Below are 57,671 nucleotides of genomic sequence, written 5' to 3'. Positions count from 1 at the left end.
TAAACCGACAGGAGACAATTGCCGAAAGTCCAAGTTTGAGCTACACCGGGCGTTATATTTCTTATCTTACTAGTGACCAAGGTAGACCAGTGGTAGCACTTTACGATCGCGCTACGCAACAGTCGCAAATTGTCACACCAATTTATCGCGGCTGGGTCAGAAAACCAAATATCAGCCCAGATGGACGTTATGTTGTCTTTGAAACCGCCACCCGTGGACAGTGGGATATTGAAGTTTTAGACCGGGGGCCAAATATTGAGTTAGATATTCCCAACGGTGCAACTGTAGGTTCTCCTCCGTAGGAGTTAGGAGTTAAGAGTTGTGAGACTATTGACTAATGACTAATGACTAAATTATATGAAACGTGTTTTTTTTATACCTGTATTTTTCTGTTTAAGTTTATTGACTGGGTGTTTTGGCTACCCTCGAATTTTGAGTTATCCCTTTGATCCGGGGGGGCGGAGTCTCAATAGTTTATCGTCGGAATTAAACCCCCAAATTTCTGGGAGATACATTGTTTTTATTACTGACCGACGCGGTAGCCAAGATGTTTATATGTTTGATACGGTAACTCGTGATTTGGTTGATTTGCCAGGTTTAAATTCCTTTGATGCGATCGCAAATCATCCCAGTGTTTCCCAAGATGGTCGTTACATTGTCTTTGGTGCTAGCCGTCAGGGGCGATCGGCTATTTTTCTCTACGACCGAGAAACACGCCAATCGCGGAATTTGACTAATAACCTACAAGCAGAAGTCCGCAACCCTACAATTAGCGCTGATGGTAGCAGGATTGCCTTTGAGTCCAGTAATAATGGGCAGTGGGATATTTTAGTATATGACCGTTATGGACAGCCGTTGAATATACCTCAAGAGCCACGTTGAGATTGGAGACTGGGGATTGGGGAGTAGGGATTGGGAAAGAATTCTTTTAATCCCTATTCCCTACTCCCTACTCCCTACTCCCTATTCTCCATTGGTGTCAACTTAACGTGAAACCGCTCGTCCGCCGGGAAATTTATTTCCCGGCTCATAGCTAAAGTCATCTGAAGATGACTAAATATCGCCAAAAATCTCCAGTCTACTTCAGTAGACTTTAGCTAAAAGCCAAAAAAATTTATTTCAAGGCGGGTAAGGAAGCTAACAGATAAACCATTTTTAGCTTAAGTTGACATCAATGCCTATTCTCTACTCCCTACTCCCTACTTCTTGTTGCACAGATTCAATGAGCGATCGCACTTGTTCTGTCCCCTCTGAAGGTTCAAATGATCGGGGAAATTTACCTCGGACGATCATTCGCAAACCGAGGGGTGCAAGACTGAGTAATCCTTTTAAATCCCGAAAATAATTACCGACAACTTGTAAACCAAATTGACGTTCATCAATCCAACCACCTTCTTTAACTAAATCTACCAATACTTTTCGGTGACGAATTGAGCGACTATCACTCTTTTGTTTCTGGGTGAGAATTTCTTGTTTAACTTTGGTGATTTGTTCTAATGGTGCAACTTCCATTGGACAAACTGAATCGCAGTACAAACAACGAGTACAACCCCACACGCCTTTAGTACCTTCGTTGTAGCTTTCTAAACGATTTTCGGTATCGCTATCGCGGGAATCTGCTACCATCCGGTAAGCTTTGGCAAGGGCATGAGGCCCTACAAAGTCGGGATTAACTTCACGAGCGTTGCATTCAGAATAACAAGCACCGCACATAATACAGTTACCAGTTTGATCGAGGCGCGATCGCTCTTGTGGTGTTTGCAAAAACTCTCTTTCTGGTACTTGTCGTGCTGCTGTACTCACATAAGGGGCAACTGCCTCAAGATTATTCCAGAAACTACTCATATCTACAACCAAATCTTTAATCACGGGCATATTGCCAAGAGGCGCGATCGTGATTTCAGGAATTGCATTTACTTTACTTGGGGATGATGGTATTTGTTGTAATCTGGCAAGTTCACTGCCAACATTTTCTTTACAAGCTAAAGCCGAACGCCCATTAATTCGGATAGCACAGCTACCACAAATGGTATTGCGGCAATTTTTGCGAAATGCTAAAGTTCCATCTTGCTCCCACTTAATCTGATTGAGGCAATCCAAGATTGTATTACCTGGTTCTGCCTCTAGCAGGTAGGTTTGTACAACAGGGGAGGCATTTTGTTGCTGTCGAATGACCTTAAAAATAACTTCCATAACCACTAACCAAAATTTTAAAATTGCTTTGCCAGCCTCAAAAATCATGAGTCAGGCATTTAGTTCCGAAAAGTGAGCTATACTTTTTTGCCCTTAATTCAAACTCTGATGTTAATAGGCTGACGATTAAAGGGCAACTGATTCTAGTTTAAGGATAACCATTAAAATTTTACTTGTAGCAGCCCTTTAAGCAATAATTTTGTCAAATTCTGAGTTAAAACGCCAAAAATGTAATCGCCGCTTTGAATTGAATTTACCTATTTGGGAATATAAAGGAAAGAGGGTTTGCTTAAAAAGGAACTTAGGTTAATTTTTGACCTAGCGAGCATATCCAAATGAAATGCATGTGAGGTTAGCAGCACATCTTGATGTCAACTAGAGTCAAGCAGTCCTGACTCTAAAATTCTGTCAAGCGGTAGCGAAGGCAGAATTTTCTGATTATATAGAAGTGTGAAAGCCCATGTTTAATATATAGTAGTGGCAATCAATCACTAGGCAGATGTTAAGAGATTTGTTCTTCCCATAGACAGACGTGCAAAATCCTCTTACCGCTTTAGACCTGAAGATAATAAACCGAGGAAAAATCCTCACCACTTTCAAAGAAAAGTTAGAGAACCGCGAAACCCTGATACGCGAGACTTTTTGGTTTTTGGCTTGCTCTCAATCAAGAAAATATTGGATTGAACTCACTGGTCAAAACTGCTAGTCTCAATTATATAAATTTTTATAAAATCTAGATGGCAATGCTCAGGCTTGCAATAAAGGGTTAGGAAAATCGTCACTGCTTTTTTCAACTTTTAAGTCCAGAAATTTAAATAAAAATTTACCAGCAACTTTAATTCAAAATTAAACAACTATTTTGCTATTATTAGTCCATGCTAGTATTTAATATAAAATTACGAAGTGACAAAACCAGAATCAATAGCCGTATCAGCGCGGTTACTACTGCTTTGTTGATTCGTAATGTAGAGACAAGAGAATTCGCGTCTCTACTGGCAGGACAAAAGGGTGTATGCCCGTAGGACTCTATTGAAATACTATGCTGTCCTAAGCTTGAGAGGACGAGTAGAGAAAACTTTACTTGTTCATTGGCAAGAAAGGCAAGCACTGAAAGTGAAAAACCTGCAATTTTTTGGGTCTACGACTTATTTACAGTAGAACCTAGCCCATTTGTAAAGGTGGCTGAAAGTTACACCGCTACAGAAGCGCCAAAGGAAAAAATAGTTTTCTTTCTGATGGCGAATAATGGTTAAAAGTGCCGTAACATCACCAAAATTAATGTCTATGGCAACTATGGCCTCTAGTTGGTTGTGGACAACCATATATAGAAGTGCTTTTGGCTCCTATCGGCAGGAATTCACCCGTTACATTAGGGTCTTCAGTAGCTCTATGCATAAGCTAAAAAGTCAAATGCTGGCATAAGACTACATCGTTTATCAGCTTGGAGAGAGTAAGGAAAATTTGAGCATAATGACTGAAACTGCAACCGCGCCATTAACCGGAAAAGCACTACTTGCCAAAGTAAAAGAACTTTCCACATTACCACGCCGAGAAAGAGCTAAACAGTGCGGCTATTACACTGTTACTAAGAATAACCAGGTTCGTGTCAATCTCACTGATTTTTATGACGCTTTGCTATCTGCTAGGGGAATTCCTCTAAGTCCAGAAGCACCAAAAGATGGTCGTGGACGCGAACCGACATACCGGGTTAGTGTCCATCAAAATGGTCAGATTGTAATTGGTGCTACATATACCAAAGCAATGGGCTTAAAGGCTGGAGATGAGTTTGAAATTAGACTGGGATACAAACATATTCACCTGATTCAACTAGGTGAAAGTGATAAAAAACTAACCTCACAAGATATAGATTCTGACGAATCAGACGAAGATTTGGAAGACGAAGAGTAAATTTGCTGATGGTAGGGATAAGTTTCAGGTGATGATAACTTGTCCCTAGCCCAAGAGCAAACTGATAACCAGGTAAAAAATACGATTAGACCGCTTGCAGAAGTCACCAAATTTAGTAGAGTCTTGATTAATCGGCAAGAAATCTATAATGCAAAAAGTCTATCGTGTTTTTTATTTATTTTGAGAACTTTCTTTGAGCCTTCGGTCAACGCCTTACTGGCATTTATAGAAAATGCACCAGCACTAGTGATAGTGGTGGCATTTTTTGTTTGCTGGATAGTTTGCTGGTTGCCAGTAGCAACAGTATCAGCAATATTGCTAAATTGGCAACCCTTTAAACCTTTGCAGCCAGAGCAAAAGATGCCATTATTGGTGTCACTTTACCTATTAGCTCCTCTGATTCTCTGGGGAGTTGTTTGGCTGACTAATAAATCTTTTTCAGATTACGGCTTTGTTGGTAATCTTTCAACTCTTGGCTATTTAGTACTAGGTTTTGCTTTGGGAGTCGGGAGCCTAGCTATTGTATTTGGTGGACAATTCGGGTTAGGTTTATGTTCTTTTGAAAAGACGAATTTCAAGTTACTACCACCCATATTGCTACCGATTTTATTCATAGCGTTGTTAGTCGGTGGGATAGAAGAGTTAGTTTTTCGCGGTTTCCTGTTCACAGAATTAGCGCAAGATTATCCAGTTTGGGTAGCAGCAGTAATTTCTAGCTTGATTTTCGCCTTGTTACATCTGGTTTGGGAGCAACGCGAAACTTTACCCCAAATGCCTGGATTGTGGCTGATGGGAATGGTGCTGGTGTTGGCACGCTTTGCCGCCAGTGGTAATTTGGGTTTAGCTTGGGGATTGCACGCGGGATGGGTATGGGCGATCGCTACCATAGATACAGCAGAACTAATTACTTACACTGGTAAAGTCTCTGACTGGTTTACCGGTAAGAATAAAAAACCCCTAGCTGGTTTGGCGGGAATTATTTGTGTACTGGGAACTGGAGTAATTATCTGGTTATTCTCTAAGGATTTTAATTTCCCATAGAAGACCCCAGCAAATTAAAAATTTGAGGCTATTTATTTGAGGAGGAGGCTGAATCCTCAACTGAGGTAAAACCTTCTGCCTCCTTAATAAAAACTACTGATTCCTTCTGATTCTGTCGATTTCCCGTTGTAATTCTTCAATTTGACGGCGTAAAGTTTCTGTTTGATTTTCGGAAGATTCTGCTGAAACATTTACCGATCCAGAAGCGGGCGATCGCTGATAATTTCCTCGGCGAATTTGCTGGTATTCTTCGGATACTGCCCACGCCCGTAAGTAATGCAAGCGTTCAACAGGGAAAGGATGGCTCAACATCGTACCCTGAGCGCCATTGTAGATCAAGAATTTATATATCTGATTCAGTCCATCTTCATCCAACGCCTGATAATTTTCTGACTGCTTGATGAACTCTTGTAAACTGCACTCATTGGCATATTTGTGACTACCGCCAGAGAGTTTCATCATCGTTGACATCACCGGATTCAAGTCATCCACCACTAATAGTGCAGCACGATCTGACGATAACTCAGCTTTGCGTCGCCACTCAAAAAAGGCGTAAATCAAGCCTTGGGTGACAATATTACCGATGCCGAAGGTCAATTCTCCCAAGGCAGAGGCAGCATTCATTGCCCACATCGCCATTTGAATTAAAATAGTATGACCACATTTAATATGCCCCAGTTCATGGGCTAGCACCGTCCGAATCTCGGTTTCGTCTAGTAAGTCTAATATCCCTGTATTTATAACTATGTAAGGATTCTCTTGCCCCAACGCATAGCTATTTGCTTCGGGATTTTGCGAAACAAACAGTGCTGGTTCTGGGTAAATATCTAAATCCCGGACGCATTCGCGAAACATCTGGTAAATAGTGGAATACTGACGCGGCCCGACTTGGATGGTGTTACCCATTAGATAGACTAATTGAGGGCGTTCGTAGATAAATTCCACAAATTTACGAGCGATTAAATCAAATCCTGGTAAATTTCGTAAAGCTTGCTCGGCTTGGCGATCTAGTGGATGCCTGAAGGCTTCGCTGGAAATTCCTGTGTAAGTTGGCATAATTCAGGGTATTGGGTGATTGGTCATTGGTCATTAGTCATTGGTCATTATTTTTGGATCACAAATGACAAAGGACAAATAACAAGATAATAGAAATGGGGCAATTGGCAGTAAAAGTCACTTTGTATGGAATTAAAAGCGTGTGATTGAGGCAGAAGTTCATTTGTCACTACATAACTTTTTGCGATCGCAAGCGGGGTTCCCTTCCTGGCCCCATCATTTGACGATGGCACGGTTGGTAGCACGCGCCTTGCGCCTGGGACGTAGCGCCCTAATTCAAGTCGGGGCAGTTTGTGGTTATCAAGGGCGGTATCGTACTAGTTTCGTAGCATCAGCCCTAATGTGGCATGGCCCTGTAATTATTGTTGCTCAAGAAGCAGTGCAGCAACTTCTGCTGCGGGTAGAAATTCCCCGCCTACAGCAGTGGCTACCAACCAATAAATCGATTAGAACAGGTGACGCTTGGCCTGATGCCCAGTTTCAAGGGCTACTGCTAATCTCCCCAGAAGCTTGGTTAAGAGGACAATTGGCTGGTGGCGATCGCTTTCCCCAAGGTATTCCCACAATTATTGATGGGGTAGACGATCTCGAAGATTGGGTGCGCGATCAACTTACCCAAGATATTCAACCCCATGATTGGGATCAACTGATGCTGGCTTGTCCAAACCAAGCTGAGGCAATTCGCGAAGCACGGATACAACTAACACACGAACTTTTTCAGCATCCGGCTAATCCATATCAGTGCTATCTAATTTCCCAGCCAGAAATAGAAATTTTGAGTCGTCTATATTTGGCTTTAGAGTCAGTACAATCACTGCCAGAACCTTGGAAACAATTCTGGCAACAACTTCAAACCCTTGATGAAAATCTTTCCCCCCCTGCTTCCCCTGCCCCCCCTGCCCTCTTCTGGGCGACTATTGCCCATCGACAAGGTTTATTTTCTTTGCACTATGCCCCAATGGAATTAGGCGAAATACTCTCGCCAATTTGGCAGCGACAACCAGTAGTTTTAGTTGGTAGCGCCATCGAACCGGAAACTGAGGCTCCCCTTTTCCGGCAACGCCTGGGTTTGGAAGATTTAACTTGCCTGAAGTTCTCTTCGGAGAGTCAAGCAGAAGCAATTCAACTTTATGTACCTTATAAGTTGCCTCTACCCAACACACCAGAGTTTCAAGCGGCATTTATTCACAAAGTTCGCACACTGGTTTGTTTAAGTGCGACAGTACCAGGATTGACGGTGATCTTGGTGGGGGATGTACCACTGAAGGCTCAAGTTGCGACAATTTTGGCCTCAGAGTTTGGTTCGCGGGTGCAAGTAGAAAAAACTTGTTTGGATGAAAATGGTATTTTGATTAGCGGTTGGGAATTTTGGCGAGAACATCAACGAGTTTTGCCAGCACCTCATCTGTTAATCATTGCGACTTTACCCTTACCATCTTTGGAAAATCCTCTGGTAGCTGGTAGGGTAGCTCTTTATAAGCGATCGCATCAAGATTGGTTCCGTTTATACTTGTTGCCAGCAGCTTTAAATGAATTACAACGGGCGATCGCTCCAGTACGAGAAAGTCAAGGCATCGTAGCTTTACTTGATAGTCGTGTAGTTAACCGCAGCTACGGCGCTCAAATTCTCGCTGCTTTAAGTCCTCTGGCACGCATTAACTATCTAGATCCCAGTCTGTTTTCTAATACTGATGAGGAAAATTCTGCCTAAAGTCTAGTCACCAATGCCCTTTAGGAGTGCTGAGTAATGAGTAATGAGTAATGAGTAAAGAAGTGAGATTCCCCACTCGAAATGGGCTAAACGCCCAGCTACCACTAACGGAACTCGGAACTGTTTTGCCCGATACTCAATTTAAATTTTGTCAACCAAAAGGCGATCGCATCAAAGCAAGCACTATTATCAGCTTATAGAAGATATGCGAATCATCGCCTCTCTGTAGCGATGATTCCTGGCAAAATAAATTTAGAACCTAAGTAGAATTTGAGTTGCTGATTATGGGTGAAGCAAAACGTCGTAAAACCACACAGAAGGAAACATACGGTCAAGAGGCTCGCATCTTGCCTTGGGTTCCCATCACAAAAACTCAAGGCGAACAATTTGTCACTTGGACTACTCGTGGTGCTTGGATAGGCATTGGTATTATGGTTGTCGGATGGGCAACTATCCGTTTTATCGGCCCAGCTTTCGGTTGGTGGCAAGTAGTCTACTAATTGGTAATACTCGCCTCTAGCGAGAAGCAAGCTACGTAATTCGTAATTATTGGTGAAAGATTGCACCAAATTGTCAAATTGGCGGTTTATATTCCCAAAATAGCTAAAAATATTGCCTAAATGACAACATTGCTCTCCTGATAGGTATTGTCAGTGTTGGGTTGATTTGTTTTGTCTATCAATCAATACACTTAAGCTAAAACCCTTTTCAAACCTTGTTTCCAGCCTCCGGCTAGAAACGCAACTCAAAAGCGGCTCTGCCGCTAGTAAAGAGAGGCGGAGCCTCAAAGACAAGCATTCCCAGTCGGGACTGGGAACGAGGCAATCTAAAAGCTAGTTCTAGACTTGCTTTCACGTTAAGTTGACACCAATAGCGAGACGCTCACCCCACAATAAATAGTTGGATATTTTTTTATTTGGAAGTCTCTAACCCAAGCCTATTAGTCTATCAATTACGTGAAGTTTGTGTAAAGAGCTACGATTGACCTACTATTAGCACGGAATATGAGATTTGCACTGTCATCTGTTTAACTTTATGTATACAGGAGGAATGATTTTGGTATACTTCGTCATTTGTCTATACCAAAATCTACGGTAGAAAGAGAATAGACCAAATATCTGAGTAAAAGACACTATAGTGACGTAAAACTATGTCATAGCTTCTACTTATAGTCAACTTGGCTAAATGTCATCAATAAAAACGAAATATATAGCTTTTCCGCACTTGACTAGTGCTAAATTTAAGTTACTCTTAAAGCGGATCGCTTCTTGTAAGAATCTACCCTGACAGAAGTGTATGAAGATATAGTTAAATTTAGCAATTCTGTCCGAGATTTTGAATTTGCAAACTGAATAGTTTGATACGGCCCTCAAAACCCCGATCCGCTACCCTAAACAAGGTAGTCAATTAACGACTCAATATTATCTGTCTGGTAATTGTAGTGAATAGTTTACAATACCAGTGGATGAGAAAATCTAAAGAAAATATAAAAGAGACTCAAATAACTGTGGTGTCTGGAGGACAAAAGTGTTTCTGAGACTAGCACATCAACATCGACAATTCGTCCAAGACTTGGTAATGAACCTGCAAGCATTGGCGGTTGTACTTGAGCGGCGTGGGTATCCTGCGTCTTGCTACACCTGTGGCGACCAAATGAATAGTGCATCATTTATGGTTAGCTTGGGTGATAACCATCTAATTCGGTTTTTAGTGTCCGATTACGGGATCACTTGGACGGAGATGCGGGATGACCGCGAATTAATGAAGCTAGAAGGTGCGGAAGCAATTAGCCAGTTAGACGAACTGGCTAATCTTGTCAAGCATTCTATGCAAACTGATACAGGCACTAAAACTCTTGCCAAGAAGTATTAAGGTTCCAAAGATCGATGGCAAGTTATAAATTAATTATCGGTAACTGGTAATCGGTAATAGTGGCTTAGTTAGCGATCGCTCTTACCCATTCTTCATTACCATTAAGTGATTGGCTCGTAGCTTGCCCATCGCAAATTTTTTGCATTTGTCAAAACCTCACTAATTCCCCACTGCTCTTTTTCCAAAGTGCGATCAAAATACTGACGGTATTTTTTCAAGAAACACATTCGGTAGGGTGAGAAATAAGCTGTTGTGATTATAGTTTGCACATTGAGGCAGCAGGGGTGCAGGGAGCAAACAAGAGGATTTACAGGTTTTGCCTAATCGCCTGTGATGCAATTTGCAGGCGCAACAGCTTAGGAATAAGTTCCAAACCAAAAGCCTGAGGTTTTTGAGAATCAGTTCTTGGTATTTTTGCTGATATTAATCCATACCAAGATCAGAATATTCTCCAGCAGTTATCCACATTTTTAAAAGTCTAAATTATGATTAGCCCTGGCGACTAGAAGTCGCGCGCCAGTTGCTCATGGGGGAAATCCCCTTCTCTACGAGACGCTCCATCCGCGAAGGTGCTAGCCTCCCCTTTTGGGAGAAGACCGCACTGGCTTGGCTATACAGACAAAACCCACGGAGATGGGTTTAAAATTATTTGAGTCTGCATAGGCGGTCTACCTTCCAGGTTCTCCAAAGGAGTAGGTTTTTGTAGCTGCGATTTCTAATCGCTTGGTAAGCTAATGTACTTTTAATTTGCATAACTAGGGCGGGCAAGATGCCCACCCCACAAGAGTTTTAATGCCAGGTAATATGCAAGTTAAATGTCCAACAGCTTATATTTGCTTTCGTTAAAATGCTCTCTTCAAGATAGCGACAAAATTGTACTTAACAGTACCTTTTTTTGTGTTGGATATTTTTAATATTCATAAGAGTACCTTATTTAATATTAGATATTTTTGCTATTTGTACTTATATAGCAGTCCTAAATCATTCGTGAACAATAAGATCCCCGACTTATCAAAGAAGTCGGGGATCAAGTCTCTCGATTTCTACAACTCATTTAGAATCGCTATAGTAGTAGTATTTTTGCTTACTTTAACTCAAACATCACCATTAATATATGCTATATCAAACATATAGGACTCGTCTTTGATTGGGTGAAAAAACTCAGTACACGTCTATTCCCTTCTTCCCAGTTAGGAGTTCTCTCCCTACACAAGTAAGTTCAGTAATCAAATCGGATTCCTATAGATATAAACAATTATCCCGAATACTGCTAGCTTAGTTAGTAGTTTGATTAAAATAAGGCATAAATTACCTAAAATCAATATATTTATCTAGTAAATTTTTTCATCCCCATTCCTGAGTGAACTTGATTAGTTATGCTCCTAGATTTAGAAAGATTTTATCAGGCTTGCAATCCAAGCAGACCTCTAATTATAGGAAACCCTAGCGATCGCAGGTACTATATCGATTTTGCTGCGGTGCGGGGTGGTAAAATCATCGAGGCTTTGCAGCGCACGATCGCTCGAATCTCGCCGAATTCTCCAACTTGCCAGCTATTTACCGGACATCTCGGCTGTGGAAAATCAACGGAGTTGTTGCGGCTGCAAGCTGAGTTAGAAGTAGAGCAATTTCATGTAGTTTACTTTGAGTCTACCCACGTCTTAGAAATGGCCGATGTGGATGTGACTGATATTTTGTTAGCGATCGCAGGACAAGTAAGTGAAAGCTTAGAAGCGATGAAAATTAGGCTCAAGCCGGCCTATTTTACCAAGTTGTTTGGTGAAATTGTCGATTTTCTGCAAACGCCTATTGAACTTGGGGTAGAAGCAGAGTTATCTGTAGGAATTGCCAAAATTACAGCTAAAACTAAAGAAAGTCCCCAATTGCGGCGGCGGCTAAGAGATTATCTAGAACCGCGAACAGCAAATATTTTACAGTCAATTAATCAAGAATTACTAGAACCTGCCACTAAGGAACTAAAAGCTAGGGGGAAAAAAGGACTGGTAGTGATTGTTGATAACTTGGATCGAGTCGCAATTAGACCTTTACCATCGGGGCGATCGCTGCCAGAATATTTATTTATTCAGCGTGGTGAACAATTACGCAAACTGAGTTGTCATGTAGTCTACACTATTCCCCTAGCTTTGACTTTTTCCAACGATAGCGCCGAACTACAGCATCGTTTGGGGGGTGGAGTCGCACCAAAAGTTTTGCCGATGATACCTGTACGTCTGCGCTCTGGCGAGATTTTTCCGCAAGGGCTAACAATGTTGCGGCAAATGGTTCTAGCTAGAGCTTTTCCAGACATTTTAGCTAGCGATCGGTTAGGCTTAATTACAGAAGTGTTTGATAGTCTAGAAACCTTAGATCGATTGTGCTTGATTAGTGGTGGTCATGTACGCGACTTACTAGGGTTGCTGTTTGACTGTCTGCGAGAACAAGATCCACCCTTTGAGCGGGAGTGTGTCGAATTGGTAATTCAAAGACAGCGAGATTACCGAGCTAACGCCATCGATCCCCAGGAGTGGGAATTAATCTTTCAGGTGGTGCAACAGCAGAGAGTTAGAGGTGATATAGAATACTACACACTCTTGCGAAGTTTGTTTGTATTTGAATACCGCGATCATCAGGGAGCTTGGTTTGCCGTCAACCCAGTTCTAGCAGAGACGGAAAAATTTAAATCATGGTTGAACGACACCCACAAGTAGATGTCAGAGCAGCTAATGAGCGGGCTTTGCGGAGTTTAGGGAGAGCAATTACCCTTTCTAGCGGTCAATTTTCTCTGGTTTTGGTGTGCTGCAATTATCGAGCTTTGCAAGAGCGAATGCTGCAACGACTCGAAGAACTCTCTTCAGGAGTACACCAAATTTTAAAGGTCGTTTTGCCACATAATGCTAGAAGTCTTTACACAAGTATTCATTTACAACTACTCACCGAAGATCGTCCGCCATCGGCGTTGATGATTTTGGGTTTAGAGTCAGTAGATGGAATCGATGATTTACTCAGGTCTATTAATCATATTCGGGATGAATTTCGCAAACGTCACCCATTTCCGATGATTTTGTGGGTGAATGAAGAAATATTGCAAAAGGTAGTCCGTTTAGCACCAGATTTTGCTAGTTGGGCGGCGACACCGATTCAGTTTGAAATGACAACTCAATCACTGCTGCAATTTCTGCAACAGGAAACGGACTCTTTATTTGCTACGGTGTTATTTAGTGATACTGCACAACATCAAAATCTGCAAGTTGCAAAGCATTATTCCACTGTCGAGCAAGTCTGGGAACATAGCTATGAACTCCACTTTGCCATTAGAGAATTGCACAATCGTGGTATTACCTTAGAGCCAGAATTATACGCTAGTTTAGAATTTGTTTTTGGTCTAGATAATTATATTAGCGATCGCATCAATAAAGCTTTAAGCCATTTTCAGCAAAGCTTGCAAGTTTGGCAAAAGTTGACGGAGACTGAGGAAGCAGGAGAGCAGGGGAGCAGGGGAGCAGGGGGAGATGAGGGGGTATTTTCTTCGTCTACGCCTCCTAATCGCCCATCTCCCCTACTGCTACGACAGGGAATTTTGTTGTTTTATATTGGGCTGTGTTACTGCCGTTTTGCAGAGCAAAATCAAACAGAAAACCGCCGCCATTGGAATATAGCTAAATCTTATTTTCAGCAGTGTTTAAATATCTTGCAGGTGGCTGGGCGTTTAGATATAGTTGCTGGATTCATTAATCAACTTGCAGAGGTTTTGCAATATCTGCAAGAGTGGGAAGAGTTGCAGACTGTTGCTCAAAAATCCCTGGAGTTACATCAAACTTATGGTAGTCAAATCCAATTAGCTTGTGACTACGGTTTTCTCGCACAAGTGGCTGTGCAGCAGTCGCGGTGGGTACAGGCGAGTATTTTAGCACACGTATCCCTGCTGAAATTAGGTGAAGCGCAAAAGCACAACGACCCTTATAATTGCTTGTTTCCATTATTATTGGGGCAAATTTACTATTTAGTATTGGCGAAGGCACAGCGGAATTTAGGTGAACTAGTAATAGCTCATGAATACTTAGATAAGGCAACAAAAGAACTACCAGCAGCCTTAGAAAACAGTGCCCATCAATACGATGCCCATCGTTATATTCGCTTATTGCGGACACTGCGATCGCTATACTTTGAAGAAGGGCGCTATCTAGAAGCCTATTGCATTCGACAGAAACGGCGTTCTGTTGAACAGCAGTATGGTTTTCGGGCTTTTATTGGTGCAGGACGCTTGCAACCCCAAAGACAGGCGACAAACCCCGCATTGATGGCACCTTCTGGAAGTAGCACCGTTGCTTTAGAAATTGCTGCTTCTGGTCGGGAGCGTGATATTAATAACTTAATTGGCAGAATTAGCCGCGCCGATCAAAAGTTGACGGTGATTCACGGACAGTCAGGGGTGGGTAAGAGTTCTACCGTCACGGCGGGTTTAGTTCCAGCGCTGCAAAATCGAGCCATTGGCGATCAAATAGCCGTGCCTGTGGTATTGCAAGTTTACACCGATTGGGCGCGGGAATTAGGGAAATCTTTAAGTGAGGCGATGTCTAGTGACGCATCCCTTGCCATTTATGCCGATCTTCAGCCAGAAGCAGCCATTGAACCAGAGACTTTACCTTACTCTGGCACATCTGTTACCATCCTCAGAATTTTACAACAACTAAAAGAAAATGCTGACAACCATCTGATCACGGTTTTGATTTTTGACCAGTTTGAAGAATTTTTCTTTGGTTATAGCGATCGCAATCAAAAGCAAGAGTTTGATAAATTTATTAGTGACTGCCTGAATATACCCTTTGTCAAAGTTATCCTTTCCTTGCGAGAAGATTATTTACATCGGTTATTAGACTTTAAACATCTCTCGGCACTGGAAGCGATTAATAATAATATTCTCGATAAGCATATCCGCTATCAATTAAATAATTTTTCGCCAGAATATGCTAAAGCAATTATCCGAAAATTAACCGAGCGATCGCAGTTTAATTTAGAACCAGCTTTAATTGATGCCTTAATCGAAGATTTATCAACCGAATTTGGAGAAGTCCGCCCCATTGAATTACAAGTTGTGGGAGCGCAAATTCAAGATGAACGCATTACTACACTAGAAGAATATCAGCCCTATAGACCCAACAAACTCATCGAGCGATATCTTAAGGAACTGATTAAAGACTGTGGCCCAGAAAACGAACGAGCCGCTTTACTCGTCTTATACTTACTAACAGATGAAAGTAACAACCGACCTTTTAAAACTCGTGCTGAATTAGCAGCGCAGCTAGCAGAGTTAGAAGATGCAAGCAAATTAGAGTTAGTATTAGATATTTTAGTTAGTTCCGGTTTAGTAGTTCTCTTTCCTGATGTCCCAGAACGCTATCAACTGATTCACGATTATTTAGTAGACTTGATTCGCTATCTGCAACAACAAGAATCGAGCTTACAGGTACAACTTAATCAACTACGCTACAAAGTAGAACAAAGTAAAGCTGAGATTGAGCGACTTAAAAGCGAACTCCAAAATAAGCAGCGTTCTAAATTCGTAGTTCCTCATACCCAACAAGGATTAGATTTATTAACAGAATTGCGGGAGTTACAAAAGCGGGAAGAATTAAGCCAGTTAGAAATTGAGCAATTGCGAGCTCAACTTAAAGAAAAAGAGTTAACAGCTAAACTCGCAGAAAGTCAAGAACAACAAAGGGTCAGTGAAGCTAAATTAAATCGTTCGCTGAAAATCGCCCTGACAGCTTCCGTTCTTGCCATATTGGGGTTAAGTGTTTCCATAGTCACAGCAATAGATAGCGAAATTAAAACCCTGAGTGTATCCAGTGAAGCCCTCTTTGCCTCACAAAAAGGTATTGATGCTTTAAAGGAAGGTTTAAAAGCAGGGATAAAATTACAACAAACAGTCTGGGTAGATTCCTATACAAGAGAGCAAGTACAGACGGCGCTTTATCAAGCAGTTTCGGGGGTAAGGGAGTATAACCGCTTAGAAGGGCATATATCTGGAGTGAATAGTGTTACATTTAGCAGCGTTCCCCCTTGGGGTTGGCAGAGCCATCGCTCTTTAATTGCCTCAGCCAGTGCGGATAATACAATCAAACTTTGGCGTCCCGATGGTAGCTTGGTCAAAACCTTGTCGGGGCATGATGATGTAGTCAATAGCGTCAGTTTTAGCCCCGATAGTCAAATCCTTGCTTCTGCCAGTCAAGATAAGACAATAAAACTTTGGAGTCGAGAGGGTCAATTGCTTGCAACTCTATTAGGGCATCAAGCTGTAGTAAATAGTGTCAGTTTTAGCCCAGATGGTCAAATTATTGCTTCGGCGAGTACTGACAAGACGGTGAAACTGTGGAGTCGGGACGGGAAATTACTCAAAACCTTGCAGGGACATAATGGTGCAGTTTTGAGTGTCGCTTGGTCAACCGATGGACAAACCCTAGCTTCTGGGAGTGCTGACAAGACGGTGAAACTGTGGAGTCGGGACGGGAAATTACTCAACACCTTGCAGGGACATGAAGATGCAGTCATAAGTGTAGCTTGGTCGCTCGATGGTCAAACTATTGCTTCTGCTAGTTTAGACCAGACAATCAAACTGTGGAATCTGAATGGTAAGCTACTGCGAACCTTATCGGGGCATAGTGCTGGAGTTACCAGCGTCAGTTTTAGCCCCGATGGTAAAACGATCGCTTCTGCAAGTACCGATGAGACAATCAAACTTTGGAGTTCTGAAGGTGTATTGCTGGGAACCCTGAAAGGACATAATAATTGGGTGAATAGCGTCAGTTTCAGCCCAGACGGTCGCACCCTGGCTTCTGCCAGTCGGGACAAAACTATTAAACTTTGGCATTGGGACGATGTGTTATTGCGAAAGCCCAAAGCTGATAATGATGACTGGGTTACTAGCATCAGTTTTAGCCCAGGCGATCGCACTTTAGCAGCAGCAAGCCGTGATAAAACTGTAAAACTTTTCAGTCGAGACGGTAAACTTATCCGTACATTCACAGGGCATAAAGGTCAAGTTTGGGGCGTTAGTTTCAGCCCCGACGGTCAAGTAATAGCTTCAGCTAGTAAAGATAAAACGGTAAAACTTTGGAGTTATGACGGTCAATTACTCAACACCTTACAGAGTCATAATGATGCCGTCTTGAGTGTTGCTTGGTCGCCTGATAGTCAAGTAATAGCTTCAGCTAGTAAAGATAAAACAGTCAAACTTTGGAGTCGTAACGGTCAACTACTCAACACATTGCAGGGACATCAAGATGCGGTGAATTGGGTCAGCTTTAGTCCTGATGGCAAGTTGCTAGCCTCAGCCAGTGATGACAAAACCGTGAAAATCTGGAGTGTAGATGGTAAATTGCTATACACATTAACTGGTCATATCCGCCGGGTAAATGGGGTTGCTTGGTCGCCAGATAGTCAGGCGATCGCTTCAGTTAGTATTGATAGCACAGTGAAGATTTGGAGCCGAGATGGTGAACTGCTAAATAATCTCACGGGAGATGGCGATAGTTTCATCAGTGTCAGTTTTAGCCCCGATGGTAAGACTCTGGTAGCCAGCAGTGATGACAACGTGAGGCTTTGGAACCGAGAAGGGACGTTGCTCATTGCTTTGAAAGGTTATAAGGATGAATTAACCAGCGTCACTTTCAGCCATGACGGTAAAACTTTGGCTGCGGGAAGTGCTAACGGTACGGTGATTTTACAGAATTTAGCAGATATTCAACTAGAAAAATTACTCGCGCAGGGTTGCTATTTGCTCCATGATTATTTGCAGACTAATCAAAAGATAATAAATAGCGATCGCGCCTTGTGTTCTGGTAGGTAATTGAGAAGAATTATAAAAGGCAATATTGAGCAATAATCACAGAAAATCCTAGCTGTAATGAGTCAATATAGCGTTTACTAATCACATGAGGTATATTATAGTCCCCTCCTCGCTTGCAGAGAGGGGGTTGGGGGTAGGGTTCTTGTACCTCACTCGACTGAGAACCGCTATATCCCTCTTCTGTCACTCTCCGGGAGGGCGATCGCTAGAAGCCTGATGAGGCAATCAATACAAGCTATACTATTAGAAAAAAATTGGTCTTGTATTTGTTATTAGAAAAGAATCGCGCGATCGCTTGCTATACAAAAGCTCTAGAATCCAGAAATGGCAAATGTTTTCGGAGAGTGACAAAAGAGGGATATCACAGTTTTAAAATAGCTAACTATTGGACAGTAAACTACCCACCATCAACCCTTTTATCGGAGCAGTGCTAAGATAAATAAGCCGATTAACTCGCGCCAGAGTTCAATGACTATTGCCAAAATATCCGAACTAGGCATTACTCATCTTCCCAACCATACTGAGTTACCAGAGTCAGATGGAACTTTTGTGAAAAATTTTCAAGAACACCCGCAAAGCATACTTCTAACTGACTCCGTTCAAGCTATATTACAGCAAATTCACTCAGATAATCAATATTGTATTGGTCAAGATTGTGGCATTTACTGGCGTTTGACCGAACCACCTGAACGCGGTGCCGAAACACCCGATTGGTTTTACGTCCCGAATGTTGCACCTATGTTAAATGGTCAGTTTCGACGCTCGTATGTGTTGTGGCAAGAATATATCGCTCCCCTAATTGTACTGGAATTCGCTTCTGGGGATGGTTCAGAAGAAAGAGATAATACTCCAATTACTGGTAAATTCTGGGTATATGAGCAAGCAATCCGCGTACCTTTTTATGGCATTTACGAATTTAGCAAAGCTGCAATTGAGGTTTATCACTTAGTTGATGGTAGGTATCAGCAACTCACAGCTAACGAACGTGGACACTATGAGATTTCCTTGATGGGCGTCGAATTGGGTATTTGGGAAGGACAGTATGGAAATACTACAGCGCCCTGGTTGCGTTGGTGGGATGCACAGGGAAATTTATTACTAACTGGTGAGGAAAAATCCCAGTTATTAACATCCCAATTAGAACAAGAACAGCAAAAAGCCCAGCGTTTAGCAGAACGCTTGAGACAGCTTGGGATAAATCCTGATGAAGTTTAATATCTGATTGGGGATGGATTCAAGAGTGTTATAAGCAGTACTTAGATTTATGGATACAACGTCAAGGGCGATCGCGCCTTGTGTTCTGTTAGATGATGCGTAAGTTTGGGATGTTTTTTATTTGCAAGTCTTAGTACCAATGACTAATAACTAAATCGGCGGGCGGCTATTCCTCCCATCCCTTCAAAGACTGGGATTCCCGCCGATTTTCGTTAATTACTTTATGTGAAACTATAGCGGACGGTAGACACGATAGTTGATTTCGGGGAAGATATTATCCATTAACTCGACTTTTTCGAGCCAACCACTATCAATTTTGCCAACTTTAACGTCTTCATAGAGTTTGTTGAAGCGCATCAGGTGCGATCGCGTCCGTCTGACTGCATAAGGTACCATAGTTCCCGTCCGCATAATAAATGCCCAGTCGGAAGATTGCGCTAATAGCAGTTCCCGCGCCGCTTGGTTCAATGCTTTCAATCCCAACTCATCCTCTGGTTCCAGGTGGGAGATTTCAATCATCCGTTCAGCAGCTTTGTGCAAATGCGGATAAATCCACGCATTCGTTTCATTCAACCAATACTCATGGAAACCCTTGAAACCCCAGCTTGACTGCGAAGGACGACAGACTTGCTGCGTCGGCTGTTCCCGCAAATAGTCTGCTAAATGGGTCATTTTATATGTTCCTTGGTCATACCACGACTTGCGGAATAGGTAATCGATAAACCAAGGGCCTTCATACCACCAATGTCCAAATAACTCTGCGTCATAAGGCGAAACGATAATTGGCGGACGCTGCATTATACCATAGAGATGCTCAGATTGCTGCTCTCGATTATACATAAAATTAGCAGCGTGTTCTGCGGCCTTTTCCCTAGCCCAATACGGATCGTAGAGTGCCTTATCTGATAGACCTAAGCCACGTCCAGTAATTTTGTGATACTTGATGCCCGTATTTTTCCGTTGACCATTGGGCATAATATAGGGCTTAATATACTCATATTCTGCTTCCCAGCCCAAATCTTTGTAAAATTCTCGATATTCTGCCGCCCCAGGATAGCCCACCTCAGAAGACCATACCTGTTGGGAAGATTCCTGATCTCGACCAAAGACAGCAACACCCGTTTCTGTATAAATTGGGGCGTAAGTGCCAAAGCGCGGACGGGGACGGGCGTAAAGGATACCATGCCCATCAGTGAGGAAGTAGCGTAATCCAGCATCGGCTAGCATCCGGTCTAAACCTTCATAGTAGGCACATTCAGGCAACCAAATGCCTCTAGGTGCTTTTCCAAAAGTTTGTTCGTAATGTTCGCAGGCTACCTGAATTTGCGCCCACACTGCTTGCGGATACATTTTCATCAACGGTAAATAGCCGTGAGTTGCACCGCAAGTGATTATTTCCAGGTTGTTACTGTCTTGGAACTTCTTAAAAGCAGTCACCAAGTCACCGCCGTAGCGTTCCCATAGCTGACGCGCTTCGCTAAACTCAGTAGCGTAATGTTCGGCTAAATAACGAAGATGTCCGTTGTTGAGATTATGTTCTGCTTCTAATGCTATAAGTTCTTCTAGTTGGGCTAAGTGTGCTTCATAGCGTTCTTGAAGCAGAGGATCGCGAAGCATTGACACAAGAGGTGGTGTCATACTCATCGTGATTTTAAAGTCGATACCGTCTCGCTTTAAGCCTTCAAATACTTTTAATAAGGGGATGTAGGTTTCTGTTATGGCTTCATAGAGCCATTCTTCCTCCAGCACGTAGTCACTTTCTGGGTGACGAACGAAGGGTAGATGTGCGTGGAGTACAAGCGCGACGTAGCCGATAGCCATAGTGATTTTAGGTGATACTTGTAAGTTGAAGGTCGAGAGGTTTGGCTGAAATTAACAATATTTTAAGACTTTATGGGGATCGTAAGAGTAGTTAATGATTTTTTCTCAATCAATGCTGTCAGCAGAACGCCAAGTTTTTGGATCTTCCCTACCTGTTGTACTGAAACTAAAGTTTCAGCAGTTTTCATGTATTTGAACCACATCTGTCATAGGGGCAATTTATGTAGACGCGATCGCGGAGCGTCTCCAAGAGTTGCGGCTTCCCGCAGGGTATTGCCCCTACGGGTGTACCTCTCTTGAACGAGAACTGCTATATTGCTAAAGGTTTAGATGCGAATTTCATTCGCACAAGGATGACTCTGTTCAATATCAGTAATATTAGCAAAAGTTGTTTCTGCAATATTGTAGAGAGCTTCTGCTGTAAAAAAGGCTTGATGTCCAGTAATTAGTACATTGGGGAACGTTGTCAGACGTTGGAAAATATCATCTTGAATAATTTCGCCAGACAAATCCTCAAAGAACAATTCTGATTCTTGCTCGTAGACATCCACACCAAGATAGCCAATCTTACCAGACTTTAATCCCTCAATCACTGCAAGGGTATCAATCAGCGCTCCTCGGCTAGTATTAATTAGCATCACACCTGGCTTAATCTTTTCTATTGCCTCAGTATTAATCAAGTGATGCGTTTCAGGAGTCAGGGGGCAATGCAAAGAGATAATATCGGAGTTGGCAAATAGCTCAGGTAGTTCTACATACTTTCCACCTAGCGCCTCCAATTCTGGATTGCGATAAACGTCATAAGCTAGTAGGTGACAGCCAAATCCCTTCATAATCTGTCCTAAAATCAGACCGATTTTACCAGTACCGACAATTCCCACTGTGCGATCGTGCAAATTAAATCCCAACAGTCCATCTAGGGAAAAATTGCCTTCTCGGACACGGTTATAAGCACGATGAATTTTGCGATTTAGGCTCAAAATCAATCCTACGGCATGTTCTGCTACCCCATAAGGTGAATAGGCGGGAACACGCACAACAGTAATTCCTAAGTCTGCTGCGGCTTGCAAGTCTACATTGTTAAACCCTGCACATCGAAGGACAATCAAGCGAGTTCCCCCTGAGGCGAGAAGCTCTAAAGTTGAAGCATCTACCTGATCGTGTACAAACACGCAAACCGCCGGAAATCCGGCGGCAAGGATAGCCGTATCCCGATTTAAGCGGGGTTCAAAAAACACTAATTCGTGTTGGGTGGGAGAATTTGCAGCTGACAAAAACTGCCGATCGTAGGCTTTTGTACTGAAAACTGCTACTTTCATGCAAAACCTCAGGCTTTATGCTGCACGGTGTTCGAGTACATAATACCTTGACGTTTAAAGGAGCGATGTCTACGACAAGCCTAGCTGCGGGACTTTTGAATATTTTCAGTCTTGGGAATTGCTCTTTGTCTTTGCTTTTTAACTTGAGAGTTGATTCTGGATGAGCTTATTGGTGCAGCTTTATTCTTCATCCCGATATAACTCTTGCAAGTCTTGTAACTGAGTCTTCCGAGAAATTCGGCGATATTTTTTACTTTCTAGCTTGGGTTCGTATTGACTCTGCCCTTTGCCTTTGCTTTTGCTTTTTAACTTCATCGTAGATTCTGGATCGGCTTGTTCGTGCATCTGTGTTTGATGAGCGATCGCCGCGTCCAAAAATTCTAAATAATGTTCATATCGTTCCCAATCTCCCCGCACCGCACATTCAGGCTCGTCTCGATGCAGACAATCACTAAACCGACAGCTAGCAACTGCTAACCGCTTTCTAGCTTCTGGGAAATAATGGATTAATTCTTCTGGTATACAATCCATATCCGGCTGATTAAAGCCGGGAGTATCCGCCAGTAATCCACCCTTAGGTAACTCAAATAATTCTATATGGCGAGTGGTATGACGACCACGAGCTAATTTGCCCGAAACTTCTCCGACTCGCAGCTTGGCAGAGTCAATCAGCGTATTAATCAGGCTGGATTTACCTACGCCAGATGGCCCAGCAATGACAGTAATTTTATTGCTCAAATATCTGGCGGCTTGCTCAGTATTTATACCATCTTTAACACTGATAAATATTGGTTGATAACCCCAACCAAGGAGGCGATCGCTAACTTGTTGCTGTTCTGGCGGTGAAATTAAATCACTTTTATTCAAGCATAAAAGCACATCTAAATCAGTAGACTCAGCTTTAATTAGAAACCGACTCAGTTGATAAGGTTCCAAAGGCGGATCGGCTACAGCAAATACCAATAGAATTTGGTTGACATTGGCGATCGCGGGACGATCTAACTCACTTTGGCGGGGTAAAACCTCCGCGATCGCACCCCGTCCCCCAGCCCAATCTGGCTCTTCTACCACAACGCGATCGCCCACCATCACCTGTTGTCCAATTTTTTTCAGGCGGGTTCGACGAGTACAGAGGAGGAGGGAGGCATTTAAATCTAGTTTCTCCTCTGCTCCCCTGCTCCCCTGCTCCCCATCCTCTTCATCTAGCTGTACTCGGTAAAAATTGGCCTGTACAGCCACCACCGTACCCAATAACTGTCCAGTTGCGGCAAAATTTTTCCCTGTCATTGGCTAGCAACTGGACGACGCACTAGCAGAGAAAAATAACTAGTGCAATCTGTAATTTGTTCCACCTGATAACCTGCCATTGTCAAACTATCAGGAACCTGCTCAATCGGCTCACCTGGATCTAGCCAGACTTCTAGTAAACCTCCCAATGGCATTTTCTCCAGACGTAATTTTGTCCGCACGAAATTAATCGGGCAAGGGGTGCCGCGTAAATCAAGTTGAGCATCGGGAGTTGAAACAGAAGAGGGCATCATCACTTAAATAAATTTCCCAAGAATCCTTCTAGACCACCTTTACCAGTGCGATCGCCCTTAATTTTAGCCAGTTTCTCCAATAGTTCCCTCTCCTCTGGGGTGACTTTATTGGGAATATCAATTAATACGTTCAGCATGTGATCCCCACGACTGACGGGATTACCCAAGCGAGGTACGCCGCGATTTTCCAACTTCATCACCGTATTCGGCTGAGTTCCGGCTGGAATAATCAGTTCTACTGGGCCATCTACCGTATCTACCTCTAACCGACAACCTAAAATCGCTTGTAGGTAGCTAACTTTGATTTCCGAGAGAATATTAATGCCATCCCGTTGGAATTCCTCATCCTCATTCACGAACAAGTAAACATACAAATCCCCAGGAGGACCGCCGCGCTGACCGGAATCTCCTTCACTAGAAATTCGTAAACGTGTGCCATTATCCACCCCAGCCGGAATGGTAATTTTGAGTTTCTTTGTGACTTGATTTGCGCCCTTACCATCACAGGCATCACACTTATCTTCAATGACCATCCCTGTGCCATTACAGGTGGGACAAGTTGAGACTTGGGTGAAACTGCCAAAGGGTGTTCTCGTGACACGGCGGACTTGACCAGAACCGCTACAAGTCGAACAAGTCCGAGGACGGGTTCCAGGTTTAGCACCAGAACCGCTACATACTTCACAATTTTCTAAATGGGAAATGCGAATTTCTTTTTCGCCGCCAAATACTGCTTCCCGAAAGTCTAACTTCAGGTCTAGCCGTAGATCATCGCCCCTGGCAGGCCCACTGCGTCGTCTTTGTTGCGTGGGATTACCCATACCGCCAGCAAAGCCACTAAAAATGCTTTCAAAGATATCGGCAAAGCCACCCATATCACCGACATCTTGAAAGCCCGCGCCAGCAGCACCAGATACACCCTCAGGGCCAAAGCGATCGTAACGAGCGCGGGTTTCTGGTTCTGAGAGTACCTCGTAAGCGCGGTTAATTTCTTTAAAGCGATCCTCCGCTCCCGGTTCTTTGTTCACATCTGGGTGATACTTCCGGGCTAAACGGCGATAGGCTTGTTTGATTTCTTCTTTGTCGGTGTCACGAGAGACACCCAGGATTTCATAATAGTCGCGGGCCATATAGCAAAGGTAAAAGTTAGAAGGAAGAAAGCAGAAGTCAGTAGAAGATCACGGTCACTTGCTACCCTACGTAAAAGTGTTTTGCTTGACAGATATGCAAGAGCAACACAGTCTCCTTTAGAGGGTGGCTTGCCGGAGGTCAGACAGAAGATAAAATTAATTTTTGTTAATAAATTAATTTTACCCTTTAGCTTTTACAAAAATCACCGACAAATCTTGAATAACAGGTGCTTTCCTCGTGGGAGACGACAAAAGCTATAGAAGTTAAGAGCAGGGGAAGCCTTTGCTCAGACTTCTCACTGCCGAGTCGGCTGTCTCTTTTACAATTGTGCTACGTAGCAGAGGAAAACCCCGCCCATCAACCAGATGGGCTAGCCGCACCATTAGGTGTGGAAAACCACCCTTATGCAATGGAAGTGCATCTAAACTGGCACACTGCCTAGTCCAAAGTAATTTGCTTCTACAATCTAGCAAACCCCTGGGGTCTTGTGAAACTTCGCTAAATATTTTAGATATATTGAAATGTCTTAATTAAAATTTGTAACTTAGGGAGTGGGGAGTGGGATATGAGGGGGATGAGGAAGTAGGGGAAGATTGACATCCTCACCGCCGTGTTCGCCCTTGGCGTTCCCGAAGGGTACGCACGGTGATTCTGGAGTAATGAGTAACAAGTAATAAGTAAATACCCATTTTTCATCCACTCATTACTCATTACTCCTTACTCATTACTTTAAAGCCGTGCTTCCAGCACGGGGTTTTAAACCCATTTTTCTGATAACTATTCACCAATGCCCCATGCCCAACCCCTAATCTATCGCCTCATAATCAGCTTGTGCAGTACTTTCTTCGTCAAAATCAAAGTTGAATTGTGGTATTAGTGTACCGTTCATTGGTGAATCTACTTCTGGCGTAAAAAGACTAGCTGAATCCTTCTCAATCTCATCACTTTGGCTGTTAGCTCGGTTGTAGACATCGGCACCAATTGCAAACAAGGTTTGTTGGAAGTCTTCTAAGCGCTGCTTAAATTCCACAGTGGAAATGCTGGAGTCAATCATTGCCGCTTGGAGTTGGGAAACTTTTTCACTGGCTAAGGTTTTTATCTGGTCGCCGATAAAGCTGCTGTTATCTTTGATGGTGGATTCGTAACTGAACAACAAATTATCTGCTTGGTTTTTGAGTTCAACCAGTTCTTTACGTCTTCTATCTTCTTCGGCAAACAGTTCGGCCTCTTGGCGCATCCGTTCGACTTCGTTAGTACTCAAACCACCTGTATTGGTAATCCTGATACTCTGTTCTCTACCAGTACCTTTATCTTGAGCAGAAACCTTCAAGATGCCGTTGACATCGATTTCAAAGGATACTTCAATTTGCGGCACACCACGGGGCGATGGGGGAATTCCGGCGAGCAAAAACTTGCCGAGACTCTTGTTATCTCGTGACATTGCCCGTTCACCTTGGAGGATGTGAATTTCTACTGAGGTTTGCCCATCAACGGCGGTGGAAAAAACTTGTGACCGACTCGTAGGAATTGTGGTGTTGCGTTCAATGATTTTGGTGAACACTTCACCCAAGGTTTCAATTCCCAAGGACAGAGGGGTAACATCCAAGAGTAAGAGATTATCGACTTCACCACCCAATACACCTGCTTGGATAGCTGCTCCTAATGCTACGGCTTCGTCAGGGTTGATGGAGCGATCGGGAGCTTTGCCGTTGAAAAACTTAATTAGCGCGTTTTGAACTGCGGGAATACGGGTGGAACCACCTACCAAAATAATCCGGTCTATGGCTTCTGGTTTGAGATCGGCATCTTTGAGCGATTGGATCAGTGGTTCGATGGTCGCTTCAATTAATTTAGCGGCCAGTTCTTCAAATTTAGAACGACTGAGTTCCATTTCCAGATGCTTTGGCCCGGTGTCATCAGATGTAATAAAGGGCAAATTGATGGAGGTATTCACCATACTGGAGAGTTCAATTTTTGCCTTTTCCGCTGCTTCCCGCAGGCGTTGCAACGCCATCTTGTCTTTGGAAAGGTCGATTTTCTCTTCTTGCTGGAAACGTTCCATCATCCAAAGGACGATCGCATTATCAAAGTCGTCTCCACCTAAGTGGTTATTACCACAAGTCGCCTTAACTTCAAAAACGCCGTCCCCAAGTTGTAGGATCGATACATCGAAAGTACCGCCTCCCAAGTCAAATACTAAAATTAGCTGCTCTTGGTCTTGCTTTTCCAATCCAAAAGCTAAAGCCGCAGCTGTTGGCTCATTGATGATTCGCAGTACTTCTAGTCCTGCAATGGTGCCAGCATCTTTAGTTGCTTGTCTTTGGGCATCTGTGAAATATGCGGGTACGGTGATCACTGCTTGAGTGACTTCCTCACCCAAGAAGTTTTCCGCATCCTGCTTCAGCTTTTGCAGGATCATGGCGGATAATTCTTGTGGCGTGTAGTTTTTTGAGCGAATTTGGACATCTACGGTCTCATCTCGACCTTTGATACAGTTGTATGGGACGCGATCGCGTTCTATTTCCGTGTCTTCCCAACGCCGCCCGATAAATCGTTTAATACTGTAAATTGTGTTTTCAGCATTGGTTACGGCTTGGCGCTTTGCCAATTGACCAACCAAGCGATCGCCACTTTTCCCAAATCCGACAATACTTGGAGTAGTTCGTCCCCCTTCAGAATTGGAGATCACTAGTGGTTGACCGCCCTCCAAAACTGCGACGCAACTGTTAGTAGTGCCTAAGTCAATCCCAATAACTTTTCCCATATTTGCCAGTATTTTTACTGATTTATTCTGCTGTAATATGTCGCGGACTAACTTTTTTCCTAAGAACAAAGGCTAGCGGATAACGTCTGTGGAACCTCTTTTGCTACCAGCAAAAGAGAAGTTGAAACACAGAGAGTTATCCAAAGCCTTGTTTTGATTTAGGTACGCGATGCTCGTCCTTACTAGAACCCAGGCACTTCAGGTCAGCGAGGTGAGCGATTACAGCTTAACTGTTGGCTGAACTCGGCTGATCTTCTGGTGCAGCAGGGCTATCTTCCTTGGGAGCAGCTACTTTGACCATTGCATGGCGTAGCACGCGATCGCCCAAGTAGTATCCGCGCACTAACTCTTCTAACACTGTTCCTTCAGGATGTTCATCCGTAGGTTCCCGCATTACTGCTTCGTGCAGGTTAGGATCAAATTCTTGGTTTTCGGGACGCATTGGTGATACACCCAAGCGCTTCAGGCTATCTACTAATTGTTTATAAACGCCTTGGTAACTTTTGTGCATGGTCATTTCGCCATCAGATTGCGGTTTGAGGTGCGATCGCGCCCGCTCAAAATTATCGACCACTGGCAGCAATTCCAAAATCGTGTTCCGTTTCACCTGCAACTCTAAGTCTTCTTTTTCTTTACTAGTGCGTTTCCGGTAATTCTCAAAATCAGCAGCAATCCGCATATATTGAGTACTACGTTCTTCTAACTGCGTTTTGAGGGACTCGATTTGTTGAGTCAGTTCTGCCAAAGCTGCCCTCTCTACTTCAGTTTTCTCGGTTGCAGCGAAGCTATTGTCTGGATTGATAGTAGCCGTATCTCCTGTTTGGGCTGCCACTTGTTCTGTCACCTCGCTACCAGATTCATTGAAATTAATTTGGGCTGGGGAGTCACTCATCATTGCTTGCTTTACCTCTGTTGGTTCACCCAATTGCTGGCTTGTATTGTTTATCTGTTTATTTTCATCGATCATTGTCCATTCATTCCAGTTTCTATTTATGGCAGTCTATCTCCACAGTTTGTAGCCGTCGTCATCCACGACTTACCACTGGGGCTGATTTTGTTGCCGATAAGTTCCTGGAAGTGATTTAACCGTCCTCTTATTGTGACAAATGGTGAACACGTTAGCCCAGAAGCGACTAAGGCGGGAACCCGAACGAGTAGGACTGGGGACTGGGGAGTAAAAGGGCGGTTAGAAACCGCGTCTACACGGACAAAACCCACCTCCGTGGGTTTAAAACACTCAATTTTTCTTTAGTCCGCGTAGGTGGACTTTGTTTGTGTAGCCGCGAATTCTATTCGCTTTTTTGGGAAATGAGAATTCTACCTCCCAGGCTGGGAATACTTTAAGTAGAGGTTTCCCCAAATCAATTGCTCATTTATGAACTCGTCACCACAACGGCGCAGTACCGCTCTAACTACCAGAACAGAGTTTTCACCCTTTGGCAATAAGCTAGTCCAATCTGGCTATGTCAATACTGAACAGATGAGGCAGGCACTAATTGAAAGCCGCAAATCTGGCAGACCCTTAACGGAAGTACTAGAGTCAATCACTGGGCAACAACTATCGCCTGAGTTGCTCAGGCAATATAAAAAACAGCAGCTATTTGAACTTAAAATCCTATACGGAGTTGAATTTCTCGATCCTGAAGTCAACTCTGTTGGCAATACGATGATGGGGAATCTGATTGAAACCCTGATCCCAATCGATATCTGTCGTCGCCATCGTTTAGTACCACTATCGAAACACGAAGACCAAACCCCACCCTCAGTTTTAGTGGCGATGGTCGCTCCAGATAATCTAGAGGCTTCTGATGACCTGAACCGCATCCTGCGCCCCCAAGGTTTGGCGTTGCAGCGGATGGTGATTACCCAGGAAGACTACCAACAGCTAATCAACCAATACTTGGATGAAATGGCTGTTAAGCAGAAGCACCTAGAACAAGAAAAGTTTACAGATATTAATCAGGATTTAGAAAACCTCGGAAATCTTGATATTTCAGATGCTCCTGAAGAAATGGAGGCTGATCTAGGGGCAGCAATGAAGGGTGCAGAGGATGCCCCAGTCATCAACCTAGTTAACAGAATCCTGGCTAAAGCCTTGCATGAGGGCGTTTCTGATATTCATATCGAACCGCAAGAAGAAAATTTACGCATTCGCTTTCGGAAGGATGGCGTACTGAAGGAAGCTTTCGATCCCCTACCGAAAAAAATTATTCCGGCGGTGACAGCCCGATTTAAAATTATCTCCAATCTAGACATTGCGGAACGCCGTCTACCTCAAGATGGACGTATCCGACGGCTGTTTGAGGGACGCAAGGTGGACTTCCGGGTGAATACCTTACCCAGTCGCTACGGGGAAAAGGTGGTACTGCGGATTTTGGATAACTCCTCCACCCAGTTGGGATTAGATAAGTTAATTACCGATCCAGAGACTTTACATATTGTCCAGGATATGGTTAGCCGTCCCTTTGGGCTAATTTTGGTAACTGGGCCAACTGGTTCTGGGAAAACAACCTCTCTGTATTCTGCACTCTCAGAAAAGAATGATCCTGGAATTAATATCAGTACTGTAGAAGACCCAATTGAGTACAGTCTTCCAGGGATTACTCAAGTACAGGTGATTCGGGAAAAAGGGCTGGATTTTGCTACCGCGTTGCGGGCTTTCTTACGTCAAGATCCAGATGTGCTACTGGTGGGTGAAACACGGGATAAGGAAACGGCAAAAACAGCGATTGAAGCTGCCTTAACTGGTCACTTAGTATTAACTACCTTACATACTAATGATGCCCCAGGTGCGATCGCACGTTTGGGAGAAATGGGGATTGAGCCTTTCATGGTTTCTAGTTCCCTAATTGGCGTTCTAGCTCAACGTTTGGTGCGGCGTGTCTGTTCTGAATGTCGTATTCCCTACACTCCCACAACCGAAGAACTAGCTCGTTATGGTCTATCAGCTTCCTCTGATGTTGGAGTCACCTTCTATAAAGCTAACAGTTTGACATTAGATGCGATCGCCGAAGCCAAAGCCAAAAATCAGCTTTGTCCAAAATGTAATGGCGGCGGCTACAAAGGGCGTTGTGGTGTTTATGAAGTTATGCGAGTCACCGAAAACCTCCAAACTCTCATTAACGAAGATGCACCCACAGAACGCATCAAAGAAGTAGCAATAGAAGAGGGAATGAAAACCTTGCTGGCTTACAGTTTAGACTTAGTGCGCCTTGGTTCTACCACCCTAGAAGAAGTAGAACGGGTGACATTTACTGATACTGGTTTGGAAGCCGAGTTAAAAGCCAAACGCAAGACTGGTCTTACCTGCCGGAGTTGCGAGGCCACATTGAAACAAGAATGGTTGGATTGTCCTTACTGTATGACAGCTCGGTTTTAAGACTAATAGTCATTAGTCATTAGTCATTGGTCATTAGTTGATGCTTACTAACTTAAAACAAATGACAAATGACAAAGAACAAATAACAAATATTAAAAGGAAGCAGAACTATGGAAATGATGATTGAAGACTTGATGGAGCAATTGATTGAATTGGGTGGCTCGGATATGCATTTATCCGCAGGTTTGCCTCCCTACTTCCGCATCAGTGGCAAACTCACCCCCATAGGTGAACATGTATTGACAGCCGATCAATGTCAAAGGCTAATTTTTAGTATGCTTAACAACACCCAGCGTAAAACCTTAGAGCAGAACTGGGAGTTGGATTGTTCTTATGGCGTTAAAGGTTTAGCTCGCTTCCGGGTCAATGTTTATAAAGAACGTGGTTCTTATGCTGCTTGTTTACGGGCATTAAGTTCTAAGATTCCTAACTTTGAAAAATTAGGTTTGCCAGACATCGTGCGGGAAATGACAGATAAGCCCAGAGGGCTAATTTTGGTGACAGGCCCTACAGGTTCCGGCAAGACAACAACCCTAGCGGCAATGATTGACTTGATTAACCGCACCAAGGCAGAGCATATTTTGACGGTGGAAGACCCAATTGAATTTGTCTACGAACCAATTAAAAGTTTGGTTCACCAGCGACAACTAGGTGAAGATACTAAGAGCTTTGCTAATGCTTTGAAAGCAGCTTTGCGGGAAGATCCAGATATTGTTCTGGTAGGGGAAATGCGTGATTTAGAAACAATTTCTTTGGCGATTTCCGCAGCAGAAACAGGACACTTGGTATTTGGCACGCTACACACCAGTTCCGCTGCACAAACGGTTGACCGGATTATTGACGTTTTCCCCCATGAAAGACAAACCCAGGTGCGGGTGCAGTTGTCTAACTCTTTAGTAGCGGTATTTAGCCAAACCTTAGTGTCCAAGAAAAGCCCTAAACCTGGTGAGTATGGTCGGGTAATGGCTCAAGAAATTTTGATTGTTACTCCTGCTATTTCTAACTTGATTCGAGAAGGCAAAACATCTCAAATTTACTCAGCTATTCAAACTGGTGGCAAATTAGGGATGCAAACTCTGGAGAAGGTTTTAGCCGATTTTTACAAAGCAGGAACGATTTCCTTTGAAGCGGCGATGTCTAAGACTTCTAAGCCAGATGAAATCCAACGTCTCATCGGTACTTCTGTACCACCACAAGCAGCAGGTGCGAAACCTGGTGCGGCTGCCAAGGCGCATTAAAGGAAATGGGGAGACGAGGGGGATGAGGGAGAAGAATTAATAACCAATGCCCAATGCCCCATACCCATACCCAATTAATAACAACTATTTTGAATTTATTTTATGCCAAACTTCGTTGCCCGTGTTCGGGATTCGCAAGGAAACTCTCGAACAGAAAAAATTGTTGCCGAATCCTTGGTACAAGCTCGGACTAATCTCAGAGATCAAGGTTTTGTCATCCAAGAACTCAAACAATCTCAGGGATTTCAGCCAGATGTTGCCTTCAAAAATTTCCAGAATTCCTTAATTAAGGTTTCTGTGAAAGACAAAGCCGTTTTTTCGCGTCAATTTGCCGTTTTGATGAATGCGGGAGTTGCGATCGTTAGAAGTCTAGGGGTACTTTCTGAACAGTGTAGTAATACTAAACTGAAACAAGCCCTGGTGGAGATTAGCACCGATGTTCAAAGCGGAATGAATCTTTCAGAGGCAATGCGGAAGCATCCTGACTGTTTTGATGGATTATATGTGAGTATGATTCAAGCTGGCGAAGTTGGTGGTGTTCTAGACGAAGTTTTGAATCGTTTAGCTAAGTTGTTAGAAGATGTTGCCCGTTTACAAAATCAAATTAAATCAGCATTATCTTATCCAACGGTCGTGGGTTTTATCGCAGTTGCGATCTTTCTCGGTATGACCATTTTTCTGATTCCGATTTTTGCCACGATTTTTACACAAATTGGCATCTCACTACCACCTCTAACGCAATTCTTGATGGATGCTAGTAAATTTTTGAGAAGTCCGAGTGCTTTCATCCTTCTCGCTGCTCTCATAGTACTAAAAATTGCCTATGGAAAATATGCTCAAACTCCTGTTGGTCGCATCACAATTGATCGTCTTTCACTCAAAATGCCGTTGTTTGGTGACTTAATTCAAAAGTCTTCAGTTGCCCGGTTTAGTAGAACTTTTGGTTCTTTGACTCGTTCAGGTGTACCAATTTTAACTTGCTTAGAAATTGTCCGAGATACATCAGGAAACCAAGTAATTGCCAATGCCATAGACGCAGCCCGTATGGAAATTCAACAAGGAGGTATGATTAGCATTGCTTTGCAAAAAGATGCTGTTTTTCCAGCTATGGCAATTCAGATGATTAGCATCGGAGAAGAAACTGGAGAATTAGATGGAATGTTGATGAAAGTTGCTGATTTCTATGAAGATGAAGTTGAGCAAGCAGTAAAAGCAATGACCAGTATTTTAGAACCGGTGATGATTGTAGTTCTAGGGGGAATGGTTGGAACCATTTTGCTAGCGATGTATCTACCTATGTTTGCGGTATTTGAAAAGCTGGGATAAGGGATTAATAGTTAGGGGTTAGAAGTTAGGAGTTAAATTTTTTTATTCCTAAACTGTTAACTCTTAACTTATTAATTTTATTCTTAAGTTCTAACTCCTAATTACTCACTATTTAATAAACTATGACTGTGCAAAAATCTCACTACGAAGCAAGTTTAGCAGAGTACAGCAATCATCTAGCTGCGATCGCCTTACTAAAGCAATATCGTCCATACTTGGAGATGATCCCTAGTCTGCGTCGTCCAGATGAAAGTGTGATCACTATACCCTTGCCAATTGTCCGTCTTCGCAATACTACAACAGCGCCACAAACAATTTGCTTACCCTGTGATGTGGCAATTTTAATGTGCGATCCAGAATGGAAAATAAAAACTGGAGCCGAAATTTTAGTTTTTATTCATCGCGCTCACGAAGACTTTTCTGATTTATTAGGACGTTGGCGACAAACTCAAGTGTACTTGGACAATGATTATGAGTGGTTGATGCCTCTGCGCCACAGTCATATTTTGAGTGAGGGAGCTAATACTATATATCCTCTATTTGTCGTTTTTAGTGAGACTGTAGAACGCATCCCCAGAGGCCTGGTAGGAGCCGAACTCCCATTTATTATGCAAACACCAGATTCACTGCTTGAGGAAAATTTCACAGAAATTTTCTCTCCAGAAATTCCACCAACTTAGAAAAAGTCTTACCGTTTATATAGCAATCTGTAAACAATAAATTTTTACACATATAAGCACTATAGCAATCCTATTTTATTTGTAATAATTGCAAACCACATATCCCCGACTTATTTGAGAAGTCGAGGATATTATTTCTCAGGAATGATTTAGAGGGTAACTATATTTGATCAAGCGTAAGCCCTCTAGTCGGAGAGCCTCAGGATAGAGAGCTTTGTAAATATTGCAATTTGGTGATTGAATATCATAACGACCTGTAGCCTTAAAGGTTGCCAAAGGACAACCACCTGTACACCAATTTTTCCACTCACATGTACGACAGCCTTCTTTTTCCTCAACTGGCAAATTCTGAATACCTGCTTTATCTTGTCGCACAACACTTAAAGGATCTTCAGTGGCAGATGAAGATACAGTTTTATGTAGCTGCATCTGGCATTTAGCAATTTGTCCTTTGTGATCAAATACGAGATAGCTTTGTCCAACTCCACAAGTTCGTTTATGAGGAGAAGATAAGTTAGCACGATCAATCAATGAGCCTAGTAAGCTTCGATTAGGTAATTTCAATTCAATAACTTTGAACGCTGCTAACATTCCCTCTATCAGCCGAGATTCTTCTAGTTGCAAGTCTTCGTAAGAAGCTGAGAGTTCATTTTCGCGATAGAAATTTAAACTAAAGGGTAGATTCTTTTCCAAGATCCATTCAATAAGAGCGGACAATCCTGCTGCGTTCCGCCCACTAACTGTAATGGAAATATCTGGTATAAGACCATTTTGTAAAGCAATGTTAATACCTCGTTCAACATCTTGAAACGATCCCTTCCCACCCGCATAAGAACGTTGGATATTGTGAAAATTGGATAATCCATCTAGTGAAATCATGAGACGCAGATTCAATATTTGCAGCATCTCAATCATCTCAGGAGTAATCAATGTTCCATTACTAAGAACAACTCCATCTAATATGATATCTGTTTCTTTACTAAGGAATTGAGCGTACAAATGCAGATCCTTAATTAAAGGGGAACATAGTAATGCTTCTCCTCCTGCATACTTCAGTTTGACGCGGCGGTAATTATTTAAAATTGCAGAGCGAAATGTAGCTTCAATAGCTGCTTTACCTATATCCATTGACATATCATTTGCTACATGAGGAAGGTAGCAGTAATCACATCTTAAGTTACAGCGATCGGTGATATGTAACCATGCTGTTAAAGTTTCTGGTATTTCATTTAGATGAAATGAGTAATTATTATTAGGTGCTATCAAACGTGCTTGATATAGTTTTTGAATAGCTGTCTGTAAGTCTGCTGAACCAATAGAAGGATTTTCTATTGCAATATCATCTAATTTATGAGGGTTTGTAAATTGATTTAATAAATATGTTGCTGATTGATTTAGAACTGCTACTTTATGATGAGTACCATAACAGATAGAATAAGTATCATCTAGATTCATTATCTGCGAGTTGGGAACTCTTACAAACTCTGTCTCTAACATTCCCAGAGATAATCGGATATCTGAGCTTAATTCTGTTAAAGGGGATAAGTCACAGGCACAATCCCCTCCATCACAGTCGCATTGCCCAGTTGGTACATAAGTAGAATTGAGAGAAACTAAAATTTGGGGTCGACCAATTTTTTTACTAAGCATGAGAAGATGGCTGTTTAGTGGCACGTATTCTAGTCAGGAACATTTGTTGATCGCACCATTCCTTAAGGGCTTTATGATCTTTCCACTGAGATTTTAGTTGTTGAATCAGATTTTTAGAAAGTTCTATCGGCAAACGTTCAATTTTCTTTTGGATTAGATTTAGCTCATGTTTGATTGAATACGGCCCGAAACCTCCATGTTGAAAGATTTTGGGTATTCCTTGAGCATATTTACTAAAAGCAAAATCGTAGTTCGCTTCTTGAAATGCAACATCACCTTCTATCCGTAATATACGACCAAAGTATAATGTATGGATATTTTGATAGGATTGGAAGCGATCGCTAAGTTCTCGCGCATAATCTGAGATATGGTTGTATACTTTTGCATAATAATCAAACTCAGCTTTACCTACCAGGCTATCGATGGCGTATCGCATGTCATTGTATTCTAGACTAGTCTGATAAGAGCGTTCATTGAGTATTAGAGCTTGTTCTTGCAAGGTGCGATCGCCTGTTTGAAACCCAAGATGCCAATAGACACTAGCAATTTGGTGTAAAATCCCAGGTAATTCCTCTTCAAGTCCGTATTTTTCTGCCAGTTTCAGGCTTTTTTCTAAAGCATCTTGAGCAAGACTGAGGAGATTGAGATCCCACTGTACTTGTGTCACATCCCAAACGGCTTCATTTACTACCTCGGCACTAAACCACTGATTTAAGCCTAACTGAAAGTACGCTCTACATAATATTTGATTATCGTTTTCCTCATTGTCGCAACGGCTTAATGCTCGTTCAAGTAGCTGTTTAGCTTTCACATAATTACCATTATCTACTAAAATAGTAGCAGAGGCAATTTCGGCGTTGGCTATTTCGCGTTCGCTCTCAACACTCGACCACATATCAATAGCAGCTTTAAAACACTGTTCGGCTTTTACGTAATCTTTTTGTTGTCCATATAAAAATCCCAAGTTATTCTGAATGCTAGCCATAACTTGAGTTAAGCCTTTGTCGGGAGTATCAACTTCCATAGCCGCATCCCAACCTAGTTTGTAATATTTCTCCGCTTCCTGAAAGTTGTTGAGTTGTCGATGCAGATAACCAACTTGGTTAGCTACATTAGGAATAGCAGATGATAGCTTCTTACCTTGAACTATAGATAAACACTTTTGCTGATATTTCAAGGCTTCGTTATAAAGATGTAACTTGGTATTTAGCATTCCCAAGACATTATAAATATCTGCTTGAAGAGAAGAATTAGAAGATTGTTCCGATAATATCCCCTCTAGCTTTCTCACCTCATCTTCTTTTGTACTCTTGTCTTTAAGGGCGGAAAAAACCCTTGATTCAAAAACTTTCAATTGAACTTTTTGATCGGGGTCTAGGTCTTTTTCAAACTGCTTCGCAATTGCCAATAATTGGTTTACAAAGCTGAATTTCTTGGCTTGAGTGCGGATTGTATTAGTAACTTCATACCAAGTTTGAAAACCTGTTGTTAGATCGGCGTATAAAGCATTCCATAGCCATCGCGTAGTATTGAATTCCCGCAGTTGTTTAATTTCTTCAATCAAAAACTCGATATTAGCGACTTGATGAGAATCATCAGAGTAACGTTGAACCTCCAAGCTCCTTTTTTGTGGGCCTAGCTGATAATCCTTTTGCTCGAAATATTTAGCAGCAATCCGACTGTCTCGTTTTCTCCATTCCTCATCGGGGTCAATGTCTGCCCATACATATTTTTCAACTAAGTCTCGTACAATATCATGCAATGCTATTTGAGAACCACCTATTACTGGTTTAATAAAAAAGTAGCTTTGTGCATCAATAAATAATTTTTGAGCATCTTCTGTAGATAGTTCTAATAAATTAGCAATATCAGTGCTATCTAGTGGGTAGATACGTGAAAGCAAGAGGGTAAGCTGATCCATTGATGTCCGAAGCTGCGTAATATGTCGAACCATCTCAGCTTCAAATCCACCACTTTTTTCCAACCTACCTGGAATAGTTTCTATATTTTCATTCTCTAACCAATCTGGTATGACTTCCCGATAAGCATACTCTACTCCAAATTCAATCATTATCGGGCTGCCACCAGAAAGAATTATGATCTTTTTAACCAATTCTTGTCCAAGAGTAAAATGAAGCTGCTCCTCCTTGGAAAGAATATATGTTTGTACATCTTCATTAGTAAATTCATTTAATTCTAAACAAGTTAATTCTTCTTCTTTGAATGAATTTTCTAGAACTTGACGAGCAATACTAGGGCGGCCTGCTAAAATAAATACGGCATTATCTAGTTGATGGCATAAATCGCTAATATACTTCCAAACTTTCTCTCTTACCTCTTCTTGTCCTAACTTCTCGACTGTATCAATTATAAATACTAGTCTCTGTTGGCTGGATTTTAGATTAATTTTATCGACCAAGAACTTTTCAAGTTGTCTACGTTCTTGTTCGTATGCAATTCCACTAAGGCGGTTTTCATCTTCTCGCAGTTGTCGTAACCGGAGCAACCATTCTTTATATGTAGAATCGTATAATTGTTTGGCGATTTGAGTACATAAATCTTCTGCATCATTAAAAACAGGCATATCGCAATCAATAATTTCACTTGTCCCAATCTCAACTTGATTTAGGCGCAATTGCAATGCTTGAAGCAACCAAGTTTTGCCAATTCCACCTCTACCCTCCACCAAAACGACATGGAGATTAGGCTCTTGAACAAGGGAAATAATTCGATTTAGATGTTCTTCACGACCAACAAATTCTAATTTATCTAGTTCAGACATAATATAAGACTCCTATTCTATTTTTCCAAAAACTCAGTACATACCTATTTCCCATTCACTATTCCCTAGTTAGTTATTTTGAATAGCTTCATCAAGCTTATGAATTAAATATCTATATGGTTCGTCATTATATTCATCATTGTGCAGATAATAATTGACAACAAACTGAAATTCCCAGTCTTTTTCTACTTCAGATTTCAGCGTAGAAAGAAATTCATGGATTTGCTCTTTATCTGTGTTGTGGAATATTGCTAGAGTCTCTTCAACAGTTTTCTCGAAGAAAGTTTTGCGGAGGTTCTGTCGATAAGATAGACTATTAGCACCACGATTAATAAATCCAGCATGTTGCTGAAGAATTTGAAAAAAATACTGCATAGACCAAGTACCTGCATCAGCAGAATTATTCTTTGATTTGAGTTGATCAATATACTCTCGGCAGATTTTAGCTGCTTCGCTACAAAGCTCTTGAAAGCTCTCAGGCGAACTTTCTCGAAGCAGACTAATGACTAGTATTCGCCGTGTCATGCCATCTTTTATAAACGTTTTGTCACGAGTAAAAATAGATGTTTTTGTAAGTTCAAGACTTAATTTAAAACTATCATTACTGAAAGGTAACTGAAATCTTTGAACTGCTTCCTTTAATACCCAAGTACTATTTAGTATGGGAAATATACTCAATTTTTCAATTGATTCGTATAGATGATAATCATTTTCTTTCCTCAAGCTTTCTCTAATCTGATCTCTACATTTTTTGAGTTTTTTTTCCCATAATTGCTTGCCATAACTGTTTAAAAACAAACTAAATGTGTAATCGCCACTTCGATAAACTTTTAGTGCTTCAGCAATCCCCCCTGGATGTCCGCCAGTTAAATACAGTAAGTGTCCTGATAGCAGGGCAAGACTTTCAGAATTCATGTCGATTGACTTGAGATATTTTGTTGCTGTATCCTGAATCACTTCCCAGTTAAAAGGACAGAGTACTAATTTAGTAAAAATTCGATCTAAGGGGAGATCAATTAGACAGCGAGCTGCAATAACAACTCGAAATCTTCCAGAATTATTTTTAAAGAACTGCAACTTTTTCAAAAGTTCTTGAATTTTATCTTTGAAATCATTAAACTCCTTAAAAATTTCCTTTAAACGTTCCTTTTCTGGCGCACTTCCATCCAGATCAATTAGCAGCACAATACCTTTTTTTTCCTGGGATTGCCATTCAGCCCAATTTCTACTTAATAGTAAGCCTAAACGATCTCCACAATTTAACTCATCCCCTTGTGGGAGCGGAAGTTGAAGAGAAATTGCTAATTGTTTTTCCAAGTGTTCAATACTTTCATAATTAGACATAGAAGCATAAGCACAACACCATTGTAATTCTTTAAAACGCCCCATCACCTGTTTTAGAAACTCTGTTTTTCCGTAACCTTCAGGAGCCGTTACTAAACAATAAGTAGGATAATTTATTCCTGTAATGTCATTAATTGGAGCATCGCGATTAGTGAATGGGATCTTATCAGGGTCAATTTGCTCTAGAGATTCTCGACTTAGCTGGTTTAACTCGGATTCAGCTTGTTGCATTTCATCAATTTTATGCTCATATTGCCTTTTCAATTGGCTTTTCTGTACCGAATTATTTGTCCACAATATTTGGTCGTTGAGACTTTCTATCTCAGTTTTTAAAGTCGCTATTAACTGCTCTAGATGTCTCTTTTTTAAATCTGAAGAATTGTTCATGGTATTTAGGAATTAAATTAATGGTTTATGATATTAAGTTCGCTTTCGACTTGCTCAAGTTCTTGTAGTATGCTGTTGATTTGGCGTTGGATGATATTGCGATCGCTCGCACTCAGGGTATAGTTGAGTTGATTATGAGCCGCCTCATAATCACTACTGAGAACGTCAAAGCGTTGTTGCAAAGTTTTGATTTTGAGTTGTTGCACTCTGCTGGGAATCCTTTGAGTATGTGCATTTGATGAAATCGGCAAGGCTATTTCATCCCATGCTGCAATCAATACATCCGCAGGAATCATAAAAGCAGTCTTGATGTCTTCTCGCCTTTTCTCTGCCGCTACTGCCATACCAACTACTCCCACAAGGGTTTCATCCCATATAGGCGCACCACTAAAACCTGGTTCTATCCTGTAGCCAGTTACCTTACTATCTTCCAGTTGCACCCATCCCTTTCCTTGGGAGTCTCGCAACACGCCTGTCGCCCAAACGCCATCATTGTGTCCGTTAGGAAAACCGAATATGCGGAAAGGATGCTCCCAGATATTGTTAGCTGAGATTAGCTTGAGGGGTTGGACATCTTTAGGTAATTGTCCTTTTATTTGCAATCCGGCAATATCTTCAGGTTCGGAGGTTGATGCATTGCTGACAACGGGTTGCCAAAAAATAACTTTAGCTTTTAGTTGTTGCCCTGATGCAATTAGGGGAAAATCTAAATAAAGATCATCACTAGGAGCTTCAACTATATCTTCTGGTAAAGATAGAGCAGAAGCAATAACATGAGCGCATGTCAGGATGTAATTTTGAGTTCGTCCAGAGACTAAAAAACCTACACCAACTACCGCACCACTAGAATGAAAAATCCGGGCGATCGCTGACCTAAAAGTTTGAATATAATTATCTGTACTTACTACCATGCTATGCCTTGTCTTGCTTCCATTTCAAGGTAATTTCGTAGTTAGCTTCACCACTTACAGAAGTAAAAATTGCACCCGCAGCAGCATTTAACTTAATTCCAAACTTAACTTCTACCTCATTAGCAGGTGTATTAAGCTGACTCAGTTTAGTGATAATTGCGGAAGCGACAGGCTGGATTTGATCTAATACCTCATCAAATTTCTTTTTAGCTTCAACTACCATTTGCCCTGTGTCTGCTCTGGCAACACGTCTCACAGCATTGCTATTTTCTGGCTCATCAACTTCAACTAAAAACTTCGTCCCATCTTGGAGAGAAAATTCTGTAATTTGTTTCTGATTCATAATGAAACCTATTTATTTTGAACTAATAGTTTAATGTGTTGATCGTCAAATGAGTTGGTATAATTTTTGTAATTCTATTCTCATTTGATGGTGAACTCGTTAAATACTTCTCCAACAATTTCTGATTTGATTCTCCTATTTTATTAAATTTATGCCAAGATTTTCTTCACCTATAATTCATTGATTGACAGATTACTAGTAGTGTGCATCATTAATTTTGAGGGTTAAGAAAACGAACCGCAAAGGACGCAAAGTTAAGAGGTCAAGAAGAGAAATTTAAAACTGATCATCTCTCAAAATTTTTGCGATAGACCACTAGTAGTCCATAAAGGTAAGGAAAGTCTGGTACGTAGTAAGCACTTAGAGACCTCCACAAAAAGAAATGCCCAATTGTCATTGCGTTCGCCCCTAGCGTTCCCGAAGGGTATGGAGCGAAGCGAAGCGAAATGAAGCAACCGCAAAATCTTGGGATTGCTTTGCTACACTCCGTTTCGCTCGCAATGACAGCTTTTGGATCAATCATTCTGTGGAGTTCTTTTAAGTGCTTAACGCCAGGACTAAAATCCTAACTACAAAGTTATTTACCCAGCATAGTTGACTTGACAGCCTACTAGAAGTTTGTGAAGTTCCTGAATAAACTGACTAACTTCTTGCTGCGTGGGCATTACAAGCTGCTTGACTGTCGTGCTACAGATACAACAATTGTTATGTTAACTGTTATATTAGTTATATCAACAGCCTGATTTCAATTAGTAATTATACTGACTTAGCTAGAAAATTACTTGAATTTAAGTAAGTAGGTAAGAATAAATTCAACTATGTTACGGTATGTAAATTTAATTAAATTTTCTCGTGGTAACGTTATGCAAACCACATCTATAAAAATATCCCCGACTTCTTGAAGAAATCAGGGATTTAGTTAATTGAATAGCTGGTAGCTGGAAGTACTGAAGAATTTTTGCTTGCAAAGAGTCCATTAATTAGGAGAACACTTGGCACAAAAATCAGGACTGAATTTACAGTACTGGCTATTTGTCAATTGGTAAGCTGTACAATAAGGAAAACTGGTAAGTTCAATTTTGGCTGCTTGTAATTTGGAACCATTCGGCAACGCTTCAGTCAGTTTGGTTTTAGCAGCCAGAAGTATAGCTAAAAGCTTAGGCAACGCTATGCAGGCAGCGATATTTAGCAATGTTAACAATATAGTGTCTATCAAATTCATAGGTAGTCATCCCCTGTGAAACGTAGGCGTAGGCGTAGCACATCGTAGAGATCGCTGTTCTGAGATGCAAACACAATCATTGCTTGCACTCTATGTAAACTAACTTTAACATAAATTTTTGTAAATATAAACGTGGAATTCCTGGAATTATCATACACAGAAGGGAATGTGGATAATAAGGACGGTGATTGTAGCGAAATAACAAAATAAGCTGTAAAAACGATCAGTTTAAAATCTTTAGGTAAGGTGTTATGTCAAAAACCCAAACCGTCTCTTCTTTTTTATCTAATATCAGTGAGGGAGAACGGCAGTCATTAAAGCGATTGGTAGATTACACAAATGTGGAATCGTTGCCAGAAGTTTGGCCTTTGGCCGCTCAAAAATTTGGTGATGTTGTCGCCCTCCGCAGTCCTCTCAGTAAACCAGAAGCAGTGATTACTTATACCCAGCTAGCGGAGCAAATACAACTATTTGCTTCTGGGTTGCAAGCGTTGGGAGTCAAGGTAGGCGATCGCATTTCCCTAATTGCTGACAACAGTCCTCGCTGGTTTATTGCCGATCAAGGCATCATGACTGCTGGAGCCGTTGATGCCGTGCGTAGCTCCCAAGCCGAAAAAGAAGAACTGCTGTTTATCATCGCCAATAGCGGCAGTACAGCGATCGTCGTTGAGGATTTAAAAACACTTAAAAAACTCCAAGACCGTCTTAAAGATTTACCAATTCAAGTGGTAATCTTACTTTCTAATGAAGCACCACCAACAGACGAAACCCTAAAAGTACTCAATTTTACACAATTGATTGAAATTGGTGGAAATCATCATTTTGTGCCAGCCAAGCAAAATCGTGACGCTCTAGCAACTCTAATTTATACCTCTGGCACTACGGGCAAACCCAAGGGTGTAATGCTGTCTTATAAAAATTTGATGCACCAAGTAATAAGTTTTGGGACAGTATTGCAACCAAATGTCGGCGATATTGTTCTCAGTATCCTACCTTCGTGGCACAGCTACGAACGAACTGTTGAATATTACCTACTATCTCAAGGTTGCACGCAAGTTTATACTAATTTGCGCTCTGTAAAAGGAGATTTGAAAAAATTTAAACCCAATTACATGGTGGGTGTACCTAGGCTGTGGGAATCAATTTATGAAGGAGTGCAAAAGCAGTTCCGCGAACAACCAGCGAATAAGCAACGCCTAGTTAACTTTTTATTGGGTATTAGCGATAAATATATCAAAGCCCAGCGAACTGCTCAGGGATTGGATTTAAATAATCTTCATGCTTCCGCCATCGAGCGATTAGCAGCTAAGATCCAAGCATCTGTTTTCTTGCCTCTTCACGCCTTGGGAGAACGACTGGTTTATGCCAAGGTGCGAGAAGCCACAGGAGGACAAGTTAAGCAGATGATTAGCGGCGGCGGTGCGCTGCCGAGACATATCGACAACTTCTTTGAAATTATTGGCGTGCAGATTTTGCAAGGCTATGGTTTGACAGAAACTTCTCCTGTTACCCATGTGCGCCGTCCTTGGCGAAATTTGATTGGTGCATCAGGACTACCACTCCCCGCTACAGAAGCTAAGATTGTAGATCCTGAAACAAAAGTGCCTCTACCAGTAGAAAAGCGAGGCTTGGTATTGTTGAGGGGGCCGCAGATTATGCAAGGCTATTATCAAAATCCCGAAGCGACAGCCAAAGCAATTGATGCCGAAGGTTGGTTTGATAGCGGCGATTTGGGTTGGCTGACACCACAAGATGATTTGGTGCTGACTGGCAGGGCGAAGGATACGATTGTATTGACTAATGGGGAAAACATCGAGCCACAGCCGATTGAAGATGCCTGTTTGCGATCGCCATACATCGATCAAATTATGCTCGTAGGCCAAGATCAGCGCAGCCTGGGAGCTTTAATTGTCCCCAATGTCGAAGCCTTGGAAAAATGGGCAGCAAGTCAGAATTTGATACTGGATACGTCGAGCGATCGCGTAACTTCCTCAGATAGTCAAAAAATTGACTTGGAGAGTAGAATGATCCAGGATTTATTTCGCCAAGAATTAAATCGGGAAGTACAAAATCGTCCAGGTTATCGACCGGATGACCGCATCGGAACGTTTAAACTCATTCTGGAACCGTTTTCGATCGAAAATGGTTTGATGACACAAACACTGAAAGTTCGACGACACATCGTCACGGAACGCTATCGCGATATTATTGACGGCATCTTTGCCTGATGATTCCACCTGCTAACTGTAAAGAGTGAACGTGAAATATGGATGTCTCCAAATCTAATTTGCTTCTGAAACGCGTCGTTAACGTCAAAGTCATTGTGACTCCTCTCTGGAAAGAGGAAGTACAACAGCAGCTACAAACGCAAATCAATCAACTCGATCAGCAATTGCAACAGCTAGACGTTGAAGGACAAAGAGCGATCGCAGCAATTCAAAAGCAGAGTCTACAACCACCTGGGCCTCAGACTCTTCAACAAATTGACAATATCCAACTCCAAGTCAACCAAAAGAAAAGTGAATTTTTAGAGCAGAAAAATCAATTGCTGCAAAACCTCCAGCAAGTGCAGTTTCTCCAGCAAGATCAGGAAGTCAACCAATTCCAAATGGAAGGCTTTTTCCGGGTAGAAACTGGTGATAACCTGATTAGCAAAATGCAGGTCGAAATCGTTCTGCGCGATGGCGTGGTAGAAGAAATTCGCGGCGACATTTAAAAAGTTAGGAGTCGTTCAATTTTGGATTTTAGATTTTAAATTTTTCTTTTAATCCAAAATCCAAAATTTAAAATCTAAAATTGGTAGGCTTTTAATTAGCGACAAATCTGATTTAACTTAGCCTGGGAGTGGCTCCCAGCCCAACATTCCATCTGGGAGCCAGCCCAAACAATTTGCCAGACTGGAGGTGAGCTAATAAAAAGCGATCGCCCAAAAGTACTCATCTCAACTCGATATTTAACCTTACTAACTGAATCATTACCCCCCTTGATTTGCGTAATCGTCACTAAAGCCTGATTTCGCTGGGGATAAGCTACCTCTACCTTTCGCGTTCCTCCTACTCCTATGTCCTCAAAGGCATTCAGGGCGAGAGTAGCAGGATCGCTCCCTTGGAGAGATGAGTTAAGCCTTTCTAGAGGTATAGTTTTATAATCGGAACGCTCTGAGTATGCCACAACCTCTTGAGACTGATGTATTGTTGCCACCTGCGGGGTTTGCCCATCAGTAGTTTCAACAATCAGTGCAGATGGCTGGTGCTGGATAATATAAACTCCAGCGCTAGCAGTCGCAAAGATACTCAGTATTACAATCAAAAAGAATTTCAACTTTGCCGACATAAAAGTAAACAGGAATTTCAAATAGGTTTATTACCAATTTTGAATTCTAGATTGAACTGTATCCCATATCCTCTATCTGTGAGAAGCTCTTGTATCTTAAGCAGTAGTTATGAGGAATATAGATAGCAAGGGAATGGGGAGTAGGGAACAGATGTGTACTGAGTTTTTCAAAAATCAAATACGAGTCTTATAGACCTCTAAGTTATATTTAGGTTCCTATTAGTCATAGTCATTAGTCAAAAGCTAATGTCCAATGCCCCATGCCCAATGCCCAACCTAAAATATAAACAGTCTAAAACCCTCCCACCAAGATACAATTCGATCTGATAAAAACTGTTAAAGTCCATAAACCATTGATTTCCAAACCACCCTATGAGCATTCACGAAGTATTTATGCCGGCGCTGAGTTCCACCATGACGGAAGGCAAAATCGTCTCCTGGGTGAAATCGCCAGGGGACAAAGTGGAAAAAGGCGAAACAGTGGTGGTTGTAGAGTCAGATAAGGCGGATATGGATGTAGAAACCTTTTATGAAGGATTTCTTGCCCATATCATAGTTGAAGCTGGTGAAACTGCCTCGGTAGGAGCTGCGATCGCCTTCATTGCCGAAACGGAAGCTGAAATTGAACAGGCGAAATCTCTTGCCAATTCCTCCGGTGCGGCTACTACTACGACCTCTTCCCCCGAACCAATCGCCGCCACAGCCTCAGCCGCCACACCTGCCTTAGCGTCTCAAAACGGGTCTAACCACAAAGAAGGAAGGCTTGTAGCTTCACCCCGCGCCCGCAAGTTAGCCAAAGAACTCAAAGTTGATTTAACTACACTCCAAGGCAGTGGACCCCACGGTCGCATTGTCGCCGAAGATGTAGAAGCATTGTCCAATAAAGGCAAACAACCTACCCCAGTTGCCCCAGCATCACCTATACCAACTAGCGCCCCAGTTGCACCCCCAGTACCTCGGACACCAGCACCCACACCAGTAGTAGCGGCTGTTCCTGGTCAAATTGTACCTCTAACTACCTTCCAAAATGCTGTAGTGCGGAACATGGTAGCTACCATATCCGTGCCCGTCTTCCGTGTCGGTTATACAATTACCACCGATGGATTAGACAAACTTTATAAACAAATTAAATCCAAAGGTGTGACAATGACAGCGCTATTGGCGAAAGCTGTAGCGGTGACGTTGCAAAAACATCCATTGTTAAATGCTAGCTACTCCGACCAGGGTATTGTTTATCATTCTGATATCAACATTTCCGTAGCAGTAGCAATGGATGATGGCGGATTAATTACACCTGTGCTGCAAAATGCCGACGCAGTGGATATATATTCTCTATCGCGTACTTGGAAGTCTTTGGTAGAACGTGCCAGGGCCAAACAACTACAGCCACAAGAATATAATAGTGGTACTTTTACCCTGTCCAATTTGGGAATGTTTGGCGTAGACAAATTTGATGCGATTTTGCCGCCTGGACAAGGTTCAATTTTAGCGATCGGGGCATCGCGTCCGCAAGTGGTAGCAACGCCCGACGGTTTATTTGCCGTGCGACAACAAATGCAAGTTAATATTACTTCTGATCACCGGATTATTTACGGTGCCCATGCTGCGGCGTTCTTGCAAGATTTAGCAAAATTGATTGAGACAAATCCTCAATCTTTGACACTGTAGTTTTGAAAAAACACCAAATTTAAATGTTAGCGCTATGAGCGAGCAGCAATTTTTCGTAGAGTAGCGCTAACAACAAACAATACTAAGGGCTTGCTGAAAAAGTCTTTTCGTGGGGGCTAAGAGGCGAGAAGCAGCTATGCTGGAGGGGAGTTACAAACTACCCCTAAATTTCTAGAAGCGGTGAAGTTGGGACTAGTTCTCGATGGAATCAGTAGGGGCTCATTGTTTATTGGTGTCAACTTAACGCGAAACCACTTGTCGCCGGGAATTGAAATTCCCATACAATAGCTAAAGTCATCTGAAGATGACTAAATATCGCCAAAAATCTACAGTCTACTTCAGTAGACTTTAAGCTAAAAGCCAAAAAAAATTATTTCCGGGCGGGCATGGAGCCATTTTTAGCTTAAGTTGACACCTATGGTCATTGTTAGGCCCCATTGAAGATCCGATTATGGAAAATTCAAGAATCCCCACGGCTATAAGCGTGGGGAGTTATCAATCCTATTTTTCACCAACGCCAAATAGCTCGAAATGTTGATGAATTAAATTACTTTGGAGAATCGGAGTTAAGTTAGGGACTTCCAAATAATAAATTATCCCAAAATATCTATACATCTATACGTTTTTACTATGGGATGTTTTTTCACTGGAAGTCCCTTAGTATATACAAAGCTTGCTGGCAAGTTAATGTACAAATAACATTTAAAAAGTGGGTGACGAGGGATTTGAACCCGCAACCAATAGATTAAGAGTCACCATGTCACAGCTATTACAACGCAGAAATCCAGCAAACTAGCTGCTGGTTGATTCCAAGAAAATTATGAATTTATGACTGTGGTGGCAGAGGGCGATCGCTTTTATTGATCGCCAAGTCGAAGGCTCTCTGGTGATGCTCGGCGTTGATCCAAGTGTGATAAAGGTTACTGTGAACTGACAGCCCATGCCCCATCTGCTGTGCTGCTAACGAGATATCAACCCCGTAGTCAAGAGTTCTGATTGCCCAGCAATGGCGTAGGTCGTAAACCTTGAATGGCAGTCGTTCGTTACGTCTAAACCGTTGGCTAACAGTTCCACCGATGAACGAGTTGTTGCGATCGCAGTTGATGTCAGGTATTTTCACGTTTTGCAGGGAGAACTGGTCAAACCATTCCGGGTGATAAGGCCATATTCTTCTGTAACCAGTCTTGCCCTGGAGTACAGAAATAATTTTATTGCCAGTCATCAACTCTTGAAGGTCTAGAAAAAATACCTCATGATTTCTCAAACCATAAGTAGCCAGCATCCCAAAAACCCATTGCCATTTAGAATCTTCAATTTTGCTATAGCACTCGACAATCAAGTTATCTGTGGGTAAATCTCTAGGTTTTCTGCTTTTTGGGCTGTAACTGCCTGAATATTTCCGAGGGTCAAAGTTTATACCTGCAAATCTAGCCAGGATTCCCAACGTTGAACAAAATCGTTTTCTTGTTCTTGTATCTGGCTGGGTTCCTAAAATTGCAGTTTTTAAAATTTCATCGGTTAGTGGACTATCAGAATCTAAGGTTTTAAACACTGTTGCATATTCAACCCTCCATGTTGATTCAGATTTAAAATTTTTAGCACGGCGTTGAAAGTAGTCTTTCTCGAATTCCTCAATGATTTCACCAACAGCCTTGCATTCTAATTCTATGTAATTAGACCAATCAAATGTTCTAGTGTCTAACTGAAGTCTTAAAAATTTGGCTGATTGTTCAGCGAGTTTGACACCATCCAAGGTGGCCACAGCAATATTTATTCTTTGCTGATGAGAGTCGTTTTTTGCTGATTGTGGCTTTGGGGGAAGCGTTGCCCGCAAGTAAAGTCTGCCGCTAATCTGCTCAATACTTATGCCGTAATTACGCAATCTTCCATTAGCCTCCTTAATTCGGTGTTCAATATTTTTCATGAGAAAGTACTTTTATTGACATTAAAAATTCATCCCAAAAGGAAGAAGGTTTTTACCTGCTTCTCTTGGGATAAAGTCACTTGGTTAGTTAGAGGTTTTATCCGACAGTAAAGGCGTTAAACAGGAAGTGAATCAGACATTTGCTTAATTACTTCCAGCGTTGCCTTGCAATCTCCTAATGCCGAATGGTCTCCTCCTGGCAATTTCTGCCATTTGTAATTCCCGTAATATTCATTCCACTCACCAACGTACTGAGAGTAATAGTGCATTGCACAATGAATCGATCCGCCATTGACGAAAATCCTACAGTTCCTACGGTCGCTAGTTGGAAAGGCAACTTGAATGCCTCTAGCTTTCAAGGAATTCCTGATTACTTTTAAATCGAATTCCGCATTGTAAATAATTACATCTCTATCACTCAGCAACTTCCACACATCCAAAAAGACTTGTTCAAAAGGAAGTGCTTGTACTACATCATCATTGTGGATACCGTGTATTCCAGATGCGGTTTCACTAATTGCAATAGTTGGTTTTACAAGGGTTTGGTATTCTTCTCCAGAACTAGTAAGAATGCCTATTTGAATTATTTCTGCATTGTTCAACCCGGTGGTTTCGGTGTCCAAAATACACCATTTATCGTCCTTGAGTATCGTTCTACTCCATTCTATGGACTTTTCTATATCGCTCATTTCGCTAGTCATAAATCACAATCTGGTATATTTTGATCTGGTAGATGAAATTGCGATCGCACTCCTCTGACCGCGATCGCTTTTAACTTTCAAAAGGCTCGATAGCTCTGCCAGCAATCCCAGTCACAAAGCCCAGCGACACGCCACACCAGACATAAGAAGGTCTGACAAACATAGTGGCGATACCAATAACACCAGACCAAAAAATACCTGTTGCTAATATCTTTAATCCTTTACCCTGTTCATGGCTGTTGAGGGCTTGGGCGATGATCCGCGAGTTCTCTAATGAGGTGGTAATTTTGATAATATCCGCTTGGCATTCGCGCTCAATTCGCGCGATCGCATCTCGATCCGCCTTAACTGGAGACGCTGCCATTTTGACAAGCACCAAACTCAGCACTTCGTTACCATCCATTCCTCTGTCCCTCCTCTAAAATTTGCTGCAACACCTGTTCGCCCTTCTCCCACTGCCCACCCCCTAGCAGCAACACCTTCTCAAGCACATAAGTTTTTCCCTTAACTTCAATCAGCGACTTCACAGCTAAATACAAGGCTTTTTTCTCTGAAGTTGAAGTTTGAAGTTCATTCCTGCGATCCGCGCTCGGCTCTCTATATAAGTGTTCCAGGCTAGTTTTTAATTCCTGTTCGACTTCTGTGGGGTAAGTCGTTGGTGAAGTTCCGTAAATTTCATGCAATGCCTCTTCCTGTTGTTGAGTGTGCAGCAGAATTTCAACATCCTCTAACTCTTGATTCATGGCTGCTAATACAGCCCGCCGCGCACTTTGGATCATAAGAAGTTCGGATTCAGTGACTAGTTGCACTGCTGCAACAAGCGCCAAGGTGTAACTAATGCCCTTGGCAATTGGGGGAACTGGAGAAAGTGCAGCCAGCCAGAAAGCGGTTGCGCTAGCTAGCAAACAGTTGGCTTTTAACCACCTATTAGCCATGACAGCATCCCTCCCAAGACAATCGAAACTGCGATCGCGATCAGCAAGGCATAATAATCTGGCTCAGACAATTTGAGAAATTGCCTCACTGCATCATCTGTCAGCAGAGCAAGGCATAGCGCCACACCAGACATAATGTAGATAACCCACATCACCCGAAACAAAGCAGGATGCAGCACCCCTAGCCAAGCCACAAAGCTAGAGGCAATACACCCCAGAAGGAACCAAGCCCCCAGGTGTACTGCCTTTGCCATTTAGCGATTCTCCTTGATTTTGGCTTTCAACTCTTCAATGCGCTGCTCGGCCCTGTTATCGGCACGGTCTAAACCAAAGCCCAGTCGTGCATATTCGGGTCTGAGTGTGTGGAGATGCCTCGCTGTGGAAGCATCAGCACGTTTTTTAGTGAGTTCGCTGTCAGCGACTCCCTTGATGTACCCACGATGCGCGGTATGCACCTGTGCGTCAGCTTCTTCCAGGCTTTTGAGCGATTTATAAGCTCGTTTGGCCTGGCGCGCTTCTTCTTTTTTTTGTTTTGAAAACTGCTTAAGTACATCTGCTTCAGCTTTGGTATAGTACCGTGGCGTATCATTGATAGGTGCTGTCCTGACAGTCTCCCAATTCCCCGCGTTCACTGGGTTGATTACAGTTGGATCTGTTGGGGCAAGCACCCGATTTTTATCAATGGAGTGTCCCCCGGACGAGAGGGACGATTCATTACCCTTGTTGCTGGACTTTCCAGCGCTGGTAATTCGTGCAAGGATTCCCATTGTTTACTCCTATCTACAAACTTGGTTTTTGACCTTCTCTAGCTGTTGGCTTTGGGCTTTCATCTCGCGTAGTTGAACTTGATCCGCGCTCTGGTAAGTGGAAATTGCACCCATACTTAAACCGGCAACCAGTGCAGCTGCAATCATGACTAAAAATGCCGCTAGGTTATTTCCGGCTGGTGCGGGTTCTGGTATGTCTGGGTAGAATTCCCCAGTGAATGGTACAACCTTACTGGTAGTCTGTTGTTTAGTCTGTTTCATCTCCTCCCTCTAGCAACATCGGCTGATACGTGGGTAAGAGTAGATGCTCTGTCCCGGCGTTGATTGCGGCGCGGACTGATGTTTGCACTATTTGGCGCTGTTCTGGTGTGGGATTGTCCCGCATCTGTTTAATCCGTTGCAATGTTCGCCCTGGTAGCAGTCGCCAATATTCGTTGGCGAGTCGCTGCGAGTCTTCGTCCAGTAGCGACTCAAGCAAATCGGGTGCGTCGGATTCTGCATCAAGATTTGCATCGTCATCAGTTGCATTTTTCGATGCACGCCGACTCTGCAACAATTCAACTCCCGCTTCAGTCCACAGCTTTTGCTTGTGTTCATCGGTGACAACGTGAATGTCAAACTGGAACACTTCAGGGTGTCGGGTTAGCCAAGTGCGGATCGTACTTTCTGGTATGCCAGTCAGTCTGGCGGCTTCAGGGGTGGTGTATAGGTTCTGCATTCTGCCCCCATCTGACTTGGGAAATTATCGCCTCCATGACTCCTGCCTGGTCGGAAAGTGAAAGCTCGTCCCTCATCTCTTTTGCTAGAGCAAAAATTTCACCCCGAACATCTCCCTCAAGCTGACAACCTATGTGTGATGCCAAAACGGTGAGAATAACTAGTTTTTCTCGCTTGCTGATTTTCTCGAAGCCGCTGCCGTACTTCTCCTCTAGTCTTTCCAAGAGCGAATCATCGCCTGGGTTGTGATTCGTGTAGTAGCCTAACGGTCTAGACACTGGTAAAATCTCCTTACTATGTAATAAATTCAGTTTGTACTTGGCGATCGCTAAAGATAAAGTCCGGCGATCGCCTTTTTGCTTTTAAGCACTTACTGTCACCCCGCGACGCTACGACTTATGGGTAAAGGCAGTTACAAAACGAATACTCAGCATGGAGGGAGGCTAAGTACTCATTTTTACTCTTCTGCTGGCACGATGTTTTTAAATTCGCTGATTCCTCCCTCAAAATGTCTTGCAATCCCTGCTGTCACTTCATCGTCGGTTAGGGTATCCACCTCCTCTTCATTTAGATCGCCCCACGGGCAGCAATCTTTTATCCAATTTCTCGCCTCAAGTAATTGATTTGGTGTTAGCTCCTCCATCGGTTTTTTGTTAGTCATCAGTCATTGGGCATCAGGTACAGGGTGTTTCCGCGCAAGGTGGCGCGGGTGCTTGCTCCGGTTGCAACGCGAACTGTCAGGCGTTGGGGAGCGATGTTTTGATGCAAAATTACTTTGCACGTGCTACTATCTTTCAATAGTTATTGCACGTGCAATAATAGAAGTCAAGCACATTTTTGTAAAGCACGTGCAGAAGCATCCGTTTAGCACGTGCAATAATTTAGGGGTTGCTATGCCTATCAAAAATGACAGAAGAAGCTACGACAGACAAAAAGACGATCAACGCAACTGTGAGAATGTCATCTCAAGACTGGGACGCGCTGAAGGAGAAGGCATCTCAATTAGGCATGAATCGGACACAATTTTTTATCCAGATAGCGAGGGGAGAAATCAAGCTAGATCATGGATTGGTCATGCAGGAGAAACAAGTCCTGGGGGAATTTACCGTAGGCTGAAGGAATTACACGAAGCCTGCTTAACTGTAATTGAGTCTCAACAGAAGCAGCTTGAAAACAGCCTACATGAGAGCAGACAACTAACAGAAGAGATACAAAGTCTACACGTATTATTAGCCGAAGTACTGCAAGACGTACCACATAAAGAATGAAGCCGTTTACCTATTTGGGTAGACGGCTTTATTCATGGATATGTCGCCTACTCAATAGCAGGCGACGCATCTGTGACTATTCGGGATTGAGTTGCGATCGCAGATCGTCCAAGGGCGACTGTAGTTTTTCCTCTTTAGGAGCGGAATCTTTTAAAAAAGCCTCTGGCTTGTCAGGGATGAATTCTAGCCGAAAGCGGAATCGCCCCTTCTGCCATCCTCCGCCTTTAACCAGTAAAACCTCACACTTACAACCCTCTTCCGAAAACCATCGAGATTCAGGAGTAGGATAATCATTCTTCCCATGTGTCCAGGAACTAATAGCTTTTACGAGGTTGAGAACCTTAAGCATGGGCGGTATATCAAAAGCTGGGAAAGAAAAATTAGATAGAACGTCTTCATCATCCAAGTTAAATCTGTCTTCACCTCTGAACTCGAATTCATATTTCTTCTGCTCCTCAGCCCTGATTCTCTGAATCTCAGCGTTGGCGTTGAATCCCGGTTTATATTTCCTACTCATTTCGATTTTCTCTTTCGGTTAAGAACATGGCGGATCAAGCTACCAACTAGATCCGCCTTTCCTAAGTTTTCCCAATACCCAATGCCCAATGACTGAAAAACCAACATACCCAAACTTCGACAAATTGATAGTCCAGACAGATGCAGAAATGCAGCGATTGGGCTGGACAAAAGCCCAAGGGCGGAAATTCTTGGAGGAAACCTATGGAGTGCGATCGCGCTTGCTGTTGACCGAAGACGAACTAGATAACTTTCTGCTTTACCTGCAACTGACCGACTCACCCAGCCCCTAACCAACTCTCAAGATCAAGGAGGATTTTAAACAGCAAATAAGCGACTTCTGACACACAAAAAAAATCCACCAACTACGAGATTAGTGAATTTAAAAGAGTAAAAAATGAATAAATACTTAAAAAGATTAGGCAGTAGGATAGCCTTCCCTTTCTGCTATTCTACCACATCAAATAATTCAAAACTAGCTAATCGGGGGACAGAGAAATGACACAAGGTATCTTCTCATTCCCCCAACAGCAAGTTGACTTCAAGGACAATTCAGATAAAGTACCACCATGCAATATAGAAGCAGAACAAGCAGTTATTGGTGGTATATTAGATGACCCAAATGCAATTTATCGGATCAAAGATCGGCTGGAACCAGAACACTTTTACATCAGTGCCCATAGAGACATCTACAAAGCCTGTTTAGGGCTTTGCAACAAGGGTAAACCGAATGACTTGTTGAGTGTTACTAGCTTCCTAAGAGACCACGGTATTCTTGCCAGAATAGGCGGTCAAAACAAGCTTGCTTCTGTAGTCAGTTGGAACGTAACTACAGTCAACATCGACCACATGGCTGATTCGGTGATTGAAGCATTTGTTCATAGACAGATGATTGAGTTGGGCAGCAAGATTCGTAATTTAGGATATGAAACAAATCGAGAAATACCTGACTTATTCGCGGAGATTACCGAGAGAGTTCAGTCAATTATTGAGACACCAATTGCCCCAACAAAAGATGAACATGAGCAATGGTTACACGATAGATTACTGTCAGAATTGACAACTATTTATACAACTTGCGCTCAACCTTCTCTAAGACTTCTGAAGCTGAAAAGGTTAGCAGATGATCATCGTCTTTCTATGGGATTTTTAGAACAGTTTTATTTAAAAGCGCTCGTCGCTCAATGCAGCAACTTGCTTACTTATGATGAGTTAAGAGAATTAGCCGGCTCCACGGTTCGGGAATGGCTAATCAACGGACTCATCCCTAAAAGTACAACCATCTTGCTAGCTTCAGACGGTGGAGTGGGTAAAACTAAATTCGCTTATGCAATTGGCAAGATTCTGATCCAAGGCACTCAGTTTGGCTCATTCCTAACCACAGGAAAAAGAAAGATTCTCTACTACCAGGGAGACGAAAGCCCTGGTGATATGCTGCAAGCCCTAGATTCAATGGGTTATTCAGAATCCGATATCGGTGACTCTGTTCGTGTCCGCTTTGGGTGGAGCGCTGAAAATATGCCAACTCTGATCCAAGACTTAAAAGAATTTCAGCCGGAGCTTGTTTTCATCGACTCGCTATCTACTGCCAACCGTTTTTCAATTTACCGTGAGTCAGAAATGGAATACTCTCGCCCCATTCTGGAGATGACCGGACTGGCTACCCAATACAAAACCACTTTTGTGATTATTCACCACATGAACAAGGGAGGAGAGGTTAGGGGCACGACCGCAATTAGAAACGCAGTTAGTGAAGTTTGGACGCTATCCAAGGACAAGAAAGAAACTGCCACTTCCTACGACCGGATATTAGAGATCGACAAATCGCGATCGCGATCCTCCAGCAAGAAATACAGAATGTATTTCAACCCAGAAGACCTTAGTTTTACCTTTTTGGGAGAAGAGGGAGAAGAGTTTGGCGGCCCCGGTCAATCTGCCAAAGACAGTACTTTAGAGATTTTGGCATCTCACAGAAATATCAAATTCACCAGTGAAGAGATAGCCCATCGACTGGGCATCTCCAAAGACTACGCTCGGCGATACCTCAGAGAATTATCATCTGACGGATTAATCAGCGTCAAACGCTACCCAGCAGCTAAAGGAGAGAAGGCCAAACCCAACGTTTACTTTCTAGCCTACGAAGGTTCACAAAAGGATCACCCCTCGGATCAGACCCCCTCATCTCCTGTAAGTGTTGACAGTAATGACTTACAGCCTACTTCAAAATCTGGTATAAAAAAACAGGATCAGTACGAGGATCAGACCCAGGATCAGACCCTATATTCAGACACAGCAAGCGATATAGCTTCTAGTGATCCTCAAGTGGCTGAAAATCTCGAAAAAATGCCCAGCACAGAAATTTTAGAATCCAAAACGGGGGACGAGGATCACATGAGGCTGAATGCCTTGTCAAACAACAATAATGGGTCTGATCCTCGTACTGATCCTCCCCTGATCCTGTGCGAAAATATACCCACTATTCAAACAGCCGTTGAAAGTTTGCCAGTCAAAGACTCTAGCAGTTTTCCCCAGCCTGATCCGAAGGGTGGTACTGGGTCTGATCCTTTGCCACTGCTCCAAGAAAAATGTAGCTACTGGAGTGTGTCATTCAAACGAGAGGTAAAAATATTCCAGATTTTTGATGAGTTCTCCGAAGCCAGCTGCCAAGTGTCAGGACGAGGCAGATTTAGCCTGACTTTCACTGACTTGCAATGCTTATCGCAATCCCCCAGGAGTGAATTTAGTGTAGGGGATAAGGTAGTTATTCTGGTTGGCAAGTACAAGGAAACCTTTGCAACCATTACCACCATTAGAGCCGATGGCATTTGGCTTAAATCCGACGATCGCAAAAAGTCCCTCACGAGAGCTTTCTTCCCGCACCAATTGGTAAAAGCCTGACATTATAATCCGGCACAGTGCGATCGACAAGTATAAAAAAGCTTATGCTAGCGTCACGCCAGCATAAGACTACATCATTGTTAGCGTAGCGAAAACCCTGCGTATTTGGGTTTACCCGTCATCGTCGCTATCGTCGTCATCAACATCATCGGCAATGACAATATTCACACCGTCAGACCCAGCCTCAAAACCGACGATGCTAAATGTTTCGCCATAGCCATCAGTCAAAGAGATATGTGCATCGCTGGGAAAATTTTGTAATTC

General features: G+C 42.5%; 51 protein-coding genes (1 of these 51 running past the window's edge). 22 read left to right on the top strand and 29 right to left on the bottom strand.

Going from position 1 to position 57,671, the window contains the following annotated elements:
* Together V7L31_RS09840 and V7L31_RS09835 are read left to right on the top strand one after the other, a co-directional pair.
* Nucleotides 1-302, top strand: partial view of a TolB family protein gene (locus V7L31_RS09840; RefSeq protein ID WP_334696050.1) — the 3' portion only. The gene continues 259 nt to the left of window position 1, outside the view; only the last 302 of its 561 coding nucleotides appear in the window; its start codon lies off the left edge, out of view; the stop codon is at nucleotides 300-302.
* Between the two features lie 55 nt (nucleotides 303-357).
* Entirely contained in the window at nucleotides 358-882 is a 525-nt protein-coding gene (locus tag V7L31_RS09835) for a TolB family protein (protein ID WP_334696049.1), read from the top strand.
* A gap of 303 nt (nucleotides 883-1,185) precedes the next feature.
* Here V7L31_RS09835 and V7L31_RS09830 read toward each other — a convergent pair whose 3' ends face one another.
* Entirely contained in the window at nucleotides 1,186-2,193 is a 1,008-nt protein-coding gene (locus tag V7L31_RS09830; protein ID WP_334696082.1) for a succinate dehydrogenase/fumarate reductase iron-sulfur subunit, read from the bottom strand.
* Nucleotides 2,194-3,663: 1,470 nt separating this feature from the next.
* On the opposite strand from V7L31_RS09830, the gene V7L31_RS09825 reads away from it, so the two are divergent.
* A complete protein-coding gene (locus tag V7L31_RS09825; RefSeq protein WP_094350106.1) occupies nucleotides 3,664-4,101 on the top strand; it encodes an AbrB family transcriptional regulator in 438 nt (145 codons plus the stop codon).
* 225 nt (nucleotides 4,102-4,326) lie between these two features.
* Complete coding sequence (locus V7L31_RS09820) at nucleotides 4,327-5,142, top strand: CPBP family intramembrane glutamic endopeptidase (RefSeq protein WP_334696081.1); 816 nt, start codon at nucleotides 4,327-4,329, stop codon at nucleotides 5,140-5,142.
* A 93-nt stretch (nucleotides 5,143-5,235) separates the two neighbouring features.
* Here the strand turns inward: V7L31_RS09820 and V7L31_RS09815 are convergent, their stop codons facing one another.
* A complete protein-coding gene (locus V7L31_RS09815; RefSeq protein ID WP_334696048.1) occupies nucleotides 5,236-6,198 on the bottom strand; it encodes a M48 family metallopeptidase in 963 nt (320 codons plus the stop codon).
* A gap of 142 nt (nucleotides 6,199-6,340) precedes the next feature.
* Between V7L31_RS09815 and V7L31_RS09810 the strand changes: the two genes are divergently transcribed.
* The 7 genes from V7L31_RS09810 to V7L31_RS09780 all read left to right on the top strand — a co-directional run bounded on the left by V7L31_RS09810 (nucleotide 6,341) and on the right by V7L31_RS09780 (nucleotide 18,842).
* Nucleotides 6,341-7,909 (top strand): ATP-dependent DNA helicase, encoded by a 1,569-nt coding sequence (locus tag V7L31_RS09810; protein WP_334696047.1) that lies wholly within the window; start codon nucleotides 6,341-6,343, stop codon nucleotides 7,907-7,909.
* A 50-nt stretch (nucleotides 7,910-7,959) separates the two neighbouring features.
* Complete coding sequence (locus V7L31_RS09805; RefSeq protein WP_334696046.1) at nucleotides 7,960-8,109, top strand: hypothetical protein; 150 nt, start codon at nucleotides 7,960-7,962, stop codon at nucleotides 8,107-8,109.
* An 84-nt stretch (nucleotides 8,110-8,193) separates the two neighbouring features.
* Entirely contained in the window at nucleotides 8,194-8,409 is a 216-nt protein-coding gene (locus tag V7L31_RS09800) for a DUF2839 domain-containing protein (protein WP_179066914.1), read from the top strand.
* A 1,027-nt stretch (nucleotides 8,410-9,436) separates the two neighbouring features.
* Nucleotides 9,437-9,781, top strand: coding sequence for a DUF1815 family protein (locus tag V7L31_RS09795; protein WP_334696045.1), 345 nt, complete (start codon nucleotides 9,437-9,439; stop codon nucleotides 9,779-9,781).
* A gap of 1,376 nt (nucleotides 9,782-11,157) precedes the next feature.
* Nucleotides 11,158-12,489: a P-loop NTPase fold protein gene (locus V7L31_RS09790; RefSeq protein ID WP_334696044.1), complete on the top strand. Its 1,332-nt coding sequence runs from the start codon at nucleotides 11,158-11,160 to the stop codon at nucleotides 12,487-12,489.
* On the top strand, nucleotides 12,465-17,627 hold the full coding sequence (locus V7L31_RS09785) for an nSTAND1 domain-containing NTPase (protein ID WP_334696043.1): 5,163 nt from the start codon (nucleotides 12,465-12,467) through the stop codon (nucleotides 17,625-17,627). The genes V7L31_RS09790 and V7L31_RS09785 overlap by 25 nt, the downstream gene beginning before the upstream one ends.
* 468 nt (nucleotides 17,628-18,095) lie before the next feature.
* On the top strand, nucleotides 18,096-18,842 hold the full coding sequence (locus tag V7L31_RS09780; RefSeq protein ID WP_334696042.1) for a Uma2 family endonuclease: 747 nt from the start codon (nucleotides 18,096-18,098) through the stop codon (nucleotides 18,840-18,842).
* A 231-nt stretch (nucleotides 18,843-19,073) separates the two neighbouring features.
* On the opposite strand, the gene V7L31_RS09775 is transcribed toward V7L31_RS09780, so the two are convergent.
* From V7L31_RS09775 to dnaJ, 5 genes are all read right to left on the bottom strand, one after another.
* A complete protein-coding gene (locus tag V7L31_RS09775) occupies nucleotides 19,074-20,663 on the bottom strand; it encodes a glycoside hydrolase family 57 protein (protein WP_334696041.1) in 1,590 nt (529 codons plus the stop codon).
* A 326-nt stretch (nucleotides 20,664-20,989) separates the two neighbouring features.
* Nucleotides 20,990-21,982, bottom strand: a complete 993-nt coding sequence (locus V7L31_RS09770; protein ID WP_334696040.1) for a 2-hydroxyacid dehydrogenase — start codon at nucleotides 21,980-21,982, stop codon at nucleotides 20,990-20,992.
* 180 nt (nucleotides 21,983-22,162) lie between these two features.
* A complete protein-coding gene (gene rsgA / locus V7L31_RS09765) occupies nucleotides 22,163-23,269 on the bottom strand; it encodes a small ribosomal subunit biogenesis GTPase RsgA (protein WP_334696039.1) in 1,107 nt (368 codons plus the stop codon).
* Nucleotides 23,266-23,523, bottom strand: coding sequence for a sulfurtransferase TusA family protein (locus V7L31_RS09760; RefSeq protein ID WP_292853213.1), 258 nt, complete (start codon nucleotides 23,521-23,523; stop codon nucleotides 23,266-23,268). The genes rsgA and V7L31_RS09760 overlap by 4 nt, the downstream gene beginning before the upstream one ends.
* Nucleotides 23,523-24,653, bottom strand: coding sequence for a molecular chaperone DnaJ (dnaJ, locus tag V7L31_RS09755; protein ID WP_292853211.1), 1,131 nt, complete (start codon nucleotides 24,651-24,653; stop codon nucleotides 23,523-23,525). Before dnaJ ends, V7L31_RS09760 begins: the two co-directional genes overlap by 1 nt.
* A 227-nt stretch (nucleotides 24,654-24,880) precedes the next feature.
* On the opposite strand from dnaJ, the gene V7L31_RS09750 reads away from it, so the two are divergent.
* On the top strand, nucleotides 24,881-25,096 hold the full coding sequence (locus V7L31_RS09750) for a hypothetical protein (RefSeq protein ID WP_179067211.1): 216 nt from the start codon (nucleotides 24,881-24,883) through the stop codon (nucleotides 25,094-25,096).
* Nucleotides 25,097-25,459: 363 nt separating this feature from the next.
* Here V7L31_RS09750 and dnaK read toward each other — a convergent pair whose 3' ends face one another.
* From dnaK to V7L31_RS09735, 3 genes are all read right to left on the bottom strand, one after another.
* Nucleotides 25,460-27,418 (bottom strand): molecular chaperone DnaK, encoded by a 1,959-nt coding sequence (gene dnaK / locus V7L31_RS09745; protein WP_334696038.1) that lies wholly within the window; start codon nucleotides 27,416-27,418, stop codon nucleotides 25,460-25,462.
* Nucleotides 27,419-27,644: 226 nt separating this feature from the next.
* Nucleotides 27,645-28,385, bottom strand: coding sequence for a nucleotide exchange factor GrpE (grpE, locus tag V7L31_RS09740; RefSeq protein ID WP_334696037.1), 741 nt, complete (start codon nucleotides 28,383-28,385; stop codon nucleotides 27,645-27,647).
* Nucleotides 28,386-28,408: 23 nt separating this feature from the next.
* Nucleotides 28,409-28,636 (bottom strand): hypothetical protein, encoded by a 228-nt coding sequence (locus tag V7L31_RS09735; RefSeq protein ID WP_334696036.1) that lies wholly within the window; start codon nucleotides 28,634-28,636, stop codon nucleotides 28,409-28,411.
* Nucleotides 28,637-28,793: 157 nt separating this feature from the next.
* Between V7L31_RS09735 and V7L31_RS09730 the strand changes: the two genes are divergently transcribed.
* The 4 genes from V7L31_RS09730 (at nucleotide 28,794) to V7L31_RS09715 (ending at nucleotide 34,041) form a co-directional block, all read left to right on the top strand.
* Nucleotides 28,794-30,797, top strand: a complete 2,004-nt coding sequence (locus tag V7L31_RS09730; RefSeq protein ID WP_334696035.1) for a GspE/PulE family protein — start codon at nucleotides 28,794-28,796, stop codon at nucleotides 30,795-30,797.
* Nucleotides 30,798-30,907: 110 nt separating this feature from the next.
* Nucleotides 30,908-32,035 carry a type IV pilus twitching motility protein PilT gene (locus V7L31_RS09725; RefSeq protein WP_289797446.1) on the top strand — a complete coding sequence of 376 codons (1,128 nt, stop codon included), beginning with the start codon at nucleotides 30,908-30,910 and terminating at the stop codon, nucleotides 32,033-32,035.
* A gap of 102 nt (nucleotides 32,036-32,137) precedes the next feature.
* Nucleotides 32,138-33,361, top strand: a complete 1,224-nt coding sequence (locus V7L31_RS09720; protein ID WP_334696034.1) for a type II secretion system F family protein — start codon at nucleotides 32,138-32,140, stop codon at nucleotides 33,359-33,361.
* A 122-nt stretch (nucleotides 33,362-33,483) separates the two neighbouring features.
* A complete protein-coding gene (locus V7L31_RS09715) occupies nucleotides 33,484-34,041 on the top strand; it encodes a hypothetical protein (RefSeq protein ID WP_334696033.1) in 558 nt (185 codons plus the stop codon).
* 138 nt (nucleotides 34,042-34,179) lie between these two features.
* On the opposite strand, the gene V7L31_RS09710 is transcribed toward V7L31_RS09715, so the two are convergent.
* From V7L31_RS09710 to V7L31_RS09685, 6 genes are all read right to left on the bottom strand, one after another.
* On the bottom strand, nucleotides 34,180-35,496 hold the full coding sequence (locus V7L31_RS09710; protein ID WP_334696032.1) for a radical SAM/SPASM domain-containing protein: 1,317 nt from the start codon (nucleotides 35,494-35,496) through the stop codon (nucleotides 34,180-34,182).
* Between the two features lie 187 nt (nucleotides 35,497-35,683).
* The gene (locus V7L31_RS09705) at nucleotides 35,684-38,473 is read right to left on the bottom strand and encodes a tetratricopeptide repeat protein (protein ID WP_334696031.1); all 2,790 of its coding nucleotides are present in this window, start codon (nucleotides 38,471-38,473) and stop codon (nucleotides 35,684-35,686) included.
* A 69-nt stretch (nucleotides 38,474-38,542) separates the two neighbouring features.
* Nucleotides 38,543-40,204 (bottom strand): hypothetical protein, encoded by a 1,662-nt coding sequence (locus tag V7L31_RS09700; protein WP_334696030.1) that lies wholly within the window; start codon nucleotides 40,202-40,204, stop codon nucleotides 38,543-38,545.
* 17 nt (nucleotides 40,205-40,221) lie between these two features.
* Complete coding sequence (locus tag V7L31_RS09695; RefSeq protein ID WP_334696029.1) at nucleotides 40,222-41,115, bottom strand: trypsin-like peptidase domain-containing protein; 894 nt, start codon at nucleotides 41,113-41,115, stop codon at nucleotides 40,222-40,224.
* Nucleotide 41,116: 1 nt separating this feature from the next.
* Nucleotides 41,117-41,458: a CU044_2847 family protein gene (locus V7L31_RS09690; protein WP_334696028.1), complete on the bottom strand. Its 342-nt coding sequence runs from the start codon at nucleotides 41,456-41,458 to the stop codon at nucleotides 41,117-41,119.
* A gap of 976 nt (nucleotides 41,459-42,434) precedes the next feature.
* Complete coding sequence (locus V7L31_RS09685; protein WP_179067199.1) at nucleotides 42,435-42,680, bottom strand: hypothetical protein; 246 nt, start codon at nucleotides 42,678-42,680, stop codon at nucleotides 42,435-42,437.
* 251 nt (nucleotides 42,681-42,931) lie between these two features.
* On the opposite strand from V7L31_RS09685, the gene V7L31_RS09680 reads away from it, so the two are divergent.
* On the top strand, nucleotides 42,932-44,908 hold the full coding sequence (locus V7L31_RS09680) for an AMP-dependent synthetase/ligase (RefSeq protein ID WP_334696027.1): 1,977 nt from the start codon (nucleotides 42,932-42,934) through the stop codon (nucleotides 44,906-44,908).
* A 38-nt stretch (nucleotides 44,909-44,946) separates the two neighbouring features.
* On the top strand, nucleotides 44,947-45,396 hold the full coding sequence (locus V7L31_RS09675) for a YlqD family protein (protein ID WP_069072569.1): 450 nt from the start codon (nucleotides 44,947-44,949) through the stop codon (nucleotides 45,394-45,396).
* Nucleotides 45,397-45,491: 95 nt separating this feature from the next.
* Here V7L31_RS09675 and V7L31_RS09670 read toward each other — a convergent pair whose 3' ends face one another.
* Nucleotides 45,492-46,013, bottom strand: a complete 522-nt coding sequence (locus tag V7L31_RS09670) for a hypothetical protein (RefSeq protein ID WP_334696026.1) — start codon at nucleotides 46,011-46,013, stop codon at nucleotides 45,492-45,494.
* Nucleotides 46,014-46,385: 372 nt separating this feature from the next.
* Between V7L31_RS09670 and V7L31_RS09665 the strand changes: the two genes are divergently transcribed.
* Complete coding sequence (locus tag V7L31_RS09665; RefSeq protein ID WP_334696025.1) at nucleotides 46,386-47,681, top strand: dihydrolipoamide acetyltransferase family protein; 1,296 nt, start codon at nucleotides 46,386-46,388, stop codon at nucleotides 47,679-47,681.
* Nucleotides 47,682-48,507: 826 nt separating this feature from the next.
* On the opposite strand, the gene V7L31_RS09660 is transcribed toward V7L31_RS09665, so the two are convergent.
* From V7L31_RS09660 to V7L31_RS09610, 11 genes are all read right to left on the bottom strand, one after another.
* Nucleotides 48,508-49,605 (bottom strand): site-specific integrase, encoded by a 1,098-nt coding sequence (locus tag V7L31_RS09660; protein WP_334696024.1) that lies wholly within the window; start codon nucleotides 49,603-49,605, stop codon nucleotides 48,508-48,510.
* A gap of 116 nt (nucleotides 49,606-49,721) precedes the next feature.
* Entirely contained in the window at nucleotides 49,722-50,306 is a 585-nt protein-coding gene (locus V7L31_RS09655) for a 3'-5' exonuclease (protein ID WP_334696023.1), read from the bottom strand.
* Between the two features lie 70 nt (nucleotides 50,307-50,376).
* Complete coding sequence (locus V7L31_RS09650; RefSeq protein ID WP_334696022.1) at nucleotides 50,377-50,709, bottom strand: hypothetical protein; 333 nt, start codon at nucleotides 50,707-50,709, stop codon at nucleotides 50,377-50,379.
* On the bottom strand, nucleotides 50,699-51,241 hold the full coding sequence (locus tag V7L31_RS09645) for a hypothetical protein (RefSeq protein ID WP_334696021.1): 543 nt from the start codon (nucleotides 51,239-51,241) through the stop codon (nucleotides 50,699-50,701). Before V7L31_RS09645 ends, V7L31_RS09650 begins: the two co-directional genes overlap by 11 nt.
* The gene (locus V7L31_RS09640; RefSeq protein WP_334696020.1) at nucleotides 51,223-51,495 is read right to left on the bottom strand and encodes a hypothetical protein; all 273 of its coding nucleotides are present in this window, start codon (nucleotides 51,493-51,495) and stop codon (nucleotides 51,223-51,225) included. The genes V7L31_RS09645 and V7L31_RS09640 overlap by 19 nt, the downstream gene beginning before the upstream one ends.
* Nucleotides 51,496-52,008, bottom strand: coding sequence for a hypothetical protein (locus V7L31_RS09635; RefSeq protein ID WP_334696019.1), 513 nt, complete (start codon nucleotides 52,006-52,008; stop codon nucleotides 51,496-51,498).
* Between the two features lie 9 nt (nucleotides 52,009-52,017).
* Complete coding sequence (locus V7L31_RS09630; protein ID WP_334696018.1) at nucleotides 52,018-52,269, bottom strand: hypothetical protein; 252 nt, start codon at nucleotides 52,267-52,269, stop codon at nucleotides 52,018-52,020.
* Nucleotides 52,256-52,726 carry a hypothetical protein gene (locus tag V7L31_RS09625; protein WP_334696017.1) on the bottom strand — a complete coding sequence of 157 codons (471 nt, stop codon included), beginning with the start codon at nucleotides 52,724-52,726 and terminating at the stop codon, nucleotides 52,256-52,258. Before V7L31_RS09625 ends, V7L31_RS09630 begins: the two co-directional genes overlap by 14 nt.
* Entirely contained in the window at nucleotides 52,701-53,003 is a 303-nt protein-coding gene (locus V7L31_RS09620) for a hypothetical protein (protein WP_334696016.1), read from the bottom strand. Before V7L31_RS09620 ends, V7L31_RS09625 begins: the two co-directional genes overlap by 26 nt.
* 179 nt (nucleotides 53,004-53,182) lie before the next feature.
* Nucleotides 53,183-53,386, bottom strand: a complete 204-nt coding sequence (locus V7L31_RS09615) for a peptide ABC transporter substrate-binding protein (protein ID WP_334696015.1) — start codon at nucleotides 53,384-53,386, stop codon at nucleotides 53,183-53,185.
* Nucleotides 53,386-53,523, bottom strand: coding sequence for a hypothetical protein (locus V7L31_RS09610; protein ID WP_334696014.1), 138 nt, complete (start codon nucleotides 53,521-53,523; stop codon nucleotides 53,386-53,388). Before V7L31_RS09610 ends, V7L31_RS09615 begins: the two co-directional genes overlap by 1 nt.
* 108 nt (nucleotides 53,524-53,631) lie before the next feature.
* Between V7L31_RS09610 and V7L31_RS32585 the strand changes: the two genes are divergently transcribed.
* Nucleotides 53,632-53,841: a plasmid mobilization protein gene (locus tag V7L31_RS32585; RefSeq protein WP_442944392.1), complete on the top strand. Its 210-nt coding sequence runs from the start codon at nucleotides 53,632-53,634 to the stop codon at nucleotides 53,839-53,841.
* A 228-nt stretch (nucleotides 53,842-54,069) separates the two neighbouring features.
* On the opposite strand, the gene V7L31_RS09600 is transcribed toward V7L31_RS32585, so the two are convergent.
* Complete coding sequence (locus V7L31_RS09600) at nucleotides 54,070-54,510, bottom strand: KGK domain-containing protein (RefSeq protein WP_334696012.1); 441 nt, start codon at nucleotides 54,508-54,510, stop codon at nucleotides 54,070-54,072.
* Nucleotides 54,511-54,598: 88 nt separating this feature from the next.
* Here V7L31_RS09600 and V7L31_RS09595 point away from each other — a divergent pair, with 88 nt between their 5' ends.
* A complete protein-coding gene (locus V7L31_RS09595; RefSeq protein ID WP_334696011.1) occupies nucleotides 54,599-54,802 on the top strand; it encodes a hypothetical protein in 204 nt (67 codons plus the stop codon).
* A gap of 205 nt (nucleotides 54,803-55,007) precedes the next feature.
* Entirely contained in the window at nucleotides 55,008-57,407 is a 2,400-nt protein-coding gene (locus V7L31_RS09590; protein ID WP_334696010.1) for a DnaB-like helicase N-terminal domain-containing protein, read from the top strand.
* The last annotated feature ends 264 nt before the right edge of the window (nucleotides 57,408-57,671 follow it).

Origin of the sequence: Nostoc sp., assembly GCF_036916655.1 — a bacterium.
GTDB lineage: Bacteria > Cyanobacteriota > Cyanobacteriia > Cyanobacteriales > Nostocaceae > Nostoc.
The sequence above is the reverse complement of the archived record's forward strand: the minus strand, read 5'-3'. Positions and strand labels throughout refer to the sequence as shown.

Excerpts from the sequence above, each read along its gene's own strand:
- V7L31_RS09835 (WP_334696049.1), top strand. The coding sequence starts at position 358 with ATGAAACGTGTTTTTTTTATACCTGTATTTTTCTGTTTAAGTTTATTG.
- V7L31_RS09830 (WP_334696082.1), bottom strand. The coding sequence starts at position 2,193 with ATGGAAGTTATTTTTAAGGTCATTCGACAGCAACAAAATGCCTCCCCT.
- V7L31_RS09825 (WP_094350106.1), top strand. The coding sequence starts at position 3,664 with ATGACTGAAACTGCAACCGCGCCATTAACCGGAAAAGCACTACTTGCC.
- V7L31_RS09815 (WP_334696048.1), bottom strand. The coding sequence starts at position 6,198 with ATGCCAACTTACACAGGAATTTCCAGCGAAGCCTTCAGGCATCCACTA.
- V7L31_RS09805 (WP_334696046.1), top strand. The coding sequence starts at position 7,960 with ATGAGTAAAGAAGTGAGATTCCCCACTCGAAATGGGCTAAACGCCCAG.
- V7L31_RS09800 (WP_179066914.1), top strand. The coding sequence starts at position 8,194 with ATGGGTGAAGCAAAACGTCGTAAAACCACACAGAAGGAAACATACGGT.
- V7L31_RS09790 (WP_334696044.1), top strand. The coding sequence starts at position 11,158 with ATGCTCCTAGATTTAGAAAGATTTTATCAGGCTTGCAATCCAAGCAGA.
- V7L31_RS09785 (WP_334696043.1), top strand. The coding sequence starts at position 12,465 with ATGGTTGAACGACACCCACAAGTAGATGTCAGAGCAGCTAATGAGCGG.
- V7L31_RS09780 (WP_334696042.1), top strand. The coding sequence starts at position 18,096 with ATGACTATTGCCAAAATATCCGAACTAGGCATTACTCATCTTCCCAAC.
- V7L31_RS09775 (WP_334696041.1), bottom strand. The coding sequence starts at position 20,663 with ATGGCTATCGGCTACGTCGCGCTTGTACTCCACGCACATCTACCCTTC.
- V7L31_RS09770 (WP_334696040.1), bottom strand. The coding sequence starts at position 21,982 with ATGAAAGTAGCAGTTTTCAGTACAAAAGCCTACGATCGGCAGTTTTTG.
- rsgA (WP_334696039.1), bottom strand. The coding sequence starts at position 23,269 with ATGACAGGGAAAAATTTTGCCGCAACTGGACAGTTATTGGGTACGGTG.
- V7L31_RS09760 (WP_292853213.1), bottom strand. The coding sequence starts at position 23,523 with ATGATGCCCTCTTCTGTTTCAACTCCCGATGCTCAACTTGATTTACGC.
- dnaJ (WP_292853211.1), bottom strand. The coding sequence starts at position 24,653 with ATGGCCCGCGACTATTATGAAATCCTGGGTGTCTCTCGTGACACCGAC.
- dnaK (WP_334696038.1), bottom strand. The coding sequence starts at position 27,418 with ATGGGAAAAGTTATTGGGATTGACTTAGGCACTACTAACAGTTGCGTC.
- grpE (WP_334696037.1), bottom strand. The coding sequence starts at position 28,385 with ATGATCGATGAAAATAAACAGATAAACAATACAAGCCAGCAATTGGGT.
- V7L31_RS09730 (WP_334696035.1), top strand. The coding sequence starts at position 28,794 with ATGAACTCGTCACCACAACGGCGCAGTACCGCTCTAACTACCAGAACA.
- V7L31_RS09725 (WP_289797446.1), top strand. The coding sequence starts at position 30,908 with ATGGAAATGATGATTGAAGACTTGATGGAGCAATTGATTGAATTGGGT.
- V7L31_RS09720 (WP_334696034.1), top strand. The coding sequence starts at position 32,138 with ATGCCAAACTTCGTTGCCCGTGTTCGGGATTCGCAAGGAAACTCTCGA.
- V7L31_RS09715 (WP_334696033.1), top strand. The coding sequence starts at position 33,484 with ATGACTGTGCAAAAATCTCACTACGAAGCAAGTTTAGCAGAGTACAGC.
- V7L31_RS09710 (WP_334696032.1), bottom strand. The coding sequence starts at position 35,496 with ATGAATCTAGATGATACTTATTCTATCTGTTATGGTACTCATCATAAA.
- V7L31_RS09705 (WP_334696031.1), bottom strand. The coding sequence starts at position 38,473 with ATGTCTGAACTAGATAAATTAGAATTTGTTGGTCGTGAAGAACATCTA.
- V7L31_RS09700 (WP_334696030.1), bottom strand. The coding sequence starts at position 40,204 with ATGAACAATTCTTCAGATTTAAAAAAGAGACATCTAGAGCAGTTAATA.
- V7L31_RS09695 (WP_334696029.1), bottom strand. The coding sequence starts at position 41,115 with ATGGTAGTAAGTACAGATAATTATATTCAAACTTTTAGGTCAGCGATC.
- V7L31_RS09690 (WP_334696028.1), bottom strand. The coding sequence starts at position 41,458 with ATGAATCAGAAACAAATTACAGAATTTTCTCTCCAAGATGGGACGAAG.
- V7L31_RS09685 (WP_179067199.1), bottom strand. The coding sequence starts at position 42,680 with ATGAATTTGATAGACACTATATTGTTAACATTGCTAAATATCGCTGCC.
- V7L31_RS09680 (WP_334696027.1), top strand. The coding sequence starts at position 42,932 with ATGTCAAAAACCCAAACCGTCTCTTCTTTTTTATCTAATATCAGTGAG.
- V7L31_RS09675 (WP_069072569.1), top strand. The coding sequence starts at position 44,947 with ATGGATGTCTCCAAATCTAATTTGCTTCTGAAACGCGTCGTTAACGTC.
- V7L31_RS09670 (WP_334696026.1), bottom strand. The coding sequence starts at position 46,013 with ATGTCGGCAAAGTTGAAATTCTTTTTGATTGTAATACTGAGTATCTTT.
- V7L31_RS09665 (WP_334696025.1), top strand. The coding sequence starts at position 46,386 with ATGAGCATTCACGAAGTATTTATGCCGGCGCTGAGTTCCACCATGACG.
- V7L31_RS09660 (WP_334696024.1), bottom strand. The coding sequence starts at position 49,605 with ATGAAAAATATTGAACACCGAATTAAGGAGGCTAATGGAAGATTGCGT.
- V7L31_RS09655 (WP_334696023.1), bottom strand. The coding sequence starts at position 50,306 with ATGACTAGCGAAATGAGCGATATAGAAAAGTCCATAGAATGGAGTAGA.
- V7L31_RS09650 (WP_334696022.1), bottom strand. The coding sequence starts at position 50,709 with ATGGATGGTAACGAAGTGCTGAGTTTGGTGCTTGTCAAAATGGCAGCG.
- V7L31_RS09645 (WP_334696021.1), bottom strand. The coding sequence starts at position 51,241 with ATGGCTAATAGGTGGTTAAAAGCCAACTGTTTGCTAGCTAGCGCAACC.
- V7L31_RS09640 (WP_334696020.1), bottom strand. The coding sequence starts at position 51,495 with ATGGCAAAGGCAGTACACCTGGGGGCTTGGTTCCTTCTGGGGTGTATT.
- V7L31_RS09635 (WP_334696019.1), bottom strand. The coding sequence starts at position 52,008 with ATGGGAATCCTTGCACGAATTACCAGCGCTGGAAAGTCCAGCAACAAG.
- V7L31_RS09630 (WP_334696018.1), bottom strand. The coding sequence starts at position 52,269 with ATGAAACAGACTAAACAACAGACTACCAGTAAGGTTGTACCATTCACT.
- V7L31_RS09625 (WP_334696017.1), bottom strand. The coding sequence starts at position 52,726 with ATGCAGAACCTATACACCACCCCTGAAGCCGCCAGACTGACTGGCATA.
- V7L31_RS09615 (WP_334696015.1), bottom strand. The coding sequence starts at position 53,386 with ATGACTAACAAAAAACCGATGGAGGAGCTAACACCAAATCAATTACTT.
- V7L31_RS32585 (WP_442944392.1), top strand. The coding sequence starts at position 53,632 with ATGACAGAAGAAGCTACGACAGACAAAAAGACGATCAACGCAACTGTG.
- V7L31_RS09600 (WP_334696012.1), bottom strand. The coding sequence starts at position 54,510 with ATGAGTAGGAAATATAAACCGGGATTCAACGCCAACGCTGAGATTCAG.
- V7L31_RS09595 (WP_334696011.1), top strand. The coding sequence starts at position 54,599 with ATGACTGAAAAACCAACATACCCAAACTTCGACAAATTGATAGTCCAG.
- V7L31_RS09590 (WP_334696010.1), top strand. The coding sequence starts at position 55,008 with ATGACACAAGGTATCTTCTCATTCCCCCAACAGCAAGTTGACTTCAAG.